Raw genomic sequence first — 55,996 nt, forward strand, 5'->3', positions numbered from 1 at the left:
GGCCGCGACGAATGAGCCGCATCCCTGCCAAAAGAGAGATCGTCCGCTGATGCTGCTCAGTCGACCGCGGGTCCAACTAGACGGTAGCGGAAGTGATTTCGGATGTGGCCGTTGAAGAAGCGGCCCTTGGCGAAGGCGGCTTGGAACTCGGCGAAGGTCTCCGGCGGCACGTCCTCAAACTGGTAGCATTTACCGCTGGCCACGAGCCACACCGGGAGGACTTTGCGCTCCGGATCGTATTCCGTTTTGTGTATCGAGGTCGACGGCATGACGTGACTACTCCAATCAGGGAGAGAGTCCATCTGAAGTTGCCCGCGCCCACGGAGGGGAAGGGCGCGGGCCGATCGGGAGGGGACACCGATCTCGCAGCACAGAAGATGCTGCAGTAGGCGAACGTCCTGCCCATGCCGGTGTTCCATAGGAAACAAAAAAACCCGCCGCACAGGAGAGCGACGGGGCGATCAAGCGGTCACCGAGCGCGGGTGGGTCGGGATTTGCCCGGTTCGCGGATCGTGGAAGAATCCTAGGCGGCCGGCTGCGGCGCGTCTACTAACCGGCGGTTGGCCCGGTTGCTTGTTTGACAGACACGCGCTTATGATGGCTGCTTGAAGCGTCGATTGGGCCTTTTGCCGAGCGGCTCGTTGTGCGGGAGGGAACGCTATGGCCCAGCAGGAGCAGTGGCAGCTGGAAGGCAGCGCCGCGGAACTCTACGAGCGCTACCTGGTCCCGGCGATCACAACCCTGTGGGCTGCCGACCTGGTGGATCGCGCTGTGCCTCTATCTGATGAGCGGGTTCTGGACGTAGCTTGCGGCACCGGCGTGGTGGCACGCTTGGCGGCCGAGCGTATGGGAAGTGGGCAGGTCGTCGGCCTCGACATCAACACGGGCATGCTTGCCGTTGCTCGATCCCTCCCGACAGGCGCTGGACCGCGTATCGACTGGCACGAGGGAAGCGCGCTCGAAATGCCGTTCCCTGACGCCACCTTCGATCTGGTTCTTTGCCAGCTCGGACTGCAGTTTTTCCCGGACCGATCGAGTGCGCTACGTGAGATGTTCCGGGTGCTGGTGCCTGACGGCCGACTGGCCTTAAGCGTTTTCAGCGCTATTGAGCGCACTCCTGCGGCAAAGGCGCTGGTGGACGCCTTGGATCGACACCTCGGTCCAGGCGCTTCGGCAACGAAACGGTCCGAGCATTCACTCGCCGATGCGGACGAGCTTTACCGATTGGTGGCCGGGGCGGGATTTCGTCAGGTGACCATCCACACGACGACACAGAACATCCGATTCCCCTCGTCAAAGGAATATGTGCGACTACAGCTGGCAGCGACTCCGCAGGCAGGGCTGGTCAGCGGAATGGATGCCGGACATCGGGACGCAGTCATCGCAGCGATCATGGGTGATGTAAGTTCCTCGCTGGCAATCTATTCAACTGGAGGAGAGCTGATGTTCCCCCAAGAGGCTCACGTCGTGCTCGCACGCAAATAGCGCAGCTGATTCTGCGGCATCCGGTGTTCAATAGCGCCCACGGAAAGTGAGCCTAATTAGAGGAGGAGCGTTGCGTAGCAGCCCCTCCTCCTTGGCAGCAACCTCGAAGGCCTTCCTTACGTCGTCGGGCGTGCGCTCGCCTTCAATGAGGCCATACAGACATCGACCGCCGCCTTCCACTTAGATCCCCGCTTGGTCCACTTCATGAGTTCTATAGCGGCACCCTCGACATTGGTGCAGACGCAGGTGAGCCCAGGTTGGTCGGTTTCGATAAAGACCGGAGGGTGAATCCAATGGATGATACCTCCTACTCAGGCGAGAGATACATCTCCGCCTCCTTAGCGGCAGCCACGAAAGCCTTTCGGATCACGTGAGGGTCAATCGGATCGCCCTCCAGTGCTGACAGGCAGAGGGTCCACGCCTTGTGCCAGTGAGGTCCTCTCCGGGTCCACGTCTTGAGCTGCTCAAGGGCTGCCCTCGCATTGTTGCAGCCATGCCTGGCACCGTCCGTTTCAGACTTCACGAACACTGGAGGGACGAACCAAAGGGTTGCCATGATACCTCCTACTCAGGCGAGAGATATACGGTCGCCTCCTTGGCCGCCGCCTCAAAGGCTTCACGGACTCTTGGGGGGACACTGCCCTCGAACGCGTCAACGCATAATTGGACCGCTTTCGTCCACCTCGGCCCCTTTGTGTCCCACGCCATGAGTTCCTCGGCGGCTCCCTCGACGTGGCTGACCCCATGGCGAGTGGCCGGACGCTTCGCCTTCACGTAGAACCAGAGGAGTCTCATGAGGAGTAGATTAGGGGATGCTCACATGTTTGGTAGAGGCGGATCACAGCGGCGGCTCGGTCGATATCTCTGGCCGGCCTCATTTTCGGTGAAGCCGTCGCTTACCGCCCCATTTTCGAGGCCGACAGAAGTTCTTCCTCGTCCACCACTCCGGCGCCAGTTCGGACCGCTCTGTTACCCTCCCGAAATGCCTTTCAACAAAGTCTTTGAAATCGTTCTCGCCAAGTTGCAGTTGAGGAGATCCGAACTTAGGCGTTTTGCGGTTTACGTGAACGGTCGTCGGCCTACGGAACAAAGCGCGAAACTGCACGCCTTGGAGCGAAGAAACGTCAGCTTTGGGGCCAAAGACATGATCGCTTACGATGCCAGCTTCGCCTTTTGTGCGGATCGCTTCGGCGGCTTCTTTTTGCTGAGCGCCAGCAGACTCGCGGACAGTTGCCCACGATGGATTTTATCTTATCGTTTGCCCGCCCACCTCCATCTATCTTGCGGCAGCTAGGCGGCAACGCGAATGTCGACTTCCACCGTGCGTCCTAGCGCGGAGAAGGCCGCTTCCAACTGTTCAAGTCTGGATCTGTGATCAAGCCTGAACAGGCGGTCGACAGACTCCCTCTTCCAATCCAATCGCCTGGCCAATTCAGCTCGCGTTATATCCGAATCCCTGAGCGACCAATAAAGATTCAGCTTGAGCCAAGTCAGTGCCGGTAAATCGATGACCAAACCCGGTTGGCCATCTGGGCGAGGGACGTCCTCACCATCGTCGATCATACTTGCCAGTGCGGTCTCTATGACACCAACTGCGTGCTGGCGCACACCCTGCTCATCCTCTGCGAACGTCACCACAATTGGCAATTGCGGGCATGTAATGAGCAGCGTTCCGTTGTCGTCCGGTTCCACGTTGATGCGATATCCAGCCATCACTTCAATCCCAACTACTTTTTGACTGCATTGACCAGGCCTGTTCCGAGTTCCTTGCCAGCGTCATGCATTGGCAATTCCGACTTGCGATCACCACGGCGGATGATCAGGTGGCCGGAGCCGCCCTTCTTGCTTTCGAAGGTGCAACCCTGCGCAGCGAGCCATTTCTTAAGTTCCTTGCTGTTCACGCATATAAGGAACTCCACACAAATGTTGAAGCCAACATAAATGTGGAATATCCTAGGCGTGGGCGCCGGTAACCTGCGCAATGGGGCCTTCAGAAGCCCTCCCTTTACCAAGGGCAAGGGAGAGGTCGAGAGTTCAATCCTAGCCGGCGCGCAAGGATGCGCAACGGGGATCGACCGCCGCCACCTTGTCTCAGTTTGAAGTTCGGCCGCGGGTGGCGAAGGTTTTGCCAATCGCGTGTTTGCAGCCTATGCTTTGATATCGGCCGCCAGTGCTGCGGATGCAGCCGACAGTAAGAGGGTACGTGCTCTTGCCCGTCAGGGAGAGAGCCGTGTCCCAGTCTCGCAATCATCTGTTGAAAGCCCTCTCCCCAGAGGATTTCGCGCTGCTGCTGCCGTCAATGCATCATGTCCAACTGGACCTCAAAGCCCAGCTGGAGGTGCCGCATCAGCCGATCGGGCATGTGTATTTTCCAGAGGCGGGTATCGCTTCGGTGGTCGCCACCATGACTGGAGGGCGGCAGAGTGAAGTCGGGATCATTGGCTATGATGGCATGACAGGCGTTGCCGTCATTCTCGGCCAGGACAGCTCTCCCAACGAAACCTACATCCAGGTCGCAGGCAATGGCTGGTGCCTGCCAGTTGAGAACCTTCGGTCTGAGGTGGCAAAGAGCCAGTCGCTTGGCGCGTCGCTGCTTGCCTATGCCCACGCCTTCCTCGTCCAGTCGTCGCGAACGGCACTGGTCAATGGCCATTCCAAGATCGAGGAACGGCTGGCCCGCTGGTTGCTGATGGTCCACGACCGAACCGAGGGCAACAAGATCCAGCTGACGCATGAATTTCTGGCGACCATGCTCGGCTCTCGGCGCCCCGGCGTTACCACCGCCCTGCAAATGCTGGAGTATCGGGGGCTGGTTCACGCCAGGCGCGGCGAGATCACGATCGTCGACCGTTCCGGAATGATAAAGCTCACACATGGCGCCTATGGCGACGAGGAGCAGCGTCACTTCGGCTGATGCATGTCGCGCACAAGCATGCCCCTCGGGCCTGACCCAGTGCCTTACCCGAGGGTGTGCAGCGGTTTGGCGACATGCATGAAACAACAACCTGAAGCGCGTCGCATGAGGCCGGTCAAACGCGACGCGCTCCGCCTGATTGTCCGATATCGGACATATGCTTGAAGGCCGCCGCGTGTTAGACGAAAGTCGTATTCTTGGCAGGGAGGAACTGTTGATGAGCCACACTTTTCACACAGTCACCGTTGAAGGCGCGACAGAGGCCTATGTCCTTTCCAGAGGCAAGGCTCGGTATCTCTCGATCGCGCAGGCGATCCGCGCCATTCGAACACTCATGCCTGCCTGCAGGGCCACCAACCACGAGTTGGAGGAGATGCTGGCGGCAGCATGCGTGGTGCACGGCGTGCCCGTCGCTTTCGACGCCAAAACAGCTGATGGCCCAGAACCACGGCTCCATTCGTAGGCCGGAAATGTCCGCGCCGCTGCAGAAGCCAAATTCATTGGATGTTCGGCAGGCGATTGTCCGCTACCTGATCGATCATGTCGACAATCCGAGCGTCTCGATAGTCGAAGTGACCATCGCCGTAAGGAAGATGTTTCCACTTTGCGAACTCACGGATTGGCAAATTGGCGATCTCATTGCGCGAAGCGCCATCGACGCGGGATTTGCGATCGATTTCGATGCGGGCCGCTAGACGCCTCTGGGCAGCAGCATAGCGGCGCCTCGGTCTCTCACGGCGGAACCAGGCTGGTAGCGCACATCGTCCGCGACGATGGGGCCGCAGGTTCCCGAGCGGACTTGCGCGTCGCCGGCCTGCCGAGCGCAGCTTATACTGGATCAATCCTGAGCGGGAGCCTGCTATAATCCCGTATGGCCGCTCGCATAGTGGTTATCCTGGCGCTGCTTTCCGCCTTCGCCTACGGCTTCGCAAAACTCGTGGAACGTTATGGCGACGCCGGCGACAGGCCCTCTGCGTGTGAAAAATGGCTACAGTCTGATTGTCCAGTCCCAAACGCGCCGCCTCAAGAAGAAACCAGGCCTTGAGCGGGCGTTCGCGGGCGCCGCCAAACATCGGCGTCGATAGGCCGTGGCAGCCGGTTCGCGCACCGCCGGTGGAACAAGAATTGCTCCGCATCGTTGAGATGACTAGGCAACCCGCCGCGGCAGCAATCAAGCACCGCAGCTGAAGGTTGCTTGGAGGCTATTATGGGAAAGCAACTTACATTGGCTGCGGCAGGCATGCTTCTGCTCGTCGGTGTCAGCGCCGCTGCCGCTCAGGACGTCATTATTCAACCCGAGCAGGACGTTGTGATCCGGGAATACGTGAAAAAGAAACCGGTGGCATCACTTAGCCTTCCCGGCGTCGAGCTCAACATCGGCACAGCCTTGCCCGAAACAGTCGAGCTCTACGAGGTGCCGGACGTTGAGTACCGCTACGTCGTCGTCGATGGCCGAACCGTCCTGGTCGATCCAGGCACGCGCAAGATCGTGAAGGTCTACGACTGACGTGACCGCTCAGGCTGAAGCCCGTCGTGCCGAAAGGCGCGGCGGGCTGGCGCCTTCCCGATATGCCGATGGCAGAGATAGAAGGTGCAATATCGCGCTGGAACAGTCATGCAACGGCGTGAATTGCGAAATGCGTAAAATCCCGACAGACACCGGCGAGCAAACTCCCGCGAACAGTTCCGAATTTGTTGGAAGATGCTGATTTTTATCGATGCTGGTGATTGCCGGCTTCCCTCGCCACCTTGACCTCCACCGTCATGCCGAGAAAGCTCGACGCGCTGCCGCAGTAGCTTCCCGAAAGTGGGATGGCTTGCCCAGGATGCCTGGCCACAGCCACCCGGATCAGATCCCGGTTGCCGACAATGCCGTTGGTGGGATCGAACTCGACCCAACCCGCGCCAGGCAAATAGACCTGGCACCAGGCATGCGTCGACCCGCCGCCGACGACAGAACCGCTGTCGCGGTTCGGCACATAGACATAGCCGGTCACAAAACGGGCGGCAAAACCGAGCGAACGAACCGCTTCCATCATGAACAGCGCAAAATCCCGGCATGTGCCTCGACGCAGGTGCAAGGTCATCAGAGGCGGTTGCGTCCCTGATTCAGTTCGACGCGAATAAACAAAGCTCTCGTGGATGGCGTAGCAAAGCGTCATCAGCAATTTGCCGGTCTCGGTGCGCCCTTTGGCGCTCACGAACTGTCGTGCCCATTTGCCGATCTCGTCGCCGTCATCGAGGTGATGGCGCTCGATGGTTTGGCTGAGGTCGGTTGCCTCGTCGGGATCATAGGAAAATGGATAGCTGAGTGCTGCGTCATCGATACGGAAATCAGGCGCATGCTGCGGCGTGTGATCGAGCCGGATGTCTGTCACGAAACGCAGTTCGTCGCCCGAGCCGTTGAAATCGATTACCGCAACGCAGTTTCCGAAAACGTCGTGGATCCAGCCAATCTCTTTCGGCTCGGGGTCGACAAACAGGCCGTGATCCAGAAGTCGCTGATCGAAACTGTCGCGCGGCCTGAACATCAGCCGGTGCTCGCCGAACGTCACCGGCTGCGTATAGCGATAGACGGTCGTGTGCTTGACTGAAAAGATCGGCATTGGCTTGCGTCGACCACCTGCGATATCAGCGCCATCATATAATCTTTTTTGATGTGCAGCGGACAAAATGGGGCTGCCCCTCAAGACGGCCGTATCAGGCGGATTGATGAACAGATCGACACGGCTAGCGCCGAAGTGGTCATCCATGGCTGCTCTTGGTTCCGTTGGCAGCATGGCAGCGAAAAAAGCAGCGGACTTGCGCCGCAGGCCTTTTGCAATCTCTAATTGGTAGACTCTCTCAAGGCCGGGGACGTTAATCCTTGCGCCGCGGAGGGGGCCAAGGCGAGGAACGTCGCAAACGGGAGGAAGCAATGAATGAGGACTACGAACTGGCTATAGACCACGACAAGCCTTACGAAATAACTGCTTTCGCTAAAAAGCACGGCCTTACGACAAGGGCCGCCGAACTGATCCTTTTCGCCTATAGCCCGTCCCGAGCGGCGTGCGATACTGCCGCAACGGCTTTCCTTACCGCCGTCGCCGTGCAAGCCAAGAGACAAGCGGCGCGCTAGCTCCGAAAACCGGGAGCGACGGCTGGCGCAGATCAACTCACCACCGTCGCATGCACCACATTTGCGAGCGTGAATTTGGATGATGTCGAGGCTGCGTCGATCGACGGCGCAGCCTCGATATTGAAGACTCAGGTGAGGCTTCTGGACCAGTCATCCACCTGGCGCTCTGCCTCTTCCTTGGCGATTCCATAGCGCTCCTGGATACGGCCTGCGAGTTGGTCACGATTGCCCTCGATGCGATCAAGGTCATCGTCGGTGAGGTCACCCCATTGCTCCTTGGCCCTACCCTTGAACTGCATCCATTTTCCCTTGATTTGATCCCAGTTCATGAATTCCTCCTTTGCTGCTCAAAGGGAAATGCAAACGGACACCACACGTTCCCGACGGCGGACCGCCAGGACGATTATTTATTGGGACGATTATTATTGGCGACGCAGCAAAAGCCGCCGGCCGAAGCCAGCGGGGCGAATTCGAGCAGACGATCCGCGTCTTGAAATCACACTCGACGGGAAAGCTTCCCCTGCCGATCAGGTGGCGCGCGCCAAGGCTATCGAGATGACGTTGTCCGTATCCGCGCCCGGTAGATCGAACAGCATCGGGAGTTGGCGGGTCATGGCCATTTCAACGATCAACTCTTCGATGGACGCTGTCGGCAAGTCGGTCTCGACACTATTCGAGATCATCGAGGCAAGCTTGTGGACTGGCACTGGTGCCGACTTCGCACGGTCGTCGAGCAACCTGCTGATTTCGATGACAACGTCTGCGTCAATGCTCTTTGGCAATTCCCGCATGGCTTTTTCCTCCCTGCCCATATTTTCTCCCCGCCCATATCATGCGCGCGCCAGAGGACTGAGTCTCGAAAAATCGACGTCTGGATTAAACCAAAGGCGTGCTTCGGTCTGATTGCTTTGGCGATGCGTCCGGGCTGCGGCGAAAAGGCGCTTTGGTGTCACATGCGGCAACGAAATCGCCCCTTTCGCGTTGGCCAATCATACATCGTCAGCAAACGCGACAAAGGAGAGTAAAACATGGCAGCCGACGCGGCGAAGCTCTATCCTCGCCACCGGGATCGGATTTCTGGCAGCGAGGATTATGTGGTAAGGCATTTTGCCCGGCAAAATGGCATCACCCCGGCGCAAGTCCATCAGTTGATCAGGAGATATGGAAGCGACCGCGCCAAGCTGGTGGCTGCGGCGAAGGAACTTCGCGCGTCGCTGCGACCGGCCAAAGCCATGCTCGCCCCAGGGCGCCGCGGCGGGCGTTTTAGCGCGGGTGTTGATGGAGGAAGTGGCTTGGGGAGGCAGTGAGCAACCGGCTGAAAAAAATTCCAGACTTCGTTTTCAGACTTTTCGATCATGGCCGCCGTGGCCGGCTTCTGCTCGCGATTTGCTTGCTTCAATGGTCGCCTCCAGATCGGATCGGCTGCCGTGTCGAACCGAGTAAGCTCGTGTAAATTCGGCGCCCAACAGAAAGATCTCGGATGAATAAAAGACCCACAGCAGCACGACGAGCAGTGCGCCGGCTGCCCCGTATGACGATGCGAGGGCGCTGGTGCCGATATACCAGCCGATCAGCGACTTGCCGATCGTGAAGAGAAACGCCGTTGCTACGGCGCCGACGCCGACGTCGCGCCATTGCAGCGCGCGGTCGGGCAGGACCTTGTAGATTGCCGCAAACAACAGCGCGATAAGCGCAAACGAAACGATGCCGTTGATCGCGCTGAGGATGAGGGTGCCAAAGGGCAGATATGCGTTGATGATATTTGCAAGCGCCGATATTGCCGCGCTTACGACCAGGGACACCAGCAGCAGAAAGCCAAGCGCCGCGACCAGACCCAGGCTGGCAGCTCGTGCTCGCACGAGACGTGAAATCGATGTGCCGCCCGGTTGGACTTTCCAGATCTCGTTCAGGGCAACCTGCATTTCGCCGAACACGCCGGATGCGGTAACCAGCAGCGTGACGAGCCCCAAAATGCTCGCCAGAGTTCCCGCCTCCTTGTGTGCTGCGTTCTCGATTGTCGCTTGCAGGAGCTCGGCGCTCTGCGGACCCATCAGGCCCGCCATCTGGGCCGAAAGCGCCAGCTGTGCCGCATCGTTTCCGAAGGCCATGCCTGCGATGGCGACGACGATGAGCAGGATCGGCGGAAGCGAGGTCGTGGCATAGAACGCCATCGCCGCCCCGTGGCTCAAGGCATTGTCGTTGATGAAGCCGACGATGCTCTCCCTAAGAAGTGTCCATGCCTCTTTCGCCACATGCCACATGTTTGCCTCGCCTGCTTCTCAAGCAAATAGAGGCAGCACCGCGGCGGACCAGAGCGTGGCAGGTCGCAAACCTAGGAGATTGGCTGAAACACCCCTCCACTTCGTCATCCTGGGGCGGAGCAAGAAGCGAAGCGACGCGGCGCAGACACTAGGATGACGAAGGCGTGGCAGAGCAATCAGGTGACGGATCCTGGCTTGTTTGGCGCGACCTGTCCGGCGGCTCTTTTTGTGAGACCGTCCTGCGTCGGGAAGGCCGCGAATGCCGCGATGGCCAGATAGATCGGAATCCCCAATTCGAGGATTTCCTCGAACACCGTCGAGGTATCGTTCCGGGCAACATGGATGCCGAGAAATGTGAGATTTGACGGCGCCCCGTCGATGGCCTTCGAAAGGACGGCGCAACCGATAGCGGCGGCAATGGCAACGGCAGTCGCCTCGCCGTGGCGAAGCCCTTGCACAAAGCTACGGAGGCCGTCTTTGAGGAGAAAATAGAAGGCAATGGCGAGGGCGATAACGACCGTCGCGCCGATCAGCTTTTCCAACAGCGGAACGTCAGGCGAAATGTAGAGGGTGGTCTTGGTGATGTTGTGGGTGGTGAAATGCGCATGGAAGTCCAACTCGCGCAGGCACATCGCGATCGCTATGGCGACGAGATACCAGCGCTTGAGCAACTCCCGATAGGACATTTCCCGCACAAGCGTCGCCACGACGATCAGGTAACCGGCGGCCGAGAAGACTTCGATGGGACCGCCCTCGCTGAGGTAGAACTTCCTGATATCTTCGGGAAGAAAGGCGAGCGGCAGGGCGATGAGAAAGACGAGCACCAGCAGCGCAAGGCCCATTTGAATGAAATAGTGGCCGTTGCCGTAACCGATCTTTCTTTCATCCCATGCCATATGTGTCTCGCCCATCTGTCTTGTGCCGGTTCTCTATTAATCGTGATTTCACTCAATTTGAAAGACTGGACCGTTGTCAAGTTGCCGCTTCGTAATGCCCGGCCACCTGCCGGTGCCCTGACGGCGTAAGCGCGGCGAACCTGACGGGGCAAAGTGCGGCGTTGGCTGTACTGTCCAGACGTGTCTTTGCAGCCATCAGCGAGACGACCCGTTCGCTCACGCCACTGACCAGCCGCCATCGACCAGTACATTCGCGCCAGTGATCATTGACGCGGCGGGCGAGGCCAGGAACACCACCGTGCCGGCGACATCGATCGGATCACCGATGCGGCCGAGCGGGATGTGCCCAAGCACATGTGCATGAAAGTCCGGATCGGCGAGCGAGGGCCGTGTTCCGTCGGTCCAGATGAAGGTCGGCGCGACGCTGTTGACGGTGATCTTGTGCTGCGCCCATTCGGCCGCGAGGCAGCGGGTGAGGTGGTTTATCGCCGCCTTGGTCATGCAGTAGATCGCTTCGCCCTTCAGCGTCACCGTGCCGGCCTGCGAACTGATGTTGATGATGCGTCCGGATTTCTGCTTGATCATCAGCCGTCCGACGGCCTGGGTGGTGAAGAACGTGCCCTTGAGGTTGACGTTCACGGTGAGGTCGAAATCCGCTTCGGTCACGTTCTCCGCGAGGTTTTCAGGCCCGAGCCCGACATTGTTGACCAGAACGTCTATGCGGCCGAAGGCGGCGTGGGCGTCGGCGACCGCTTTTCGCACCGTCGCCAGATCGGTGAGGTCCATCTGTACCGCCAGCGCGCGCCGGCCGATGCGCTCGATCTCGGCGGTGATATCCGCGCCGTCGGCAGCGCTGCGAACGCCAACGATCATGTCGGCGCCAGAGCCGGCGCAGGCGAGCGCGCAAGCGCGCCCGATGCCGCGCGAGGCGCCGGTGACCAGCGCCACCTTGTCAGCCAGATCGAATTTCGGCGTGAACTCGTTTGTCATCTCAACCTCCCTGAGAGCCCTGTCGGGGCGCCGCCCGACAGGGCGGTCTCCTCATCTCTGAACAGTAACTGGGAAGACTATCCGCTCGCGGCGCGAAAGCCAGCCGCAAGAAATTGACGACGGCGGCCGGTTTCGTTGGCAAAAGGCTGCCGTTCCCTGCTATTCCCCTTCAGATCAAAAGCAGTGGACTTGCGCATGACCAATGTCGCCTTGACCGGGCTTGCCCGCGATCTCGCCAAGCGTGCCGCGGAAGGCCGACCGGTGCGCATCGGCGTCATCGGCTCAGGCGAGATGGGCACCGACCTGGTGACGCAAGGCATGCTGATGCCGGGCATTTCGGTGTGCGCTGTCTCGACCCGCCGCCCGCACACCGCGCGCGATGCCATCCGCATCGCCTATGGCGATGAGGCGATGGCGCGCGAGGCCGATACGCCGTCGAAGCTCAGCGAGGCGATAGAGAGCGGAAAAATAGCCATCACCTCGAACGAGATGCTGGTCACCAATCCGCTGATCGACGTCGTCATCGACGCCACCGGCAAGCCCGGCGTCGCCGCCGATTTCGACCTGATGGCGATGCAGCACGGCAAGCATCTGGTGATGATGAATGTCGAGGCCGACGTCACCATCGGCTGTTATCTGAAGCAGCAGGCCGACAGCCTCGGCGTCGTCTATTCGGTCGGCGCCGGCGACGAGCCGTCGAGCTGCATGGAACTGATCGAGTTCGCTTCCGCGCTCGGCTACACCATCGTCTGCGCCGGCAAGGGCAAGAACAACCCGCTCAACCACGACGCCGTCCCTGACGACTATCGCGCGGAAGCGCTGCGCCGCAACATGAACCCGCGCATGCTGGTCGAGTTCGTCGACGGCTCGAAGACCATGGTCGAGATGTGCGCCATCGCCAACGCCACCGGGCTGGTGCCCGACATTGCCGGCATGCACGGTCCCAAGGCCGACCGCGATGAATTGGCCAAGGTGCTCATCCCGCGCGCCGACGGCGGCATCCTGTCGAGGAAGGGCGTCGTCGACTACACCATCGGCAAAGGCGTGGCGCCCGGCGTGTTCGTCATCGTCGAGGCCACGCATCCGCGCATCATCGAGCGCATGGACGATCTGCATATCGGCCATGGACCCTATTACAGCTTCTTCCGGCCCTATCATCTGACCTCGCTGGAAGTGCCGCTCACCGCCGCGCGCATCGCGCTCTATGGCAAGCCGGATATGGTGCCGCTGCCGAGGCCGGTTGCCGAGGTCTGCGCCGTGGCCAAGCGCGATCTGGCGGCGGGAGAGACATTCGACGCGATCGGCGAGACCTGCTACCGCTCCTGGACGATGACAGTCGAAGAGGCCCGCGCCAACCGCGCCGTGCCGGTCGGCCTGCTCGAAGGCGGCAAGGTGCTGAGGCCGGTCAGCAAGGGCGAGCTGCTGACATCAGCCAATGCCGCGCCCGACCCGACCACCAGGCTGTTCGCCTTGCGCCGGCTGCAGGACGAGATGCTGTACGGGGCGGGGTAGTGCGCAGAATTTGATGCCGGCCGGACAGCGCGCCCCTCTGTCCTGCCGGACATCTCCCCCAATTGGGGGGAGATCGGGCGTCACGCCGGCTTTCGCCTATCTCCAACATCGCAGTGGTGAGTGGACCGCCGAAGCTGCCAATCTCCCCCCTTGTGGGGGAGATGTCCGGCAGGACAGAGGGGGGCGCCGTAGAGCGCTGTATCCCGCACCTTGGGTGCGACGTCGGACAAGCCGCTACTTTCCCAGCTCGATCGACCGCAGCCGTGCCGCCTCCACTGCGTCGGTGAGCAGGTGGATCAGCCGATCCTCGCCCATCAGCACGGCAAGTGCGGCGGCCGTGGTGCCGTTGGGGCTGGTCACCTGCTGGCGCAGCACGCCCGCATCTTCGCCGCTTTCGGCGGCGAGCGAGGCGGCGCCATAGACCGTCTGCACGGCCAGCAGCCTGGCGGTTTTGGCTGGCAATCCGGCCGTCTCGGCAGCCACCGCCAGTGCTTCGATGAAATGGAAGACATAGGCCGGGCCAGACCCTGACACCGCCGTCACCGCGTCCATCAGGCCCTCGTCCTCGATTTCTGTCACTTCGCCGCTTGCCGAGAGCAGATCAGAAACGAAACGTTTCGTATCGATGGTAACCAGCCGGTTGGAAAACACCACCATCATGCCCTTGCCGATCGCCGCCGGCGTGTTGGGCATGCAGCGCACGATCGGCGCGCGATCGCCCAGAATGGCCTCGAAAGTGGCGACCGGCGTTCCGGCGGCGATGCTGAGGAAGGCGGTGCGGCCATCATTGAAGCGCTTGTAGGCGGCGGTCACCTCGCGGATCACTTGCGGCTTCACCGCAATGACGGCGAGGGCCGGCACCGCGTCTGCCGGAATGCCGCCGGCATCCGAGGCAGCATTGCAACCCAGCGCTTCAGCGCGCTTGCGCAGATCGGCATTGGGCTCGACCACGAAGACCGCCGCCGGGGGGAGCTTGCCCGATTTCAGCCAGCCGGAGAGCATGGCGTAGCCCATATTGCCGCAGCCGGCGAGAACAAGCCTGATCGTCATGGAAAACCTCCGCTAGAGCATCGGACCCAAAAGTGGGTACCGGTTTTGGGACAATTCGATGCTCAAACAACAAGCATTGGGCCCAAAAGTGGGGTACCGGTTTTGGCAAAATCCGATGCTCAAACCAAAAGATGTTCTCCCATAGACCCTCGCGACTAGGCGGGGAAGCCCTGTTGGGACGGAGGATCAGGACCGACCACGAACCGCCATCGGCCGCAGCGACACTTGCCTCAGGCCGAACATGCCGAACACGAAGAGCAGCCAGACCGGGTCGGCGCGATGGAAGAAGAAGCTTTCGAGGAAGGCGTTCAGCGCTGCGAACAGCACCACCATCATGAAGAAGTCGCCGAGATAGATGTTCTCCTTGCGCAAGGGAATGCGCATGTAATCGCGCAGCGGCGCGACAAGGAACGTGTAGACCGCCACGCACAAAGCCGGGATGCCCATCAGCACCGCGATGTCGAGATAGCCGTTATGGCCGTGCACGATGGTTCTGATGTCCCAGGCGCGGTCGAAAGGCTGGTCCTGGTTCAACAGCAGCGGCGTGCCCCAGAAGCTCTCGAAGCCATAGCCGGTCCATGGCCGCTTCGCCAGCATCTCGCCGGCGAACTCCCAAAGCGTCGTGCGCCCGGTGTAGGTCAGGTCGGGGAAATAGAGTGCAGCCAGATGCTTCACCGGCGGCAGGAAGACGATGCCCAGCGTGCCGATCGCTGCGGCGATGATGGCCAGCGCGAACAGGATCGGCGTGCCAAGCCGCATGCCGTTCAGGCTTGGCAGCACGACGATCAGGATCGAAAACGGCACCAGTCCGGCCGTCGTCTTGGAACCGGTGTGCAGCATGAAGATCATCGCTGCGCAAAAGATCGATGCGCCCCAGAGCCACTGTCCGCGCCGGTAGAGGTACAGCCCGGCGAAGCTGAAGCAGGCCATGACGGGCCCGGCGATGTTCTTGTGGGTGAACACGCCGCGCCACAGGCCGGCATGTTCCGGCTCCAGCGACGCGGCGGTGTGCAGCGCCTCGTTGGGAAAGACGATGAGCCCGATATAGGACAGGCCCATGACGACGACGATGGTGAAGATGATGACTTTCGAGAAAGCTTCGGCGTCGCGCGGCAGCGCCAGGATCGTCGCCATCGTCAAAATGCCGATCAGCGTGAAGAAGGCGGCGCGCATGGCCGACGGCGGATCGGTTGCCATCACCACCGAAAGCATCAGCAAAGCCAGCATCAGCAGCCAGGACGGGCTGAGCAGCGACCGCACCACGCGCGGGTCGGCAAAAGCCATGAGCGAGAAGACCGAGATCGCGCCAAGCGAGCCGAAGCCGAGCTGGTTGACGATGTCGCCGCCATCGCCGGTCGTTGCGGCGCCGGCCGGCTGGAACGGACGGAACGACACCAGGATGACGGTGAACAGCAGCGCGGCGACCGCGGTCGCGACACCGTCGCGTGTGAAGGCCGCGCTGAGCGGCGCGCGTTCAGTTCTTCTCAGGCTGCCGGTATTGCTCATTGGCATATCCGAATTCGGCAAGCACGCGGCCGACAGCGACATGGATTGGGTATAAGGCCGTCGCCAATGACCCCGTCCGCGCCAGCCGGGCCGCGCCGCGGAACGGCGAGACGGCAAGCAGCGCCAGGCTCTTCAAGAAAACCCTGGTGCCGGCGAACGGCGTGCCGGCCCGCTTCTTCTTCTCGACCAGTGTCGAGATGACGCCGTTGCGCAGGCTGCGGGCACGGATCCAGTCGGCCTCGATGCGCCGGGCCGGAACTGTTTCATGCACTTGCGCTTCGGCGCACCAGCCAAGCACAAAACCTGTTTGTGCCGCCCGGCTCAGGAAATCGGAATCGCCGCCGCCCATGAAGTTGAATTTCAGGTCGAGGAAGGGCGGCCCCATGGCGGTGAGCACGTTGCGGCCGACCAGCAAATTGCCGGAGGAATACAGCGCGGGTACCCGCCCGGTTTGCCGATAAGGTGGCGCAAAGACCGGGTGCTCGGCCCAACTGGCATGGGCCGCGTCGGCAAACACAGGCATTTGCGGGCCACCGACAATGTCGGCACCGAGCGTCTCGGCCGCATGGCACATGCGCTCGAGCCACTGCGGATCGGCGATCTCGTCGTCGTCGATGACCAGCAGGTGGCTGAAGTCAGGAAAGTGCAGGATAGCCGTCTGCCAGCCGGCATTGTAGGCGCTGCAATTGCCGCGCTCATGCGCGACGATCACCATGCCCGGAATGTCGCCGCCCTCGAACAGCGGCAGCGCCGCCCTCGCGCCGGCGCGCGCCTCGGCTTCGTTCTCGATGACGATGATTGCGAAACGTCTGCCGGTTTCCTGGGCCTTGAGCGATGCCAGCGTCGCCAGCAGTTGCTCGGGCCGTTTGAAGGTCGGCAGCGTAACGACCGCCTCGACGGCAGCGGCGACAAGTCCCGGCGACCGCCCTGCGATCGATACCGAACCGTTCGATGGCAAAGGGATCATCCGTGTCCAGCCCGGGATTGGTGAGTTCGGCTCTCGATAGCATCCGTGATGATAACGTTTCGTTTATCACCTTCGTGGACAAGCCCGCAAATCGGCAACGCCGGGCCACCAAATATCTTCACTTAATCAAGGCTTCACCGCGCGTTGTTAGCTGTATCCGCTTAGGATAGGTGAGATGCATCTGCTGTTCGCCACATCGATCGTGCCCGACGGGGCTCTTGCCTCGGGCTACGAGATCGCCAATGCCGCGATCATCGCCGCGTTGCGGCGAGCCGGCGCGCGGGTCACGGTGATCGGCTTCACCTGGCCGGGCAAGCCCGCGAGCGATCCGCAGAACACCATCGTGCTCGGCGCCGTCGATGTGCGCACCGAAACCGCCTCATCGCTGCAAAAGCTCGCCTGGGTTGCAAGGGCGATGCTCTCCGGCCTCACTTTCGCGTCGGTCAAGCTGCGCGTGGTCAACGCCAGCGAGGTCCGCGCCGCCGTCGAACGCGCCGGCCCTTTCGACGGCTACGTCTTGAATTCCGTGCAGTTCGCCGGCGCCTTCGAAAGGCTTTTCGGCGACCGGCCGTCGATCTTCGTCGCCCACAATGTCGAGCATCGTTCGGCGCGTGAGAACGCCGCTGCCGCCGGCGGCCTTTTCCAGCGCCTGCTGTTTCGCCGTGAGGCAAGGCTGCTCAAGACTGTGGAAGAACGGCTCTGCCGCCGGGTACGCTTCGTCTTCACGCTGGCCGATGAAGATCGCTCAGCGCTCGGCGTCGCCTCCGACGACCGTTCGGCGGTGCTGCCGCTGGTGACCTGCGCCGAGCCGCCGGTGCAAAAAACCCCGCGCCGCATCGACTGCGACGCGGCGCTGATCGGCACCTGGACGTGGCAGCCGAACCGCATCGGTCTCGACTGGTTCCTGGAAAAGGTGGTGCCGCATCTCAGGCCCGATTTCCGGGTCAGGATTGCCGGCGGCATGCCGTCGGGCCTCGCGTCCGCGCATCCCGGCGTCGAATTCGTCGGCCGCGTGCCGGACGCGCAGGCATTCGTGCGCAGCGCCGCCGTCATCCCGCTGATCAGCACCTCCGGCAGCGGCGTGCAGCTCAAGACCATCGAAACCTTCGAACTCGGCCTGCCCTCCGTCGCCACCAGCCATTCGCTGCGCGGCATCGACCATCGCCCGGTCAATTGCGTGGTGACCGATGATCCGGTCGCCTTCGCCGGCGCCCTTGAAGCAGCAGTGGCCGATGTCGGGGACGTCGACGGCAGCGCTTTCCACTGCCGGCAGCTGAAGGCGCTCGATGCCGCAATCAGGCTCGGCCTGGAAAAGCTCGGGCCCGTCGGCCAGGAGATGTTTGCATGAATATGCACAACGCCCGCGCCGTTTTCGGGGCCGACAGCTTGAAATCGATCCTGGGCATCCCGGTCCTTGCCATCCGCTGGGACGATGCGGTCGCGCACCTGACCCGGTTGATTGCAGAGCGGCGCTTCACCAAGGTCACCTTTCTCAACGCTCACAACGCCAATGTCGCCTATACGGACCCGGTCGTTGCCGAGGCGCTCGACGATTTTCTCATCCTGCCGGACGGCGTCGGCGTCGATCTGGCGGCGAAACTGCTTTACGGAGCATCGTTTCCGGACAATCTCAACGGCACCGATTTCATCCCTGCCTTCCTGCAGGCGTCCGCCAGGCCGCTGACCGTGGGGCTGCTCGGCGCGACCCGTGTCAACGCCGAGGCGGCGTCGAAGAAGCTGGCAGCGCTCGCGTTGCAGCACCGGTTCGTCGTCATCCATGACGGTTATTTCTCTCCCGCCGAGGAGCCGGCAATTGTCGATCGCATCGCCAGATTGCGGCCGGACGTGCTGCTTGTCGCCATGGGCGTGCCACGCCAGGAATTATGGATCGCGCGCCACATCGACGCGCGCCACTGCACGCTGCCGATCGCCGTCGGCGCGCTGCTCGATTTCCTGAGCGGCACGGTGCCGCGGGCGCCGCTGTGGATGCGTCGGCTCAGGCTCGAATGGCTGTTTCGGTTGTGGATCGAACCGGGCCGTCTCTGGCGCCGCTATGTGGTCGGCAATCCCCTGTTCCTGTGGCGCGTCATCGGCCAGAAATTCTTGCGCAGGCCCGCTCCTGCCAAAACTCGCCCCAAAGCAGGCCCCGGAGCAGATCATTGAACAACCGGTTCGTGCCGAGCCCTGACACGGAGGCCGATTTCCTTCCCCGGGCGCCGACGGCGGCGGTCGTGACGGCAAGCTATGCGCCGGATTTGGAACGCTGCCGCCTGCTGTGCGACACAATCGACCGCTACGTTTCCGGCGTGGCGCACCACTATATTCTTGTCGAGCATCGTGACGTGGCGCTGTTTCGTCAGTTGGAGAACAATCGCCGCACCATCGTCGACGAGCGGGACCTGTTGCCGCGCTGGCTGCATGCCTTCGACGATCCGCTCAGCCTGTTCCGCCGGCGCATCTGGCTCAGCCTGAAGACTAAGCCGCTGCGTGGCTGGCATGTGCAGCAGCTTCGCCGCATCGCGATATCGGCGCATGCCGGCGAAGACGTGCTGGTCTTCTGCGATTCCGACGTGGCGTTCCTAAAACCTTTCGACTGCTGCGCCTTCTGGCGCGATGGCAAGGTGCGGCTGTTCCGCCGCGACGGCGTGCTGTCTGGTGACGGTCATGAGGAGCATCGCATCTGGTCGCGCAATGCCGGTTCGGCGCTTGGCATCGAGCCATCGGAGGTTTCGACCCACGACTACATTTCGACGCTGATTGCCTGGCGCCGCCAAACCGTGACGGCGCTGTGCGCGCGGATCGAGAAGATCCATGGCCGCAACTGGGTCGAAGTCGTCGGTGCGGCGCGCAAATTCTCCGAATGCATGATCTACGGCCGCTATGTCGACGACGTGCTCGATGGCGCCGGCCATTTCCATGACTCGGAGGCGTTCTGCCGCGTCCACTGGACGGGCGAGGCGCTGTCGGATGACGAGTTCCGCCGTTTCGTCGCCGCCATGGCGCCGCAACAGGTGGCGATCGGCATGCAGTCGTTCATTGGCACCGACGTCGGCCGCATCCGCCGCCTGATCGGGTTGGATTAGTGCTGGGTAAAAGCGCGATTACCTCGACCCGCTTCTGCATGACAATGCCGGGACCGAACCCCAAAGTATTTAAGCATTACGGCTGCTCATGGCTCTTCGAGAACCTTGACCGAGACTAGCAATTGCCGCCGCCCTTACACATCCGCTTTAAGTCCAGAGTCTAGGCTGATCGTTCCATTCCTTGTGTTTCATTGTCAGGGCGATCGGGCGTGAAAGACTTACGGGCGATTTCGGGACAGGCGGCCAAGGCTTTGGATTCTGCGCTCATGACTCCTCACAGTAGAGGACTAAGCTCAAAGCCCGTTTGATCTGAGTATTGCCGGGGGGACGCGCTGCGCGGGTCCTGCAGAGAGGAAGGCCGAGATGCCCAACGCGAATGCGGTTCCAAAAACCGCAATGCAAAGATTTCTCGACGCAGTCGAAAGAGTGGGGAACATGGTTCCTCATCCGGTCGTCATTTTCCTGATCCTGATTGCAATCGTCATCGTCTTGTCGGCGCTCCTGAACGCCTTCGGCGCCGCGGTGACGTTCGAACGCATCAATGCGGATACGCATGAGATTGAAACGGCGACCACCGAGATCCGTAGCCTGCTGAGCATTGAAGGCATACGCTTTCTGTATGCCTCGCTCATTCCCAACTTCATGAGCTTCACTGCGGTCGGGCTGATGATCGCAGCAATGGTCGGCGCCGGCGTGGCGGAGGAATCCGGCCTGGTCACCGCGCTGATCCGAAAGCTCGTAGTCGTGTCACCGGCCTGGGCCCTGACCTATATCCTCGCCTTCGTCGGCATCATCGCCAGCGTTGCCGCCGACGCGGGTTATCTGGTCCTGATTCCGCTGGCCGGTATCGCTTATCTCGCAGTCGGGCGTCACCCGCTTGCCGGTCTCGCCCTGGGTTTCGCCGCTGTGGCAGGTGCCTTTACAGTCAATATGCTCATCAAGCCGCTTGATGCAGTGTTGGTCGAATTCACGAACGATGCGGCGCATCTCGTCGACCCCAACAGATCGATCGGCTTGGCCTCGAATGTCTGGTTCTCCATAGCATCCGTGCTGTTTCTGACAGTGATCATCGCGTTCATCTCCGACCGCATGATCGAACCGCGGCTCGGGGTTTACAAGCCCGAGAAGTCCGGGGATGGAACGGTTCCCGATCAGAGTGCGGGACTGTCCGAAAGAGAATCCCGCGGATTGCGCTATGCCTTATACGGGCTGATCGGCCTGATCGTCGTCTTTTGTTTCCTGACACTGCCGTCTTGGGCGCCTCTGCGAAACCCCGAAACCGGCGAGCTGATCGGCAACTCGCCCTTCATGAACGGCCTGATCGCGCTGATCATGCTGATCTTCCTGGTGACCGGCTGGTCGTACGGCATCGGAGCCGGCACGCTGCGCACCCTGACCGAGGTCATCGGCGCGATTGAAAAGTCGATCAAGAACCTGGGCGGGACGATCTTTCTGTTCTTCGTGCTCAGCCAGTTCGTCGCTTACTTTACCTACACCAACATGGGAACGGTGATGGCGTTGAGCCTGTCGGGTGCGCTGCAAGCTGCAAACATAGGCGCACTGCCCCTTCTGCTCGGCTTCATCCTCGTGGTCGCGATCATCGATCTGCTGTTGACTGGAGCAATCGCGAAATGGGCGATCTTCGCTCCGGTCTTCGTACCTTTGCTGATGAAACTAGGCGTCGAGCCGGAAGCTGTTTTGGCGGCTTATCGTGTCGGTGATTCACCGATGAACGCGATAACCCCGCTCAATGCCTATTTTGCTCTCGTAGTTGGATTTTCCCAAAAATACGACAAATCCGCAGGCGTTGGCACGATCGTATCGCTGATGCTTCCCTACGTCCTGTGGATGTACGTCCTGTGGACGGCACTCTTCGCGGGCTGGCAGGCGTTGGGCCTCCCATGGGGCCTGTAAAGGCTGATCCAGCACGATGCGAAACAGCACTCAAACCGTGGACGAGGTAACATGAGCGAAGTACCGATTCCCATCGATGTCGCTGCCGCCGAAGAGCACCTGATGCGGTTCCTTTCGATCGAAGGTGTGACCGGATACGAGGCCAATATCGCGGCGGCTGTCAGTGACGCACTGAAGGCCGTTGGCGTGTCAGCTTCGGCAATCCGCTTCGATGACGCCAATACCCGCATTGCGTTGCCAACCGAAACCGGCAATCTGATCGTAGATCTGCCTGGAACGCGCAGCGCACCAAGGCTGCTTTTCTCCACCCATCTTGACACAGTTCCGCTGTGCGCCGGGGCGAAGCCCCGAAGGGAAGGCGATCGCATCGTCTCCGACGGCACAACAGCTCTCGGAGGCGACGCTCGTACCGGTGTGGCGCTTCTGGTTGTGCTTGCCGAAACGCTCATCAGGCACAAGCTGCCGCATCCGCCGATCACGCTGCTTTTCACGGTACGGGAAGAGAGCGGCCTTCACGGGGCGCGCGAGTTGAACCCCGCCGATCTCGGTGGCCCGGTCATGTGCATCAATGTCGATGGGCAACTCGCCTCCGATCTGATCATCGGCGCGGTCGGACAGGAAAACTGGGAAGTCGAGATCAAGGGCCGCGCGTCCCACGCTGGCGTGGCGCCCGAAAAGGGCATATCGGCGACGCTGGTAGGAGCGATCGCCTTGACTGAGGCGCGGCAGGCAGGCTGGTTCGGCAAGGTTGTGAAACCCGACGGCCGGGGAACCAGCAATGTCGGCATTTTCGGCGGGAGGGATGGAAAGCCTGCGGGCGATGCAACCAATGTCGTCACCGACTACGCATCCATCAAGGGAGAGGCTCGCAGCCCCGAGGCAGCTTTCGCAACGAAGATCGCCAAGGGTTACGCAGACGCCTTCGGCAAGGCGAAGGGGCAGGTCAGAGATCATGAGGGCCAGACGGCAGAAGTAACGTTCAGCCACCAGACCTCCTACCCTCCTTTCAAACTCGCAGAGGACAGCCCGGTCGTGACGCGCGCCATCAAGGCGTTGAAGATGCTGGGCATCGAGGCCCGCTGTCTCTTCTCCAATGGCGGGCTGGATGCAAATTGGCTCGACAAACATGGCATCCCTACCATCACCATCGGTGCGGGCCAGGCCGAGATCCATACCATCAAGGAATATGTGAACCTTGCCGAATACGAGAAGGGCTGCCGCCTGGGCGTACTCATGGCGACACTGGAAGAGTAGCAGTCATGCCGCGGGTCGGCCGTAGGGCCGGCGAGGAACCAAGCGATTGAGCCCCATAGCGTACACTGCCACCATCATCGCAGCCGTCGTCGTCCTGTTCGTCTGGAACCGGTTGCCAGTCGTCGTTGTCGCGATGGCGACGGCCACCGCGTTGTGGGCAACCGGCGTCCTGACGATTGATCAGGCGCTCGGCGGCTTCGGTGATCCCGCGGTGATCTTCATAGCCTCCCTCTTCATCGTCAGCGCCGGCCTCGACGTGACGGGCGTCACCGCATGGGCCGGGCAACTTCTGATCCGTGGCGCAGGCGAAGAGAGCCGCGCCCGCCTGCTGATGCTGACGATGAGTATGGTCGCGCTCCTTACGGCGCTGATCAGTGTCAATGGCGCCGTGGCTGCACTCCTGCCAGTGGTGGTCGTCATCGCCGTCCGCCTGAAGCGAAATTCGGCCCAGTTGCTCCTGCCTCTCGTTTTTTCCGCGCATGCCGGCTCAAAGTTGGCTCTGACGGGATCGCCAGTGAACGTGTTGGTGTCGAACGCGGGCAGCGACGCCGGCGTGGGCAGCTTCGGCTTCTTCGAATTCGCGCTTGTAGGCTTGCCGCTGCTGGCAGGAACGATGGCCATCATCATAGTGTTCGGAAAACGGCTGTTGCCCGAACGCAACGGCGCGACCATGCCTGCCGACTTCAGCCGCCATGCGAAGACGCTCGTCGAGCAATACGGCCTTGCCAGCGGCGTCTACCAAATGCGCGTGCGCGCAAGTTCGCCGTTTATCGGCATGCCCGCGTCTGCGATCGAGTTGGGCACCTATCCCGACCTGCAAGTCGTCGCCGTTCAGGAGGGTGAAACGGCCAGCCCGCTTCGCAGACCTGTTATCGCCGAGGGGGATCACCTGCTGCTGCGGGGCGACGCCGAGTCGGCCGCTGCGTTCGCTGCCGATAAACACCTCGCATTTAGCGAGTCGGCGGCGCCAGGGCAGGGAGAGGAGACGCTGTTCAACCGCAGCTCGGGCCTCGCCGAGGTGGTGATCCCGCCACGCTCCGGCCTTATTGGCCAGAACGTTTTCCCGGGCATGGTCACCGAGAGCGGCGACCTGATCGTCCTTGCCGTGCAGCGCGCCGGCGCGGAGGTGGTCGCCACCAACGCAACACGAGATGCAGGAGGTATCGTGTTGCAGGCTGGGGACACGATGCTCCTGCAGGGAACGTGGAAAGCTCTCGACCACCGCCTCAAGGATCCGGATGTCCTGGTCGTCAATTCGCCCGAACTGGTGCGTCGTCAGGCGGTGCCGATGGGGCCGGGGGCCCGCCAGGCCGTTGCCATTCTGATCGCGATGGTCGTGCTCCTCGCCACGGGCATCACCCCGCCGGCGGTAGCCGGCCTGCTCGCCGCCGGAGCGATCGTCCTGTCGGGGATCATGAGTGTCGAGCAGTCCTACCGAGCCATCGATTGGACGACCGTGATCCTTGTCGGCGCGATGATGCCGCTGTCCACCGCCATGGTCGAGACGGGCGCCGCGAAACTGATGGCAGAGCATCTGGTGTCGCTGGTCGGCGACGCCGGTCCCATTGCCCTGCTCGCCGGCCTGTTCGTGCTGACTGCCATAATGGGGCAGCTCATCAGCAACACCGCGACCGCTCTCATCGTCATCCCGATCGGCGTTGCAGCCGCGCTAACCATGGGTATTTCGCCCCGTCCCGTGCTCATGAGCACCGCCGTGGCGGCGGCCGCAGCATTCCTGACGCCGATCGCAACCCCCACGAACCTGATGGTCATGGGTCCCGGCGGTTACGCTTTCGGTGACTACTGGAAGCTTGGTCTACCGCTGATGCTCTGGTTCTTTGTCGTGGCCGTGCTCATAGTGCCGATGATCTGGAGCTTCTGAATTGCCATGAATGCCCGCTGGGTTCCGGTTCTGCTGGGCATCATCTGCGCAATTCTCCTGCTGGCCGCGCTCTATTTCGCCGACGCGATCATTGCGCCGGTCGCCTGCGCCCTCTTTATCATCGCGATCGTCTGGCCGGTTCAGAAACGGCTGCAGGCACGCCTGCCGCAGCTTCTGGCGCTCGCCATTGTTGTAACGCTCGTCATGCTGGTCTTCATCGTGTTCGCGTCCGTCGTGGCCTGGGGTTTCGGTCGGATCGGCAGATCCGTCATCGCCGAGACGCCGCGGCTTCAAGCGCTCTACGAACAGGCGACAGCCTGGCTGGAGACGCACGGGATCGCCGTTGCCGGCCTATGGGCGGAGCATTTCAATGTGCGCTGGGCTGTGGCGGCGATGCAGGGCCTGTCAGCACGGCTGAACACGACGATCTCGTTCTGGATCGTGGTACTGATCTACGTGCTGCTCGGCCTGCTCGAGGTCGGCCCGCTGTCGCGTAAAATCCCCAGCATCTTCAGCGGCGAGGCTGCGCGCATCCTGATCGTCGGCGGCGAACGCGCAGCCGCCAAGCTGCGCCGGTACCTGGTGATCCGAACGATCATGAGCATTGCAACGGGTGGCATGATCTACGTGTTTACCCTGGCGCTTGGCCTGCAGCTTGCCACGGAGTGGGGCGTCATCGCCTTCACTTTGAATTTCATCCCCTTCGTCGGCCCGTTCGTCGCAACGCTGCTGCCGACCTTCTACGCGCTGGCCCAGTTCGAATCCCTGTATTCCGCACTTTTCGTCTTTGCCTGCCTCAATCTCATCCAGTTCGCGATCGGCAGTTATGTAGAGCCGCGTTTAGCCGGCAAGGCGTTGGCGCTGTCGCCCTTTCTCGTGCTGTTTTCTGTCTTCCTTTGGATGTTCCTCTGGGGCCTGTTCGGCGCCTTCATCGGGGTCCCGATAGCAATTGCAGTGCTGACCTTCTGCGCCCAGTCTCCGTCGGCCAGGTGGCTCGCTCAGTTGTTAGGCGCCCCTGACGATGAGGTGGCAAGCGCCCAAGGTAGATAGGGAACATGTGGATAGGGAACAGTAAGAGCAGCCAGCCCCGGAAATTAACCTTTCACGCGGGCTCGGATTAGACCGAGAACAGTCATCAGAACGACGCCACCGAGCAGGCCCGATACGCCGACCCCGATCAGGACGGCAGGGGTAAGCCCGCCCAGCCCGCGCATGACGGAATCGGCGGCGTTTTCAGCGTGCCCAACCAAGTGGCCAATGCCGGGAATCTGCGCAGCTACGAAGGTCAACGCAAAACCTCCGGCCATGCCGGCCAGAACGGCTGCGATCTTGGTAAGTTCAACGCTGGGCCACCACCACCGCACAGCGAGTGCCCCCGCCGCGCCGCAGAGCATCTCGATGGCGATGGCTATGACAGTTTCGGTCGGGGACAACAGTCACTTTCTCCAGCACGAACGGGAGCGGCGATGCCGCCTACGCCGACGGCGCCGAACCGGCTTCTGCGGAATGGCGCTTGAGGGCGTCGCGCAGAACCTGCTCCTTGGTCTCGTCGAGCGAGGTCTTGAGGACGATTCCACCGAAGCCCTGGATCTGCTTCAGAACCTTGTCTTCGGTCATCTCCTGGATCAGCAGGAAGAGCGCGGCATTGCCTGGCACGATGCTTGCCGACAGATCTTTCATGAAGGCATCATTGATGCCGACATCGGTCAACGCGCCCCCAAGCGCACCCGAAGCCGTGCCAACCGCCACGCCTATAAGCGGATTGAGGAATAAAATCCCGATGAGCAATCCCCAGAAGCTGCCGGAAACGGCGCCGGTAGCCGTGGTGTTCATAAGCTGGTTCAGCTTGACCTTTCCCGCCTCGGTCTTGGTGGCGATGACAGCGTCGCCAAGCTTGATCACATATTCCTTCTGTAGACCGAGCAGGGTTTGGCGGACTTCTTCAGCCTTCGCCTCGGTGGGATAAACAATGACGATGAGGGTTGACATGGAGGCTCCTGTCGACGGCAGCCATTAGGGCTGCGTAGGGGGTGCCGTATTTTAGGGCGTCCAGCACCTGAAGAAATCGGCATCGAGTCCTGCTTATGTGCCCCATGTCTCTTTTTCGCAGCGCCGGGGCATCGATTGACTGATGTCAAATCCGTTTCCAGTCTTGCCACAGCCTGAGGCAACTAACTTGGCCTCACGCTTCATCATGCCGGCGTCGCTGGCGAAATCGGGCGATAGGCCGAGGGAATAGGAGCGCTTTGGAGAATATCGTCCGATGTAGGACGAGAGGCACAGTTTTGGAATTCTGGGCCAATGGCAAGGCGGCCAGAAGACGCTATCGTCAACAACGGAAGCGGAAGCATCCTAAGCTGTAGTCACGGTCCATCTGATGATCTCCGAGCGTTCCTTTCTCCATCAATGACCGCTCAAGCCGAAGCGACCTTGATACACACAAGGACTTGATCATGTCGGACCTATCCAAAAAAGGCCTCGACCGTCGCGATCTGATAATAGCATCCATCGCGACGGTTGGCGCGGCGGCCGCCCTCGCGGCCAACGCTGGCTCTGCAACCGCCCAGGACGTAGCGGCTCCCTCTGCCGACGCCGCATCCGGTGGGTCTCAGGGAACGGTCTATACCGGCGAAGTGATCCAGGGGAAAAAGGTCGTCAGTGCGCTCGACGTCAGCGACCTGGAAGCCGGGCAGAAGCACCTCTTGTACTTTCAGGGCGTGCAGATGCCCACCGGACAGTATTGGTATGTGTCCGTGGCGGTCGCCAAGGGGGCAAAGCCGGGCAAGCGCGTCGTTCTGACCAGCGGTGTGCATGGCGACGAGATGAGTTCCGTGCATACGGTCCTGACCGTGATGAACCAGCTCGATCCGGCGGAAATGTCGGGCACGGTGATGGCGGTCACCGACATCGCCCGCCCGGCTATGGAGGGCATGCAGCGCAGATGGCCCAATTCGGGCAGGGGCGCCGGCCTGATCGACATGAACCGGGAATGGCCCGGGAACGAGAACGGCTTCACCGCGCCCAGCCGGCACGCCGGACTGCTGTTCAACCGGCTGCTGCGGCCGAACGCCGACGCGGCGATCGACTTCCATACTGGGACAAGCGGATTCGAAGTCACCGCATTCAATATTGCAAGCATGGATGTGCCCGAGATACGGTCGATGGTGGAACTCTACCCGGTCGGCCAGATCTTCGACAATCATACATATCCCGGTGTCCTGCATAACGCGTTTGTCGACGCGGGTATCCCGTCTTTTTGCCCGGAGGTCGGCGCTGCGCGCGTCCTCGATCTCGAGATGATCCCCCTGTTCGTGGAGGGCACAATGAATGTCCTCAAGCATCACGGCATCCTGGCCGGCCCAATGGGACGAACAGGCAAGGACGTGGGTGTTTTCTTAGGCAACAGCGCGGTTCCGGTCGTGGCAACCCAGGGCGGGTTTATCGAGCATCTGGTCAAGCTCAACGACAAGGTCGAAGCCGGACAAAAGGTGGCCATCCAACGCAACAGCTTCGGCGAAGTGGTCGCGGAATATACAAGCAGCGTTAATGGAGAGATTGCGGGCCAGCGCAGCGAAGTACCGTCCGAGCCTGGCGACCCCTTGGCATTCATCCTTTTCAACAAGACGGGGCCGGATGGCGGTGAAACTTACCCAGAGTGAGTACGCCACGACAGCGCCGAGAAAGGCGCCAGCTCCGGCTCCGGCTCCTGCGTCCGGTTCCTGCCCCCTTTTCGGTGGCGCCAAGGACGGCAACACGCGGACAGGAGGCAAGTTTTTTGTTTTCTACTCATCTCGATCTTAGCTTCGATGGAGAGAGGTCATGAGCACAGAGTCCTGAGTTTTGTCTGGTTGTCCCTAAATTATGGACCGGCACCGTCTTTGCCTTGACAAGGCAGCCGAGGACGAATTGTTCTCGAAGAGCCCGTCGATACGGAGGAAGTCTTATGCGTCGTCTTTTGTTCGCTTGCTTTGGTTTAGCTCTCAGCTTCGTTGTCCCTGCAGCGTCGCCAACGCCCGCCCATGCAGTCACGATAAACATCAATATCGGCACCAGCCTCAATAATGGCCGTGCCATCACTTGTCGTGATGGCGAGCGAATCTTGCGCAATCGCGGATTCAGAGACATTCGACGTGTCGATTGCCGCGGGCGGTTCTTCGTCTATCGCGCCAGGCGCGGCGCAAGCCGTTTCGAAATTGCAGTGAGTGCGAACAATGGCCGCGTCGTCGATCTGCGTCGCCTTAGAAGATAATGGTTTGGGCTATCTTCCAGGGTCTGGATTCCGTTAGACTCAGCCTAAGGACTCGATCGTTACGCCGTCCTTGCAAGTTTGCTGTCCGTTAAACGCTGAGGACCAATGGGTTGCGCGCGATCCTGACCAAGCTCGCACACTCATTCCTCGCGACAGGGATACTGGTAGCGACCCTTGCGTTCGCGGTCTCTCTTACGCCCAGCCTTATACCACGATCCTATCTGGTCCAGGGTGTGCTTTCGGGACTTTCAGCTGCTCTCGGATACGGCATCGGCTTCGTCGCTTATTCGCTGTGGACCTATCTGGAATTGCCGCAGCTACGGGACCGAACCCTGAAGGCGATGAGAATTGCAGTCGCGGGCACGTGCGTTGTGATTGCCGCCGTGTTCCTTTGGAGAACTCTGGAATGGCAGAATTCGATCCGCGTTTTGATGGATCTCGCTCCGCTGGACACCGCGAGTCCGCTCAAGACAGGGATTGTCGCTGTCGTCGTATTTGCGACACTCATGTTGTTGGCACGCCTCTTCAGGCACACCTTCCTGGTGTTCTCCGGCTGGCTCGGACGCTTCGTCCCGAGGCGGGTCTCTCACCTTGTCGGCGGCCTGCTGGCGGTCGCGCTGTTCTGGTCGGTCGTCGAGGGACTGGTCTTCAGCCTGACGCTTAGAATCCTGGATTCTTCGTTCAAGCAGATGGATGCTCTCATCGAAGATGACCTCAGCAGGCCCGCGCAATCGATCAAGACCGGAAGCGCGGCTTCTTTGCTGTCATGGGAAGAACTCGGCAGGCAGGGCCGCAGGTTTGTCAGTTCCGGTCCAACGGCGGCAGAGATAACCACTTTCTTCGGGGAAGGGGCTGTGGACCCTATTCGGGTGTATGTCGGAATGGGTTCGGCCGACACTGCGGATGAACGCGCGAAGCTGGCCTTGCAGGAATTGAAACGCACCGGCGCGTTCGAGAGATCCATACTGATCATCATCGTGCCGACTGGTACCGGCATGATTGATCCGGCTGCGCTGGACCCGGTTGAATATCTTCACAGGGGCAATGTCGCGAGCGTCGCAATGCAATACTCTTACCTCGCCAGCTGGTTATCCCTCCTGGTCGAGCCGGACTACGGCGCGGAGGCCGGCGACGCGCTGTTCCAAGAGGTCTACACCTACTGGTCTTCGCTTCCACGCGACGCCCGCCCGAAACTCTACTTGCACGGCCTAAGCCTCGGCGCGATGAACTCTGAACAGTCGGCGAACCTTTACGATGTCGTCGCAGATCCGTTTCAAGGCGCCTTGTGGAGCGGGCCACCTTTCGCAAGCCGCACCTGGCGATCCGTTACCGACGGCCGCAATTCCGGATCGCCCGAATGGCTCCCCCGCTTTCGCAACAGCTCGATCTTCCGGTTCACCAATCAGAACGATGCCTTGGACATTCCAGACGCGGAGTGGGGACCGATCCGGATAGTCTACCTTCAATACGCCAGCGATCCGATAACCTTCTTCGACGTCGCCACGCTTTATCGAGAACCCGATTGGATGAAAGAGCCGCGCGGACCCGACGTATCGGAGCAGGTTCGCTGGTATCCGCTTATCACGATGCTGCAACTGACGGTCGATATGGCAATAGCAACGACGTCTCCAATGGGCTACGGCCATGTCTTTGCACCGCAGCACTATATCGATGCGTGGCTGGCCGTAACCGATCCGCCGAGCATTACACCTGAAGACGTTGCTCGGCTGAAGGTCCTTTTCATCACGCGCGGGACGACGCCTGTCAGCGGATAAATCAGTTTTGTCATTGTTACAAAAGTAGGAGAAACGCCGTGAAGCTGCTGTCAGCCCTTGTTGCCGCAGCCATGTGCTGCCTGGCGTCGCATGGCGCGTATGCTACGGATGTGAAACTGTCCGGCAGCGCCTTCTACCGGGAGCGGATTGCGCTACCCTCAGATGCCATTCTCCTTGTGGAATTCATAGATCTGGCCAAGCCAAAAACCGCCCTGGCCGCAACTACGGTGGCGCCGGCCGGACAAGTTCCCATTGCCTTTGGCCTGGTTGTCGATTCAAGCAAACTCTCGAACGGAGGGGCCTATGCGATACAGGCCCGCATTGAGGTCGGCGGCTCCGCCTGGTTCGCCAGTGCCGAGCCGACCCCGTTTGATCTGGCGAGAGCGGGAGAATTGTTTTCAATCCTCCTCGTTCAGGCAGGCAGTAAGGATGCAGAGGAGGCTTCCGGCGTCTCGCTGGCAGGTACCGAATGGAGGGTTTTAGAGCTGGAGGGCAAGAAGGCCGATACGAACGTGACGTCGACGCTTATTTTTGATGCTGATGGCGCGGTGAGCGGCAATGGTGGCTGCAACGCTTTTCGCGGCAACGTCGACATGGAAGGTACGACAATGAAATTTGGCCAGCTGGCATCGACAATGATGGCCTGCGAAGATGCCAAGTCCGTTCAAGAGGCGGTCTTCCACGCAGCGCTTTCGCAAACTGCGGCGTATTTTGTACAGGATGGAAATCTGATGCTCGTCGATGCTGCAGGTAAGACCGTCGCTCGCCTGGGAGCGCCGTGAGGCGGCTAAGCTGACGTTAGCGCGGACTCGTGCTCGGTCCGGTCAGGTTCCATCGACAGTGCGGAGTAGCTGGTAAAGCGTTTGCGGCCCTTCGTGTCGTGCCTGGCATTGCTGCGCCACGACGAAGCCATCGCTCGCCCAACCTATATCCCGTGCTTCCTTCGGTGAAATGCCGAATTCGTGCCTGAACGTTCGACTGTAACTGGAAGCATCGACGAAGCCCCATTGCTCGGCGATCCGGGATATGGACCGCGTATCGCCAATGTCTGAGAGCGCGTCCCGCGTTCGCAGTAGCCGCTGCTTGCGAATGTAAGAAGCTACTCCCCCGAGCGGCTCGAAAATTCGGTATAGCCGGGAGCGGGACACGCCAAGTTCCGCGCACAGCGTTTGGGATGTCAGTTGGTGATCCACAAGTCTGCCGTCAATCATCCGTCGCGCTCGGCCTAGAAATGTCGCGTCGATTGGGGTTTGTGCTTCTCTCAAGCGATCCTGGGAGGGCGCGAGACATACGGCCACAAGGCTTCGTGTTGCCTCGACGACGTATGGTATCTCCGGCGACTGCAAATCCGCCAGCGACCGGTTGAGAAGAAGCAGGTAGTCTGCCAGCAGCTTACCGAGCCCTCCTTCGAACTTGGCATCCAACATTCGATGGAGCCCGGCAGTCGAGGTAAACAGATCGTTTGGGATGAAGAGCGTAAGGACCCCGTCGTGATTGATTTGTCTATCGAACGGGCTGGCCAGGCAGTGCAGCTCAGGCACAGCTTTCTCGCCTTTATGCCACTCACCCGGCAAGCAAAACGGCAGGGTGACATACCAATGGTCAAGAACGGCATTTTTCAGATGCTTCTGGCGATGAGCATGATTTTCGCCTGGAAGCTCAGTTCGCATAAAAGCGAGTCTATCCAGGTTCCACACCGTTTGGCGGGCCGGAAAGGATTGAGGACAATCCCGCACGGCTGACAAGTCCATCACGCCTCGATTGGCGAAACGGAAAGCCGGAAATTGCTCGTGAGGTTGAAAGCTAAAGGTTGAAAAATCAAGAGAATGCGTAAATTTCGCATTCTTACTTTCGTGCTCTTCGAGCGATTGGAGCGCGGAGTCTTGATACATTAGATGACTCTAAATTACCGTTGCTCCGCGTAATGTCCAAACAAACATCACCTTCTTTGTACCATATCGTACCACGCACAAGCCTCAAAGACAAAATTGACAGAGCGTGTCAGCAATTGTCCTTGAATTGGGCCTGATGGCTCGATGCTTGCGAAACGGCCAATCTTCTGAAAAAAACGAATCTAGCAGTTTCGGCGTCGGAAAATGCTGCAGGGATTCATGCGAAAGCTTTTCATGCGTGATCTGCACGGAGCGCGGAGGTCGCGCAATGCCGGTTCGGCGCTTGGCATCGAGCCATCGGAGGTTTCGACCCACGACTACATTTCGACGCTGATTGCCTGGCGCCGCCAAACCGTGACGGCGCTGTGCGCGCGGATCGAGAAGATCCATGGCCGCAACTGGGTCGAAGTCGTCGGTGCGGCGCGCAAATTCTCCGAATGCATGATCTACGGCCGCTATGTCGACGACGTGCTCGATGGCGCCGGCCATTTCCATGACTCGGAGGCGTTCTGCCGCGTCCACTGGACGGGCGAGGCGCTGTCGGATGACGAGTTCCGCCGTTTCGTCGCCGCCATGGCGCCGCAACAGGTGGCCATCGGCATGCAGTCGTTTATCGGCACCGATGTCGGCCGCATCCGCCGCCTGATCGGGCTCGATTAGTCCGAGGATAAAAACTCATCGCCCTTTAACGACCGGGCTTAGGCCCCCGACCTTCCTGGCAGGAGGTCATGAAAGGGTGGGAAGTCGCCTGTTACTGGCGGAAGCGCAGGTTCCGTCGCGTGAGTTCGTTGACCGAGGTGCAGCCCATCAGCTTCATGCCACGCTCAATCTCGATGTGCATCAATTCCAGTGCGCGTTCGACGCCGGCCTGTCCGGCGGCCGCCAGTGGGAAAAGGTAGTAGCGGCCCAATCCGACGGCCTTTGCGCCCAGCGACAGGGCCTTGAGAACGTGGGTGCCGCGCTGCACGCCACCATCCATCATCACATCGATTCTGTCTCCCACCGCATCGACGATCTCGGCAAGCTGGTCGAACGCGGTACGCGAGCCGTCGAGTTGGCGACCGCCGTGATTGGAGAGGACAATTCCGCTGCAACCAATCTCGACCGCACGCCTGGCATCCTCGACCGACATGATGCCTTTCAGGCAGAACTGTCCGCCCCAGTGCTGCACCATCTCGGCAACGTCGCCCCACGACATGGAGGGGTCCAACATCTCCGTGAAGTAGCGGCTGATCGACATCGCGCCGCCGCCCATGTCGACATGGCCTTCGAGCTGTGGCAGCCGGAACCGCTCATGCATATAGTAGTTGATCGCCCATGACGGTTTGACCGCGAACTGCGCGATGCCAGCGAGATTGAGCTTGAAGGGGATGGCGAACCCCGTTCTCTTGTCACGCTCGCGGTTGCCGCCGGTGATGCTGTCCACCGTCAGCATCATCACCTCTACTCCCGCCTGCTTGGCCCGGGCCATCATCTCGCGGTTCAATCCGCGGTCCTTGTGGAAGTAGAATTGGTAGACTTGCGGCCCATTGCTGATCTGGCGCGCCTCTTCGAGGCTGACGGTGCCGAGCGAGGAGACGCCGAACATCGTGCCATATTTCGCCGCCGCTGCCGCCACCGCACGTTCGCCCTGATGGTGGAACAGGCGCTGGAGCGCTGTTGGCGAGCAGTAGGCCGGCATCGCTAGCTTCTGGCCCATGACGGTCACCGACATGTCCACATTGGTCACGCCGCGCAGAACATTCGGCACCAGGTCGCAGTCATCGAAGGCAGCCCTGTTGCGCCGATAAGTGACTTCGTCATCGGCCGCACCGTCAATGTAGTTGAAGATCGGTCGGGGAAGGCGCTGTTTGGCCATGCTGCGGAAGTCATGGAAGTTGTGGCAATTCCTCAGACGCATCTCATCACTCCGTTGGCCCGGCTCATCTGCCCGATAGCACACTGCTGCGCGATGCCTAACTGACGCGGGCTGAACGATAAACGGCCGCAACGAACTGGTAGCAGTCGTGGCGCGAACCTTGCTCTGGAGAAGCGGCGGCAAGGCTCGCCGCTACCCGACACCCGGCATTTTTCGAGTGAACGACCAGTCTCGGGCGACAACCTCGATGGTCTCATCTCGAAAATAGAACAAGAAATGCCGTGATGTCGGACTGTCCGACGACAGAACCCCCCAATCGGGCTCGTCGACTGCCCCGCCGTCGCCGATCACTTCGTAGAACTCCCCCATTTTAGAGCTTGATTGCTATAACGGCCTTCACCTGTAAACCACGCGTGATCATTTGTGGCGTCCCGTCGCCAGCGACTACTGCCAACGAATCGAAGTGTCCATCCCATCTCGGCATCGACGGCAGCCAGCTGGTCGACCTAGACCGGCTTCGCCGGCCTGCGCATCGCCGAGTAGGTGAGCAGCGCCGAGGCGAGATAGAGCAGCAGGAAGACGACGTTGAGCGACAGCACCAGATCGGGTGTGTCCAGTATATGGGTCAGCACATAGGTCAGCAGCACCGCCTTCAGCCCGGCAAGCAGCGCCAGGTTGATCGCCCGCACCAGCGTCTGGCCGCGCGCGAACAGAAGCTCGGCCTGGTATTCGACGAGATTGCGCAGGCCCGGCACGCAGATCGCCAGCGCCACCAAAGGGGCGGCCTCCGCAACATTCCTGCCGAGCGCGTTGGGGAAGAAATGCAGCACGATGCCGAGTGTCGCCAGCGCCAGCGTCGAGACCGCGAACACGCCGCCTTCGATGCCGCTCTTGACCGAAAGGCGCGACAAAAGTTCCGGCGCTCGCATCATGCGCTGAACCAGCATCATCGAGAAGGTGCGGATCGGGATCGCCGTCAGGTCGACCAGCCGCATGATGATGGCATAGATGCCGGCGAGGTGCGGACCGCCGATCGCCAGCACCAGCAGCTTGTCGAATTCCATCTGCAGGTAGAACAGCACCTCTGCGCCGGCCACGTAGATGGAATCGGCGAGCCGCCGCAGATAGAGCGCCGGCCGCAGCCGCAGCCTTTGGCGCGGATAGAAAAATCCGAAGGCAATGAGCAGCGAGGCGGCGTTGGCGCCGATGTAATACCAGGACCAGACCCCTATGGTCGGCTGCGCCGCGAACATGAACAGCACGGCGCCGAGCGCCCGCAAGGCCGTCGCCAGGATCGTCAGCAGGGCGGCGCGGCCGAATTTGCCGAGGCCGTTGTTGACGATCAGCGCCACCTCGACCGGCCGCCACAGCAACGCCTCGGCAAACACGATCGCCGAAAAGACCGACAGCGGCACGGTGCCGGCAAAGAAGACCAGGTAGACGCCGTAGGAGGCGGCAGCCAGCAACGGCAGCGATATCGCGCCAAGCAGCAGGAAGCCGGCCGTGAAGGTGCCGATCAGATTGGGGCGGATGGTGGCGGTTCGGTAAAGCGCCGAGATGAAGCCGAAGGCCAGGATGCGCGACAGCATCACGCCGGCCGCTGAAGCGGTGGCGAACATGCCGAATTCGGCGATCGACAGCGTGTTGGCCAGCGCGATGAAATAGGCGAGCGAAAACACCAGCCGCCCGCCCGCGCCACTGATCGCCGAAAGATAGTCGCGAACCAGCCGCCGTCGCTCGGCGACGAAAGCGCGGATCCGGGCGAGAGGCCGTTTTTGCGGGATGTTGCCAGCCTGAGTCATGTGTCGAGACAGCATAGGCCGGAAAGTTTAACGCGCGGTTCTGGGCGCTTTCGATGCTTTCAAGAAGGGCACAACCCTAGAGGGAAACCTTGTCTTCCAGGCAGGGAAATTAACTTTTTGTTTCCTATGCTTGTTTAGCGTGGTTTAACGAATGGCTGACCGCGCGTCCAAGCCGCAAAGGGCAAGCTCCACGACAATGGTCGACAGGCAAAACCGTGAAGATTGGAAGCGCGAGCGGTCCTTGCTGGCGCTCGGCCAGGCGTTGCGCGGCGAAGAAGAGCCATCGCTGGTTGCGATCGGGGACCGGGCAGACCCGTCATGGCGCGAGGATGCCGCAACGCGCCATCGTCTCGCGCGCTTACGCCGCGAGGGGCGGGCGCATCCGGAATTCTTGGCAACCCCGGAGCCCTCGGCGACCCCGGAACGCTGGGTGACTCCGGAGTTATCGGCAAACGATGAAACAAGCCGGTTTCAAGCCGAGGATGCATCGGCCTCGGCCGCCCGGGTGCCGCCTGAGACCGACGAGCCCGTTGAAGCGGACCATGCGGAAGCCGCGTTCGAACCTCGATACGCCAGGCCGCGGGAGAAGCCGGTTGCTGCCGCTGTTTCCGAGGACCGGCGTTCCGATGCCGATTCTCGGTACGCCGCGTTCGAGCCTCGATACGCCGCGTTCGAGCCTCGAGACGCCGCGTTCGAGCCTCGATACGCCGCACCCGAACCCGGATATGCAGATGACGAGCGGCGGTCTTCCCGTCAGGATGACGACAGACAAGAATGGAAGCCGTTGATCGACCCGATGCAGGTCGTCCGCGGCATTGCCCGCTCGAAGCTGCTGATCGTCGCCATGACGATACTGGGCGCCACGCTTGGCGTCGCCATCGCGCTGTCGACGCCGAAGAAATACGAAGCCACCGCAGAGCTGATCGTCGACCCGCGCGACCTGAAGCTCACCGACCGCGACCTCACGCAATCCGTGGTTGCGTCCGACGCGACGCTGGCCATCGTCGAGAACCAGGTTCGCGTCCTCACCTCCGGCACCGTTCTCAACAAGGTCGTCGACAAGCTCAATCTCGTCAATGATCCGGAGTTCAACGGGCAAGGTTCCGATGGGCTGGGGATGATGACGGTCATCCGGTCGATCCTGTCGCGCAATGACGGGCCGGCTGCCGGTGAAGGTCGCCGCCGTGCGCTGGCCGTCGCCAATCTGGCCGAGAGCCTTGCGGTCGAGCGCGGCGGCAAGACCTTTGTCATCTCCGTCAGCGCCACCACGCAAAATGGCGAGAAGTCGGCGCTCATCGCCAACACCATGACGGATGTTTTTCTGCAGACCTTCGGTCAGATCCAGTCCGACACCGCTGGCCGCGCGACCAACGAGCTGACGGGCAGGCTCGACGAGCTGCGCAAGGGCGTCGAAGTCGCCGAGCGCAAGGTCGAGGATTTCAGGGCCGCGCACGACCTCGTCGACGCGCAAGGCCATTTGATCAGCGACGACGAGATGCTCAAGCTCAACCAGCAGCTGGCCATCGCCCGCGCGCGCACGCTGGAACTTAACGCCCGCGCGGCGTCGGCGCGCTCGATCGACGTGAATTCGGTTCTGAGCGGCACCTTGCCGGAGGAGATCAACTCCAACGCCATGAGCGAGTTGCGCTCGCAATATGCGACGCTCAAGCAGGAGGCCGACCGCGCCGCGATCCGGCTCGGCCCGCGCCATCCCGAGCTCCAGGCGCTCAATGCCCAGCTTGCCGGATCGCGCGAGCGTATCGCCGGGGAACTGCGCCGCATCGCCTCGTCGCTGCAGGTCGACCTCAGGCGCGCCGTGCAGCTCGAACAGGATCTGGCCTCCCGGCTGGCGCAGTTGAAGGTCCGCAGCGGCGACGTCAACAGCGACCTGGTCACGCTGCGCGAACTGGAGCGCGAGGCCGCCGCCAAACGCTCCGTCTATGAGCAATATCTTCTCCGTGCCAAGGAGACCGGCGAGCAGAAGGACATCAACACCGCCAACATCAACGTGATCTCCAAGGCCTTCGCCCCGCTCGAGCCAAACGGACCGTCGCGCGCCATGACGGTGCTTGCCGGCCTGCTGGCGGGGCTTGCTTCCGGTGTCGGCCTCGGCGCCATGCGCGGCGCCTATGCGAGCCTGCGCGAAACTGCCGATTCGCGGCCGCGCCGCCGGACAGAAGAGCGCCGGACACCCATTGAAGACAAAGCATACAAGGCGTCGCCGCCCGTTCCGCCCCATGCCGGACAAGTGCCTCATCCGCAGCAGCGCTATGCCCGAGCCTCGTCGGAGGAGGCAGATCAGGCTTCGAAAGCCGCTGAACAGCAAGCCTCCATCGAGGAAATCCGAGCCAGCTTGCGCGAATTCCGCGAAGCGGTTCGCGAACTCACCGAAAGCCGATCGCGGCGCTATTTCTGAGCGCCGAATAGAATAAAAGCCATCGGTTTCGAGTTAGCGGCATAAGACGGCGCTTTGACGGGATTGCCCGGTCGGATTTTCGTGAGAATGCCGCCCGAAGCAGAGCGATGTCGAGGATGGTTGATGGCCGAGTTGATTGACGGAAAAAGCGTTGCCGAAGGCGTGGTGCGGCGCGTCAAGGCCCTGACGATCGAACTGATGGAAAAGGGCGCGCACAAACCCGGTCTCGCCGTGGTCATCGTCGGCGAGGATCCGGCGAGCCAGGTTTACGTCGCCTCCAAATCCCGCACCGCCAAGGAATGCGGCTTTCATTCGGTCCAGCACACGCTGCCGGCCGAGATGTCCGAACTGGAACTGCTTGCTATCATCGGCGAACTCAACGCCGATCCCGGCATCAACGGCATCCTGGTGCAGCTTCCGCTGCCTGGCCATATCGATGCTGGCAAGGTCATCCAGGCAATAGCGCCGCAAAAGGATGTCGACGGCTTCCACTTCATCAATGTCGGCAAGCTCGGCACCGGAGAACTGGAGACGGCGTTCGTGCCTTGCACGCCGGCCGGCTCGATGCTGCTCATCGAGCGTGTGCGCGGCAAGGATCTTTCCGGGCTCAATGCGGTGGTCGTCGGCCGCTCCAACATTGTCGGCAAGCCGATGGCCAATCTTCTGCTTGCCGCCAACTGCACCGTCACCATCGCGCACAGCCGCACGAAGGACCTGGCCGCGCTGGCGCGCACCGCCGACATTCTCGTTGCCGCTGTCGGCAGAGCTGAAATGGTCAGGGGTGACTGGGTCAAACCGGGCGCCACCATCATCGACGTCGGCATCAACCGCATCGCGGCGCCAGAAAAGGGCGAAGGCAAGACCCGTCTCGTCGGTGACGTCGCCTATGCGGAAGCGGCCAGGACGGCCGGCGCCATCACGCCAGTGCCCGGCGGCGTCGGACCGATGACCATTGCCATGCTGATGGCCAACACGCTAGCTTCCGCCTATCTCGCGGCCGGATTGAAACGGCCGTCTTTCTGAACCTGGAAAGCCCAAAGCTTTGCCGAACCTCACTGTTCCCCCAGAGCGGCCGGTCACCAATGATCCCATTCACGGCGGCCGGCAGTTCGGGTTCCTGCTGGTCGACAAGTTTTCCATGTTCTCGCTGGCCGCCGCAATCGACACGTTCCGGTCGGCCAACCGGCTGCTCGGCCACGACTTCTATGGCTGGACGACCGTGTCGGCCGACGGCGATGCCGTCATGGCCTCCAACGGCCTGCCGCTCAAGATCGACTACGCTGTCGCCGATCTGCCGCCGGTCGACATTCTTTTCGTCTCGGTCGGGCTGACCACCGAGTTTCCCGGCAAGAGCAAGGTGCTGGCGGCGCTGCGCAGCTGGGGCCGGCGCGGCAACGCGCTCGGCGCACTGTCGGTCGGCTCCTATCTGCTCGCCGAGGCAGGCCAGCTCGAAGGCTATCGCTGCACAATCCACTGGGAAAACCGCGCCGGCTTCGTCGAACGGTTTCCCGACATCAACTGCACCGGCAATGTCTTCGAGATCGATCGCAAGCGTTACACCTGCGCCGGCGGCACCACTTCCATCGACCTGATGCTGGAGATCGTGCGCGGCGATTTCGGCTCGAGCCTCGCCAACGGCGTCGCCAACCAGTTCCAGCACGAGCGCATCCGCTCCGCCGGCGACCGCCAGCGGGTCGGCCCCGAGCGCGACCTGACCGGCAAATCGGAAAAGCTGCGCCGCATCGTCGAACTGATGGCCGACCATCTCGACGAGCCGCTGTCGGCGGTGCAGCTCGCCAAGTCGGCCGGCCTGTCGGTGCGCCAGGTCGAGCGGCTGTTCCTGCGCCACCTCAGTGTGACGCCCGGCCGCTACTACATGCGGCTCAGGCTTGAGCGGGCGCGCGAATTGCTGCGCCAGACCAACATGCCGATCCTCGACGTGGCGATCGCCACCGGCTTCACCTCGCACTCCTATTTTGCCCAGAGCTATCGGCTGCAGTTTGGCCGGCCGCCTTCCGAAGAGCGGCGCACGACATATTGAGTGGTTTGGCGCAGTCAGCCCCGCCACGTGCCCCGGCGCCCGGGCTTGTATCCTGACGCCGCGTCAAATAGCTTCGCCCCCTGATTTGCAGAGGCTGACTGGCGGCCACTGACCGGGGGAGATTTCATGGCGGGACTTGCACGGAGCATCGTTGCGGCGGCGCTCCTGTTGTGGATGACGACGCTCGGCCTTGCCGCCGACCGTGTCGTCATCATTCTCGACGCCTCCGGTTCGATGTGGGCGCAGATCGACGGCAAGCCGAAGCTCGAAATCGCCCGCGAATCGCTGCGAACGGTGCTGCAATCGGTCCCCGCCGACAAGGAAATCGGCTTCATGGCCTATGGCCATCGGGAGAAGGGCAGTTGCGAGGACATCGAGCTCATCGTGCCGCCGCAGGCTGGCTCGGCAGGTGCTGTTTCCACTGCCGCCGACAGCCTGAAATTCATCGGCAAGACGCCGCTGACATCAGCCGTCAGGCAGGCGGCCGAGGCGCTGAAGTACACCGAGGACAAGGCCACCGTCATCCTGATCACCGACGGGCTCGAGACCTGCAAAGACGACCCCTGCGCGCTCGGCAAGGAACTGAGGGCTGCCGGCGTCGACTTCACCGTAAACGTCGTCGGCTTCGGCCTGACCGCGGACGAGGGCAAGCAGGTTGCTTGCCTCGCCGACAACACCGGCGGCAAATACATCCAGGCGTCGGATGAGAAGGCGCTGCAGGACGCGCTGGTCGAGACCATCGCCGCCGCACCTGCACCGACGCCCGAACCAGCGCCGGCGCCGCAGCCGGTCGCCGCGCCGGAAAAACCGGAGTTCAACTTCATGCCCGCCGTGGTGCTCGCCGATGGCGGCGATCCCGTCACCGACGGCAATTCCTGGGAGATCTTCAAGGCAAAGTCCGACGGCACGCGCGGCGATTACGTCGCCACCGAATACGGAGCTTATAAAGGCAGCCTGGAGCCGGGCGATTACGCAGTCGTGGCGCGCCATGGCGAGGCCAGGACCGAACAGAAGATCACGGTCGAGGCGGGCCAGGTCTACAAGCCCCTGTTTGTGCTCGATGCCGGCACGCTCATCATTCATCCGCGGCCAAGCGAGGGAGCGGATGTGGCCGATGGTGCGGCTGTCGTGATCGCCTATCCGGGCGTTGAAATGCCCGCGACCTATTATGGCGACACCAAGGTGGTGTTGCCGGCCGGCGATCAGAAAGTCACGGTCAGGATCGGGCAGGGCGAGGTTACCGAAACCGTCCCGCTCACTGCCGGCAAGGTCGTCGACAAGGATATCGTCGTCGGCGTCGGCCGTGTCGTTGCCAACGCCTACTACATTGCCGGCGGCGACAAGGCCGACGGCTCGGGCATTGGCTTCAAGGTGTTCAAGGCAAAGAAGAAGATCGACGGAACGAGGCAGGAGGTGGCTTATGCCTATGGCCCCGACAGCAAGTTCGATCTGCCGCCCGACGACTATGTGCTCACGGCGACGGTCGATCTTGCCGTCGTCGAGCAGCCGTTCAGCGTCAAGGCCGGTGAGCACCAGGATCTGAAGATCGCCATCAATGCCGGCGTGCTGGCGATCACCGCGCCAGGAGCTTCGAAGATCGAGATTTTCGATCCGAAGAAGGACATCAACGGCAAGCGCAAATCGCTCGGCTACGCCTATGACGAGAAATATCAGGCGGCGCTGCCGGCCGGCGACTACGCGGTCGTCTCCGAAAAGTTGGACAACAGCTCGAAGGAAAGCACGGTGACCATCACAGCCGGCGAGCGGGCCGAGTTGACGGTGCAGTAGGGACATTCGACGTCTGAAAAAGGGTGGCCGCGAGCCCAGCCCCTACCCAAATGTGGACACGCCGTCTGGCGCCAGACTCGCGATTTGTCGCGTAATTCCTGATATCCGCGAGGTACAACTCCCACATTGTGATGGTCAGCGGGCAAAAAAGGCTTGTGAAGAATTCGTGTTTAAACGAATATCGCCTATATGTTCGATGTACGACACTACATCACGCGTGACGGCGAAGACCTGATTGCCGGCTGGCTGCGCAAGCTTCGCCATCCGACGATTGAACCGGCTTGAGCAAGGCAACTTCGGTGACTTCAAGCCGCTTCGCGAGGGCGTCCACGAACTGCGCATCGATGTCGGCCCTGGCTACCGGGTTTACTACGTCCGATCGGGCAAGACGGTGATCCTGCTCTTGCGGCGGCACCAAACGAACACAGGACGCCGACATTGACCGGGCGTGTGACTATTGGCGCGACTGGCAAAACCGTACTGTTTGAAGGAGCAATGACGATGAAAGACCGCAGTCATGACGACGCAATGGCCGATCTGTTCCGGGACGATCCGGCGACGGCCGCTGCCACGCTCGACGCGATCCTTGCGGATGGCGACCAGGGCGAACTGCTGGTGACGCTCCGGCAAATGACCAAGGCGTTCGGCGGCATGCCCGCCGTCGCCAAGTCGGCCGAGCTGAACCCCACGCAACTCTACCGTACCCTTTCGGAGAAGGGGAACCCAGAGCTGCGCAGCCTGAATGCCGTCCTTCGCACGATGGGCCTGCGCTTGGCGGTGCAGCCACTCGGCAAATCCGTGCCGCACGTCTGACGTTAGAAAGGGCGTCGCAGGACATCCGGTTTTGCGATGTCGCAAATATCAGTTGCGAAACCGATTCAAAACTCGGGAATTTTGCGACAAGAACCGGGTAACGACCCCACAAGAGAAATTTCGGGCATGTCGGGGCGCTTGGCTGTCGTTCGTCTTGTATACCTGACACGACGGGGGGATTTTGCAGCATGGCGAAAATCGTATTCGGAATGAACCAGTCCCTCGACGGTTATGTCGACCACGAGGAATTGCCTGCGCCAAGTCCCGCGCTCTTTCGTCACTGGATAGAGCACGTGCGCGACCTGACCGGCAGTGTGTACGGTCGCCGCATGTACGAGGCCATGCGTTATTGGGACGAAAACCGTCCTGAGTGGAGTACGGAGCAACACGAGTTCGCGGCGGCGTGGCGGCGCCAGCCGAAATGGGTTGTATCGCGCTCGTTGAAGTCGGTCGGTCCCAATGCCACGCTTATCGCGGATGACGTCGAGGTAGTGATACGCAGGCTAAAGGCCAAGCTAACAGGAGAGATTTCCGCTTCCGGACCAGAGTTGGCGCAAGGCCTGACCGAAATGGGTCTGATCGACGAATACCGCCTCTACCTTCACCCCGTGGTGCTTGGTCGCGGCAAGCCCTTCTTCGCCGGCTCTCGGCCACCGCTCCGCCTTGCGGCCAGCGAGCGAATCGGCGGGGAAGTCATCAGGTTGACCTACGTTCCTGCCTGATTACAGACCACGCCGATGAGAAGGCGATGCATCGAAATCCCCCTTTCGGTTCAGCATACGTTGCGGAAAGGATTCGGAAGAACGACGGCTGCGGGTGGGGAGATCGCCATTCGGCGGGGATCGGCCGAACGGCTTAGGAGCGCCATTTGCCGACCTTCATTGCGTACGACCTTAAGCGGTAGCTCGTTCGCCCCGGTCGAATTCACGCCCATGACCCGAAGCTGCCTTCCATCAATGCGGATTTTTTTAGAATCTCCCGTTCGGGTCGGCCGAGGCCTCAGGCAGGATTCGAAGTGTCGCGGTCAAACGGGCGCCATTCAGACATTCCGGTACCATCATTGTTCACGGGGCCTGGTATCCTGCAGCGTCTGCGAACTCTGCCACAGCCAGATTGCGAGCGAGCCTGATCGCCCGCGGACCTGTGCTTCCACAGGTCCTCTTAGAGCACCAGATTTGAACAACTCGCAGTCGCGGCCGGCGACTTGCAGCATTTCGTCGCTCACTGCGACTTCGGCATTTTGGTCGGCCGCGATCTCCATCAAGCGACTGGCGACGTTAACCGTATCACCCGTAGTCGCGATGTGCTGACGGCCTTTGCCACCGAGTCTCGACGCAACGATTGTTCCGTAATGCGCTCCGATCTTGAAGCCGAGCCTGGATGCAGTTGATGCGGGCAACGAGACGAGCCAGTCGTTGGTACGGCTGGCGAGCGCTGCGCAGCAGCGGGCAGCATTGAAGGCATCATCTGTCGCTGCTTCCGGTAGACCGAACAGGATCATGGCTCCGTCACCCATGAAATTCGTGACAACGCCACCGCAGCTTGTCACCTCTTCGTCCACCAACGCATGGAACGTGTTCAAAAGTTCGCGTGTGGCGTTCGGCCCCAATGTTTCGCTCAGTCCGGTGAAACCGGACAGGTCAATGAATATGATGGCGGCGTCCCTCCGGAGAGGTTCCAGGAGAAAGTCGCCATGCTTCGCGAGCCACGCCTCAAAGCCCGGGGCCTGAACTCGTTGAAGCAATTCGCTCTGCGTGGCGAAATACTGGGCCTGGTTCCTGCCCAACCAAAGCTGCGCGGCCCCGAACAAAATAGCCGGCGGAACGGCGGCGGCCATCGGCAACGCCGCGCTCAGCCAGATATGGTGTGAGAATGCGGTCATATTGACCACGAACCAGATCACAACCACGCCGACGATCGCTGCAAGGCCGATGGCGTTGCGACGCCATGCCAACAGCCCCACAAGAACCACCGGCAGCACCACCGCAAAGCCGGCATCTGCAAGGCGAACGTACTGATCTCGCACTATGCCGTCGCCGGTCATCAGATGGGCAATGGCCGTCGACATGACTTCGACGCCTGGGAGCACGGGATCAAACGGTGTCGGGAAAACATCGCCGGCGCCGGTTGCAGTTGCTCCGATCACAACAATTCGATCCCGAATAATGCCGCCATCGACTTGGCCGCCCAGCACCGTCGTGGCGCTGATCGTGCGGATCGTGCCGCGGGGGCCATAGAATGTCAGAGGGAGTATGTGACCAATGTCCGTCCGAATCCGCTGTCCGCCCAGAGATAGATAGTCGGGCGCTATTCCCGGATCCTCTCCCACCGCCATGGCGGCAACGCGCAGGGAGAAAGACGCTTCCGTCCGATCTCCGGCCCGAAACAGCAACGGGACGAACCGAGGCGTTCCCGTCCAGTCGGTAACCACGTTCACGACGCCGACAGCGGCGATATCCGAGAACGCTTTCAGGGGCCACAAAAACTGCTTGGCATTCGGCACTCGGGCGAGAGGGCCATCGCCCTCGACTGCAATCGATTGTTTACCTCCCGAGTAGACCGCTGCAGCAGCGATTACGCTTGAAGTCCCACGCAGCGAACGCGCGAGCGCCTCATCATCATCTTTTGTCCCGGGATCGACCAGCAGCAGGTCGACCGCAATGGCTTTCGGCCCAAAGCGAGCTATCGTGTCGACAATCCGGGCAAGCGTGGCGCGGCCGAGGGGATAGCGGCCCTCGTTTCGGACCGCTTCGTCGTCTATTGCGACAATGGTAATCAGCTCCGGCGGCTTTGTGGTTCCCCGAACAAGCGTTCGAAGATCCGTCATCGTTGCTTCGACGCGATCGAGGCCCCACATGTTGCCGCGCCAGTGCGCAAAGCCAAGCCCGGCCCCCCAAAGACCCGCCAGGACGAGCGCGATCAGCGTCTGAAGCGCTCGCCCGCTCATTTAGCTTACTGACCGAAACGCGCCATCAATGCCGAAACACGTGCGGCGGGCCAGCGCTTGACCGTCAGTGTGCCTGTTCCGGCTTCCACATCGACGCCTTCACCCGGCCCGAGGACTACGCCAGCATTGGACGCCGGCCTTTGCACGGCGACGCGACCTTTGACGACGAAGACAGACGTCTTGCCTCGGGCAACGTCGACTGCCCATTTTGTACCTCGCACCGCGGCGATCGCCTGCGGGGTGACGACAGCGAAGCTGCCCCGGACCCTGCCGGCTGGAGCATCGAGCAACAGCGCCTTGCGCCGTAATCTGACCGCATCGGCACTACCATTTCGATCACGGTCCACCAGTGCAAAACGAGCGCCATCTTCCGCAATGATGATAAGGCCTTGCCGGCATCTCAGAATTTGTCGGGACGTACCTGCTACCAGTCGGAACGTACAGCCGGCGTTATTCGACTGCGCTGAAGCGGTATCCACCCAGAAGACACAGGCAAGCATGCAGGCCATCAGGCTCCGGAGATATCGGCCACTTGCGCTCATGAACGTCTCCTTGCTTTTGCGAAAATTTGCGGCAAGAAAATCTATGCATTGTCTTCTGCAGTCAGCTTGGCAGTATACTCATGCGTACGAACCGGCACTTGCAGCCGCGTTGCCCGAGAGGTAGCACGGTGCCGACCAGCGATCTTAGCACGATAGCTTGCTCCAACACCAAATAAGGCGACATCAAGCCGTTTGAAACGGCCGCGCTGCGAATGTCGCGAACGTCACGCGGCGACGCTGCTGTTCGGCTCATCTGCCAGAACGAGCAGGTCGCGCCACATCCGGACATTCGGCGGGCTTCTCCATTGCCGACCTTCGCTCAACCGCAGAATTCGACCCGTTCCTGCCTTTCAGCGTCTGACGCTCAACGCCGCAAGTTGACCCTAGAACGGACACTTCGACGGTATCCGGCTCGACCCGGTAGCTAACACACCGCAGCCTTTGGCCCTAAGCGGATGGATTTTCGCCCGCAACTGTCGCGAGTAACAACCGCGCTTCATTGAGATCCGAAGTGCCCAAGCCCTCGCTGAACCAGCCATAAACCGGTGCAAGAAGCTCATAGGCTTCCGCGCACTTGCCGTGGTCCCGCCAGAGGCGGGCGAGGCTTGCCGCAGCCCGCAGCTCGAGCATCTTCGCGCCTTGGGCTTGGGCGACCGCGATCGCCGAACGGTAACATGCCTCAGCCTTGGATGCGTTCGGGGTGGTGAGCGATAGCAGCATCTCACCGGTTAGCCGATGGAGTTCCGCCTCACACCAGCGTTCCTCGGTCTCCGCCACCAACATAACGGCCTCGGCGAGCGCACGTAGCGCTTCATCCGTTTTGCCTGAGCGGTGTAGGGTCTCAGCGAAAAGACTCAGGTGATATGGCGCGCGCATTCGATGTCGCGCCGCTCGGCACTCCGCCATGCCCTCAAGGATTTGTGGAACGCTCTCCGATGGCGATCCCTGTGCACCCGATGCCCAACCCCGGAAGATCTTTCCGTGGGCCAGCCACAAACGTAGCCCGTGCTCCTCGGATAGGGATATCACCGCGTCCGCGTGCAGTCGAACGGCCGCAGCATCTCGACGGAGATGAGCCAGTGTCGCAGCCCCCCAGGCAAGCACGTAGCCTCGGCTGTTAAAGTGATTGAGCTCTTCAAGCGCCTTAGTCGCGCGGTCCATCGTTTCCGATGCTCTTTCTGGAAAGCCGCTCAGCCATAAGATCATGGACAAGATGGCGAGACCAGCTGCCCTCTGATCCTGCCCGAAGCGGAAGGCGAGAGATCGGTGCTGTCCCGGATCGTAAAGCGCAAGTGCCTGCTCGATTTGCTCTCGACCAGCCAGCAAATCTCCAATATGCGCAAGCGAAAATCCGAGAATCCTGTGTCCGACGAGCTTCATGGCCCGGTCGGCGTGGAGTTCGGCGCGACCCAGAAAGTCCTCTGCGAGTTGGCGCCCCTTCGACCACTCGCCGCCTGCTGCGCGATAGGCCCATTGACCGTAGAGGATCGGAAAATGCTGCTGCTGGCTACGGCCCAGCCGCTCGCAAAGCTCCTGCGCTCTCGCGTGGGCGGCGCCGGTCTCCGGAGCTCCGTAACCCTTTGTGGCCATGAGCGGCATGCCGAGAGCAGTCTGAAGGTCCAGCTCAAGTTCATCGCGCCGACGCGTTTCGGGAATTGATTTCAGAGCTTCCAGACCGTTCATCAGATGGCCGATTGCCTCCGCATTGGCGGAGAGTTCCGCCGCCTGCTGCCCGGCTTTCAGCCAGTAGCCGACTGCCTTCTCTGCGAGGCCAGCCTCACTGTAGTGGTGGGCGAGCACCTCCGGCTGGGCGGTGCCCTTCTCAGGGAAGTGCTCCTCTATGGCTTGCGCGAGGGCTGCGTGTATTTGTTGCCGTTTACTGCGGAGCAGACTTTCATATGCGGCCTCCTGAACCAGGGCATGCTTGAACGCAAAAATGGCTTGCGGTGGCGTGCCGCGCCGATAAACCAGTTGCGATTCCTCAAGCCGCGCCAGTGCTCCATGGAGCTCGTTCTCGCGAAGTGGAGTGACCAGGGCGAGCAGCTCGTAGGAAAACTCCCGCCCAATGGCCGCGCCGATCTGCGCCACCTCCTTGACCGGCATCAAGCGATCGAGACGTGCGGTCAGCGAGTCTTGAAGGGTTGCTGGGATTGCCAAGGGCGGCAGGGGGCCAGCCAACACATAGCTTCCACTCTCTTCGCGCAGCAGCCCGGATTCGAGGACATTTTTGGTTAGCTCCTCGATGAACAGAGGCACCCCATCCGTCTTTGCCACGACCTGCTGCAGTACCTCCGTCGGCAATGTCTTGCCGGCAGTCAGCCGATCGATCATCGCGCAACCCGATTTGCGGCTGAGGCGGTTCAGCGTGAGAGACGTGACATGCGGGTGACCGCTCCAGGAGTGTTTGAATTCGGGCCGGAACGTGATCACCAGTAGAACCGGTAGACTACGCACACGCTCAATGAGCCGCTCCAGTAGCTCAAACGATGTCGGGTCGATCCAGTGCACGTCCTCAAATAGCTCCAGCACCGGTCGCCGCCGCGCCAAACCCTCGACCTGATCGGCCAGCGCGTCGAGCGTTTTTGACATCAGCTCTTCTGGCGCGAGTTGTAGTTGCGGATAGCGCCCGCCGGATGGAATCGACAAGAGCGCCGCAAAGATAGGCATCACTTCTGTGACGTTCTGCGTCGAAAGTGCGAGCAGTTCCTCGAGTTTTGCGAGTTTCCGTTCGTCATTGTCATCCCGATCGAATCTGGCGGCGCGCTGCAGATGATCGATGATCGGGTGCAGCGCACTGTGCACATGGTAAGGCGAGCAGAAGTGGATAATGCGCGTGTAGGTGCTCTCGTCCGATCTTTGCTGTAGAGCGCGCGTAAGGCGCGATTTGCCAATTCCCGGTTCCCCTGAGAGCAAGACAACCTGCCCTTCGCCATCTCGCGTCTCGTCCCATCGCCGCTGCAGCAGAGCCAGCTCCTCCTCGCGGCCAACGAGCGGTGTGAGCGCGGCTGGGTGCAGCGCCTCGAAGCGGCTCTCTGCTTGGCTTTCGCCGATCACTCGCCAAGCACGCACTGGCTGGGCGAAGCCTTTGATATGCTGAGAGCCGAGGTCGGCAAGGTCGAACAGACCACCGACCAGGCGGCGCGTGTTCCGGCTGATCACCACGCTATTCGGCTCAGCCAGCGACTGCAGCCGTGCTGCCAGGTTGGGTGTCTGGCCGACGACAGACCTCTCCTGCGCCTCCCCGGCTCCGATAAGCTCTCCTACCACCACGCCGCCTGTTGCGATGCCGACGCGGACCTCCAACGACAGGTCGTATTTTGGCTTAAGGCTGTGAATGGCCTCGACCGCGGCGAGGCCAGCCCGCACTGCGCGTTCCGCCTCGTCTTCATGGGCTCGCGGATAACCGAAATAGGCCAGCACGCCGTCGCCCATGTATTTGGCAATGTGCCCTTCGTAGCGCGCAATTGCGGCCGCCACGGCGCTCTGATAGGCCCGCAAAAGTTCACTCACCTCCTCGGGATCGAGCTTTGACGCGAGCGCGGTCGAGTCGACCAGGTCGACAAACATCACTGTCAGCTGGCGGCGCTCGGCGTCTGGAGCTGCCAGAGTCGTGACGTCGACCGCAGCGAAGGCTTGCGAAGAACGGGCGGGCGCAGAACCCGCGCCGTCGCGGAGGGCGGCGATTGCCGCAAGCAATCTACGGCGGTGGCCGACCGAGGTGATGCCTAGCGCGATGAGATCCTCTGCCGTGAGGTCGGCGAGAACCTCGGCATCGATGTCGTTGGCGCGAAACTCCTGTTCATACTGCGCGAGCCCCAAATCGCGCAGCCAGGTGCCGACGTCCATTGGACTCCTCCGGCGCTCCGGCTATCCGGAGCGCAAGGCTCGACATTCTACCGCACAATCACCGCGAAGGTGCACGGAAAAGGCACATCCGAAAGGATTCAAGGTCCGCAAAATGGCACACTTTTTGCCGTTCAATTATCCGGGAGAACGACTGCCTTCCATCCCAGCCAGTCGTTCGACGCTCATTTCGGGCGTTCTGCGGCTCTGGTGTTTGAACCAGCCGGACGCGCCATTTCCAGACATTCCCGTCGCTTTTCAGGAGCGGACCTTCGCTTGTCGTCCGAAACCGACCCTAAGCGGAAGCTCGTTCGCCCCGGCTGAATCACGCCCATGACCCAAAGCTGTCATTCCGCCCGAACGTGTCGTAGTTTCTAATGGCTCTGCCGATGGGAGGGGTCATGTCCGAGCGCCCGATTGCCCTGACATAAGGCGCTGGTATTGTGTAGTTACTGGGCTCCAAAGCGGAGCCGTCACACGTGGGAGGAGTCCGAGCGTGGTCGAGAGCGCCGTGCAGCGCCGTTTGGCGGCCATACTCGCTGCCGATGTGGTCGGTTACAGCCGGCTCATGGGCCATGACGAGATGGGCACGCTGACTACGCTGAGAGCGCTGCGGGCCGAGCTGGTCGATCCAAAGATCGCCGAACACATGCGGAGGATTTTCAAGGCGACCGGCGATGGGGTTCTGGCTGAGTTCCCCAGCGTTGTTAACGCCGTTGCCTGTGCGGTCGACATCCAGCGGCGGCTGGAGGCGCGCAACGCCGACTTGCCAGAGGACTGCGCGATCCGACTGCGGATCGGGGTCAACCTGGGCGATGTCATCGTCGAGGGCGAGGACATCTTCGGAGACGGAGTGAATATTGCGGCTAGACTTGAGAGCGTCGCCCCGGCCGGTGGCATAGCGGTGTCGGGCACAGTGCGTGACCATCTGGGCAACAGCTCTGTGCGAGCAGATCAAGTTGGGCAATGACATCATCAATCTCGTAAACCTTGAACGGGGCTACTAAGGGCTCGTCAGCTTTTCTTTCGTTGAAGCAGCGTTGAAGCAGCCATTCTTTTTTTCGCCTGTTTTCCGATGCTGTGTGTCCGGGCAGCAACGTTTGCCGTATTCGGCGATCTGCTGCAACGGAGTATTTGACAGTTCGATGAATGAACCGTCATAAAGCCGTTCGAAGAGGGGGCGCTTCAGAACTGCGATGCGGGGGCCGGTAAGTTTTTCGCTGTTGTTGACGGCGCTCGTCGGCATCCAGCCGGCGGCGGCCGATGTTGTGCCGCGCAACCAGCCGGCGGCCGGGTCGGTCATTGCCCGCAAATCGGGCGAGGAAGTGCGCTTCCTAGAATTCGCCTCTTGGCAGGTGGTCGATCTCAGGCAGGACGTCGTCCCCGGCGACTATCTGCGCACCAACGCCACCGGCAGCCTAGCAGTGCTGTTTGCCGACCGCACCCAGATGCGGCTTGGCCGCAATACGACGCTCCTGGTCAAAAAGATCGGCGCGGCGTCCGACACTGAGTTCAAGCTGGAGAGCGGCACCATCTGGGCGCGAGCAGAGCGCGGCGGCGAAGGGCTGACCATCGACACGCCCGCCGCCGCCGCCGCCATCCGCGGCACCGACTGGACGATGACCGTCGACGGCAACGGCCGCACCTCGCTGATCGTGCTGGAAGGCACGGTAGAACTCGCCAACGAATTCGGCTCGGTCAGCGTCGCCGAAGGCGAAGCCGCGGCGGCCACCATCGGCTCGGCGCCGACGAAGGTCGTCATCGTCGATTCGGACGACCGCGAGCAGATGCTGTTCTACTACTCCTTGCGCGACGCTTTCACCGTCCTGCCAGCATCGGCATTGTCGAGCCTGGACATGCGCAAGGCGCGCGCGAGGATAAAGGCGCTGGAGCCGTCGTCCCGATCCGCCGAGGACTGGGTGACATTGGCCGAGGTTAATATTGACTTTGAAGGGCGGGAAGCGGCGCGCGACGCGGCCAGGCAGGCGCGACAATTCCCGCTGGCGCGCGCGCAGGAAGCCCGGCTCGATCTGATCGACGCGTTGATCGCCGGCGCCGAACAGCGCTATGCCGAGGCGGCGCATCTGTTCGAACGCGCGGCGCCGCATCTCGATCCCAGCCGGCGTGTCATGGCGCGCTATGGCGGCTACTATGCGCGCTCGCTGGCTGACCCTAGCCATGTCGAAGCTCCGCCGGTTCATGCGGATGCCGGCGTCGCCGCGGCCATCGCCGAGGCTCTGACGGCCGGATTTCTGGTCGACCTCAAAGCCGCAATTGCCGTTCTCGAAAGAGCCGAACGGCGCTATCCCGGTGATCCGACGCTGCCCGCCCTCAGGGCACAAATTGCGTTCCTGCTCGACGACCGCGAACAGGTGGAAGCGGCAATCGATCGCGCTTTGTCGCTCGACCCGGATAATATGATCGCGCTCCAAGCACGCGCCGGTTATCGGGCCGGAATCAAGAGCGATCTTGAAGGCGCGCTTGCCGACCTCGAGCGCGCGGTGGAGCTGGCGCCCGGCTCGGCGAGCTGGAACGCTCTCGGCCTCGTTCAGAGCGCGCGCGGCGCCACTCGCGAGGCGGAGGCGGCGCTAAAGCGCGCTATCGAACTCGACCCGAAAGATCCTGTCCCCCACGCCAACCTCGCCATCATCTATCTCGAGCAGGACCGCACGGCCGAAGCGAAGGCCGAAATCGACACGGCGCTCGCAGTCGATCCGGCGTTCGACATCGGGCTGGTTGCGCGCGGCCGCTACTATCTGCAGACCGGCGAACTGGACAAAGCACGTGACGACCTGCTCGCCGGCACGACCGCCAATCCGGCCTATTCCAATGGATTGCTGCTGCTTGCCGTCGCCTATTACGAAGCCGGCGAGCTGGAACCCGCCGAACAGGCTATCGAAAACGCCGATCGCCTTGATCCGAACGATCCGGTGATTTCATCCTTCCGCGCGGCGGTTGCAATCGACGAGTACGAAGCCGACAAGGCGATCGCCAGCGCACAGGAAGCGCTGAAGCGCACCAGAGCGCGCGGCGGCGACTATGCCGCGCTCAGCGCCAATCGCGACACCGGCTCGACGTTGAACGACGCGTTCCGGCTACTCAATCTCAACGCCTGGGGCCGCTACTACGGCGACGCGGTTTTCGATCCCTTCACCGGCTCCGGCTATGTCGACCAGGCGCTTGCCGGTAGCATAAATCCCTTCGTCAACAATCTGCGTTTCGGCGACGTGCCGACGGAATCGGGCACTAATACAACCAGCTTCTCATCGTTTTTCCAAGGCTTGATGCTCGACCCGCAAATGCTGGCCGGCCGCCAGAGGAGCGCCAACATTCTCCGGCGACCTTTCATCGAAACCACCGTCGGCGGGGGTTTTGTCGCCGATGACGGCGATCTGGGTTGGAACAGCGAAATCGAAACCCAAGGGTATCAAGCAGCTCCCTTTCCCTGGAGCTTCTACGGCAGGATCTACGGTTTGGAGACCGACACGCGTCGCGGCGACGATCCAGCGACCGGCCAGTTCGATCTCGAGGACCGGTCGATCACCGGCACAGGCTACATGGCCATGAAGCCGACGCCGAATGACCGGGTGGTGGCGTATATCGATGTCAAGGATTTCGAGTTCGACCTAAGCACAGTGCTGGACCCTACCGTTCTGCCGCTAGGAGGAAGGTATGCCGACACCGGCGACACCCGAACCGGCAACGCCGGGGTCGCCTGGAGCCATACATTTGGTTACCAGAACGTTGCCAGCGCGGCGCTGTTTGCGACCGACATTACGGATCGAAGCAACAGAACCCGCTTGGAGGAAATCGGCTTCGGGGAAACAGGATTCATTCTGGAGAGTGAGACCCGCCAGCAATCCTATCTCGCCGCATTCAATCACATCTACCGAACCGGTGACTTGACTCTCCGATACGGTGGTGAGGGCGGACTATTGGAAGTCTCAAAAGACGAAACGTTTTCTTTCGTGTTTCCTTTTATCCCGGACACAATCATATCCGAATCCACTACGGCAGTCGATGTCGCCATTGGGCGCGTCTATTTCGACGCCGTCTACGAGTTCAACCCCAATCTCAAAGTGGAGGGAGCCCTATTCGGCACTTATCTTGACGGTGGCACGATTGATGAACAACGCCTGGAGCCTCGCCTCGGTGTCGCCTGGACGCCTTTCGAAGGCCACTACCTACGAGCCGGGTTCCTGCGCGAAGGCTCATTCATAACGTCGGCGACCTTGGCGCCGGTCGGAATACTCGGCCTGCAATCCAATCAGAATTCTCTAGCTGTCGACGGCTTTTCGGACACGTTTGCCGCGCGCTGGGACGCCGAGTGGAACAGCCGCCTTTTTACGGCCGTCGATTACCAGCATCAGGAATTCGAGAAACTTTCGATCGGCGTTCCGGCTTCCGCCACCACAATCGATCTCAGCGAGGGCCGGCTCGACCGGATCAGCGCCACGACCAACGTCTGGATCGGCAACGGCTTCGGCGCGTTCGCGACCTTTGCCTACGCCGATTCAGAGAACGAAGATCCGACAAGTCCAAGCTTCGGGGGCCCGCTGCCCTTTGTCCCCGAAACGTCCGCGCGGTTTGGCCTGACCTGGGTTCACCCGTCCAACATCAAGGTCACGCTGGCCGGAACCTATGTCGGCTCACGCACCGGCGATGCGGCGGGGACTGAGCTCGAATCCTACTGGTCGACGGATGCCTTCCTGACCTGGGAACCTTTCGACAAACGATTTGAACTCGAAATTGCCGCGTACAATCTGTTCGACGAGGATTTTCAGGTCGCATCGTTCACCCCCGGCTGGGGCCGCAGCATCGTCGGTTCGCTGAAGGTCCGGTTCTGATGTTTGCAGGCGGGCCGTGGTGGAAGGGCCTTGGCGCTTCCGCGCCCGGAACCCCCTCCCGCCGCAACGGCATTCTTGCGATCGCGGTCCTCGCCGTGCTGCTGGTTGCTGGTCTGTCCCTGCTCACGCCATGGAAGCTCGTCGAGGCGCGCGCTTTCGATTATCTCTCGACCATTTCGCCGCCGCCCCCGCCCGATGACGGGCCGGTCATTGTCGCCATCGACGAGCCCTCGCTTGCCGAGATCGGCCTGCAATGGCCATGGCCGCGCGATCTTCACGGGCGGCTCGTCGAGGCTCTGCGCCGCGCTGGAGCGAAAGCCGTCGGGCTCGACATCATCTTTGCCGAGCCGT

The 55,996-nt window shown here is 61.3% G+C and carries 51 protein-coding genes and 3 pseudogenes (1 of these 54 cut by a window edge); 30 read left to right on the forward strand and 24 right to left on the reverse strand.

Annotated elements, in window-relative coordinates:
• Window positions 1-56 precede the first annotated feature (56 nt).
• Window positions 57-269: a KTSC domain-containing protein gene (locus AC0L2B_RS02775; RefSeq protein ID WP_287260658.1), complete on the reverse strand. Its 213-nt coding sequence runs from the start codon at window positions 267-269 to the stop codon at window positions 57-59.
• Window positions 270-660: 391 nt separating this feature from the next.
• On the opposite strand from AC0L2B_RS02775, the gene AC0L2B_RS02780 reads away from it, so the two are divergent.
• Entirely contained in the window at window positions 661-1,485 is an 825-nt protein-coding gene (locus AC0L2B_RS02780) for a class I SAM-dependent methyltransferase (protein WP_473744070.1), read from the forward strand.
• Window positions 1,486-1,792: 307 nt separating this feature from the next.
• Here the strand turns inward: AC0L2B_RS02780 and AC0L2B_RS02785 are convergent, their stop codons facing one another.
• From AC0L2B_RS02785 to AC0L2B_RS02800, 4 genes are all read right to left on the reverse strand, one after another.
• On the reverse strand, window positions 1,793-2,041 hold the full coding sequence (locus tag AC0L2B_RS02785) for a DUF982 domain-containing protein (RefSeq protein WP_128247775.1): 249 nt from the start codon (window positions 2,039-2,041) through the stop codon (window positions 1,793-1,795).
• Between the two features lie 8 nt (window positions 2,042-2,049).
• Entirely contained in the window at window positions 2,050-2,280 is a 231-nt protein-coding gene (locus AC0L2B_RS02790; protein WP_473744071.1) for a DUF982 domain-containing protein, read from the reverse strand.
• A gap of 495 nt (window positions 2,281-2,775) precedes the next feature.
• Window positions 2,776-3,198, reverse strand: a complete 423-nt coding sequence (locus AC0L2B_RS02795; protein WP_473744073.1) for a type II toxin-antitoxin system HicB family antitoxin — start codon at window positions 3,196-3,198, stop codon at window positions 2,776-2,778.
• Window positions 3,199-3,212: 14 nt separating this feature from the next.
• The gene (locus tag AC0L2B_RS02800) at window positions 3,213-3,386 is read right to left on the reverse strand and encodes a type II toxin-antitoxin system HicA family toxin (protein ID WP_128247772.1); all 174 of its coding nucleotides are present in this window, start codon (window positions 3,384-3,386) and stop codon (window positions 3,213-3,215) included.
• 329 nt (window positions 3,387-3,715) lie between these two features.
• Here AC0L2B_RS02800 and AC0L2B_RS02805 point away from each other — a divergent pair, with 329 nt between their 5' ends.
• From AC0L2B_RS02805 to AC0L2B_RS02820, 4 genes are all read left to right on the forward strand, one after another.
• Window positions 3,716-4,399: a Crp/Fnr family transcriptional regulator gene (locus tag AC0L2B_RS02805; RefSeq protein WP_473481536.1), complete on the forward strand. Its 684-nt coding sequence runs from the start codon at window positions 3,716-3,718 to the stop codon at window positions 4,397-4,399.
• 157 nt (window positions 4,400-4,556) lie between these two features.
• The gene (locus tag AC0L2B_RS02810) at window positions 4,557-4,862 is read left to right on the forward strand and encodes a hypothetical protein (RefSeq protein WP_287260654.1); all 306 of its coding nucleotides are present in this window, start codon (window positions 4,557-4,559) and stop codon (window positions 4,860-4,862) included.
• Between the two features lie 7 nt (window positions 4,863-4,869).
• On the forward strand, window positions 4,870-5,094 hold the full coding sequence (locus AC0L2B_RS02815) for a hypothetical protein (RefSeq protein WP_473744075.1): 225 nt from the start codon (window positions 4,870-4,872) through the stop codon (window positions 5,092-5,094).
• Window positions 5,095-5,606: 512 nt separating this feature from the next.
• Window positions 5,607-5,906: a DUF1236 domain-containing protein gene (locus tag AC0L2B_RS02820; protein WP_091595134.1), complete on the forward strand. Its 300-nt coding sequence runs from the start codon at window positions 5,607-5,609 to the stop codon at window positions 5,904-5,906.
• Between the two features lie 205 nt (window positions 5,907-6,111).
• Here AC0L2B_RS02820 and AC0L2B_RS02825 read toward each other — a convergent pair whose 3' ends face one another.
• Window positions 6,112-7,005, reverse strand: a complete 894-nt coding sequence (locus AC0L2B_RS02825) for a transglutaminase family protein (RefSeq protein ID WP_473744114.1) — start codon at window positions 7,003-7,005, stop codon at window positions 6,112-6,114.
• A gap of 311 nt (window positions 7,006-7,316) precedes the next feature.
• Here AC0L2B_RS02825 and AC0L2B_RS02830 point away from each other — a divergent pair, with 311 nt between their 5' ends.
• Complete coding sequence (locus tag AC0L2B_RS02830; RefSeq protein WP_473494503.1) at window positions 7,317-7,517, forward strand: hypothetical protein; 201 nt, start codon at window positions 7,317-7,319, stop codon at window positions 7,515-7,517.
• Window positions 7,518-7,645: 128 nt separating this feature from the next.
• On the opposite strand, the gene AC0L2B_RS02835 is transcribed toward AC0L2B_RS02830, so the two are convergent.
• Window positions 7,646-7,846 (reverse strand): CsbD family protein, encoded by a 201-nt coding sequence (locus AC0L2B_RS02835; protein ID WP_091595138.1) that lies wholly within the window; start codon window positions 7,844-7,846, stop codon window positions 7,646-7,648.
• A 198-nt stretch (window positions 7,847-8,044) separates the two neighbouring features.
• Window positions 8,045-8,329, reverse strand: coding sequence for a hypothetical protein (locus tag AC0L2B_RS02840; protein ID WP_236473004.1), 285 nt, complete (start codon window positions 8,327-8,329; stop codon window positions 8,045-8,047).
• A 216-nt stretch (window positions 8,330-8,545) separates the two neighbouring features.
• Here AC0L2B_RS02840 and AC0L2B_RS02845 point away from each other — a divergent pair, with 216 nt between their 5' ends.
• Window positions 8,546-8,824, forward strand: a complete 279-nt coding sequence (locus AC0L2B_RS02845; RefSeq protein WP_473744076.1) for a DUF3606 domain-containing protein — start codon at window positions 8,546-8,548, stop codon at window positions 8,822-8,824.
• Window positions 8,825-8,857: 33 nt separating this feature from the next.
• Here AC0L2B_RS02845 and AC0L2B_RS02850 read toward each other — a convergent pair whose 3' ends face one another.
• From AC0L2B_RS02850 to AC0L2B_RS02860, 3 genes are all read right to left on the reverse strand, one after another.
• Entirely contained in the window at window positions 8,858-9,778 is a 921-nt protein-coding gene (locus AC0L2B_RS02850) for a YihY/virulence factor BrkB family protein (RefSeq protein WP_473744077.1), read from the reverse strand.
• A gap of 176 nt (window positions 9,779-9,954) precedes the next feature.
• Window positions 9,955-10,674 (reverse strand): hypothetical protein, encoded by a 720-nt coding sequence (locus tag AC0L2B_RS02855; RefSeq protein WP_473744079.1) that lies wholly within the window; start codon window positions 10,672-10,674, stop codon window positions 9,955-9,957.
• 216 nt (window positions 10,675-10,890) lie between these two features.
• Window positions 10,891-11,664 (reverse strand): SDR family NAD(P)-dependent oxidoreductase, encoded by a 774-nt coding sequence (locus AC0L2B_RS02860; RefSeq protein WP_091595146.1) that lies wholly within the window; start codon window positions 11,662-11,664, stop codon window positions 10,891-10,893.
• 195 nt (window positions 11,665-11,859) lie between these two features.
• On the opposite strand from AC0L2B_RS02860, the gene AC0L2B_RS02865 reads away from it, so the two are divergent.
• On the forward strand, window positions 11,860-13,176 hold the full coding sequence (locus AC0L2B_RS02865) for an NAD(P)H-dependent oxidoreductase (RefSeq protein ID WP_473744080.1): 1,317 nt from the start codon (window positions 11,860-11,862) through the stop codon (window positions 13,174-13,176).
• Window positions 13,177-13,410: 234 nt separating this feature from the next.
• Here the strand turns inward: AC0L2B_RS02865 and proC are convergent, their stop codons facing one another.
• The 3 genes from proC to AC0L2B_RS02880 all read right to left on the reverse strand — a co-directional run bounded on the left by proC (window position 13,411) and on the right by AC0L2B_RS02880 (window position 16,699).
• On the reverse strand, window positions 13,411-14,226 hold the full coding sequence (gene proC / locus AC0L2B_RS02870) for a pyrroline-5-carboxylate reductase (RefSeq protein WP_473744081.1): 816 nt from the start codon (window positions 14,224-14,226) through the stop codon (window positions 13,411-13,413).
• Between the two features lie 186 nt (window positions 14,227-14,412).
• Window positions 14,413-15,732, reverse strand: a complete 1,320-nt coding sequence (locus tag AC0L2B_RS02875) for an O-antigen ligase family protein (protein ID WP_473744082.1) — start codon at window positions 15,730-15,732, stop codon at window positions 14,413-14,415.
• Window positions 15,701-16,699 carry a glycosyltransferase family 2 protein gene (locus AC0L2B_RS02880; RefSeq protein WP_473744083.1) on the reverse strand — a complete coding sequence of 333 codons (999 nt, stop codon included), beginning with the start codon at window positions 16,697-16,699 and terminating at the stop codon, window positions 15,701-15,703. The genes AC0L2B_RS02875 and AC0L2B_RS02880 overlap by 32 nt, the downstream gene beginning before the upstream one ends.
• A 175-nt stretch (window positions 16,700-16,874) precedes the next feature.
• Here AC0L2B_RS02880 and AC0L2B_RS02885 point away from each other — a divergent pair, with 175 nt between their 5' ends.
• From AC0L2B_RS02885 to AC0L2B_RS02915, 7 genes are all read left to right on the forward strand, one after another.
• Window positions 16,875-18,047, forward strand: coding sequence for a glycosyltransferase (locus AC0L2B_RS02885; RefSeq protein WP_473744084.1), 1,173 nt, complete (start codon window positions 16,875-16,877; stop codon window positions 18,045-18,047).
• Window positions 18,044-18,862 carry a WecB/TagA/CpsF family glycosyltransferase gene (locus AC0L2B_RS02890; protein WP_473744085.1) on the forward strand — a complete coding sequence of 273 codons (819 nt, stop codon included), beginning with the start codon at window positions 18,044-18,046 and terminating at the stop codon, window positions 18,860-18,862. Before AC0L2B_RS02885 ends, AC0L2B_RS02890 begins: the two co-directional genes overlap by 4 nt.
• Entirely contained in the window at window positions 18,859-19,782 is a 924-nt protein-coding gene (locus AC0L2B_RS02895) for a DUF6492 family protein (protein WP_473744086.1), read from the forward strand. Before AC0L2B_RS02890 ends, AC0L2B_RS02895 begins: the two co-directional genes overlap by 4 nt.
• 363 nt (window positions 19,783-20,145) lie before the next feature.
• Window positions 20,146-21,696, forward strand: coding sequence for an AbgT family transporter (locus AC0L2B_RS02900; protein ID WP_473744087.1), 1,551 nt, complete (start codon window positions 20,146-20,148; stop codon window positions 21,694-21,696).
• A 51-nt stretch (window positions 21,697-21,747) separates the two neighbouring features.
• The gene (locus tag AC0L2B_RS02905; RefSeq protein ID WP_473744088.1) at window positions 21,748-22,950 is read left to right on the forward strand and encodes a M20/M25/M40 family metallo-hydrolase; all 1,203 of its coding nucleotides are present in this window, start codon (window positions 21,748-21,750) and stop codon (window positions 22,948-22,950) included.
• Between the two features lie 46 nt (window positions 22,951-22,996).
• The gene (locus tag AC0L2B_RS02910; protein WP_473744089.1) at window positions 22,997-24,832 is read left to right on the forward strand and encodes an SLC13 family permease; all 1,836 of its coding nucleotides are present in this window, start codon (window positions 22,997-22,999) and stop codon (window positions 24,830-24,832) included.
• Window positions 24,833-24,838: 6 nt separating this feature from the next.
• Window positions 24,839-25,882: an AI-2E family transporter gene (locus tag AC0L2B_RS02915; RefSeq protein WP_473744091.1), complete on the forward strand. Its 1,044-nt coding sequence runs from the start codon at window positions 24,839-24,841 to the stop codon at window positions 25,880-25,882.
• A 44-nt stretch (window positions 25,883-25,926) separates the two neighbouring features.
• Here AC0L2B_RS02915 and AC0L2B_RS02920 read toward each other — a convergent pair whose 3' ends face one another.
• Both AC0L2B_RS02920 and AC0L2B_RS02925 read right to left on the reverse strand, forming a co-directional pair.
• Window positions 25,927-26,265: a hypothetical protein gene (locus AC0L2B_RS02920; protein WP_473511379.1), complete on the reverse strand. Its 339-nt coding sequence runs from the start codon at window positions 26,263-26,265 to the stop codon at window positions 25,927-25,929.
• 40 nt (window positions 26,266-26,305) lie between these two features.
• On the reverse strand, window positions 26,306-26,821 hold the full coding sequence (locus tag AC0L2B_RS02925; RefSeq protein WP_091595172.1) for a DUF1269 domain-containing protein: 516 nt from the start codon (window positions 26,819-26,821) through the stop codon (window positions 26,306-26,308).
• A gap of 464 nt (window positions 26,822-27,285) precedes the next feature.
• Between AC0L2B_RS02925 and AC0L2B_RS02930 the strand changes: the two genes are divergently transcribed.
• The 4 genes from AC0L2B_RS02930 to AC0L2B_RS02945 all read left to right on the forward strand — a co-directional run bounded on the left by AC0L2B_RS02930 (window position 27,286) and on the right by AC0L2B_RS02945 (window position 31,638).
• Window positions 27,286-28,491 carry a M14 family metallopeptidase gene (locus AC0L2B_RS02930; protein WP_473744092.1) on the forward strand — a complete coding sequence of 402 codons (1,206 nt, stop codon included), beginning with the start codon at window positions 27,286-27,288 and terminating at the stop codon, window positions 28,489-28,491.
• Window positions 28,492-28,775: 284 nt separating this feature from the next.
• The gene (locus AC0L2B_RS02935; RefSeq protein ID WP_473744093.1) at window positions 28,776-29,081 is read left to right on the forward strand and encodes a hypothetical protein; all 306 of its coding nucleotides are present in this window, start codon (window positions 28,776-28,778) and stop codon (window positions 29,079-29,081) included.
• Window positions 29,082-29,191: 110 nt separating this feature from the next.
• Entirely contained in the window at window positions 29,192-30,856 is a 1,665-nt protein-coding gene (locus AC0L2B_RS02940; protein ID WP_473744094.1) for an alpha/beta hydrolase, read from the forward strand.
• Window positions 30,857-30,894: 38 nt separating this feature from the next.
• Window positions 30,895-31,638 carry an META domain-containing protein gene (locus AC0L2B_RS02945; RefSeq protein ID WP_473744095.1) on the forward strand — a complete coding sequence of 248 codons (744 nt, stop codon included), beginning with the start codon at window positions 30,895-30,897 and terminating at the stop codon, window positions 31,636-31,638.
• Between the two features lie 42 nt (window positions 31,639-31,680).
• Here the strand turns inward: AC0L2B_RS02945 and AC0L2B_RS02950 are convergent, their stop codons facing one another.
• Window positions 31,681-32,748: a helix-turn-helix domain-containing protein gene (locus tag AC0L2B_RS02950; RefSeq protein WP_473744096.1), complete on the reverse strand. Its 1,068-nt coding sequence runs from the start codon at window positions 32,746-32,748 to the stop codon at window positions 31,681-31,683.
• Between the two features lie 261 nt (window positions 32,749-33,009).
• Between AC0L2B_RS02950 and AC0L2B_RS02955 the strand changes: the two are divergent.
• Window positions 33,010-33,408, forward strand: a pseudogene (locus AC0L2B_RS02955) (DUF6492 family protein); the annotation flags it as partial.
• A gap of 91 nt (window positions 33,409-33,499) precedes the next feature.
• On the opposite strand, the gene AC0L2B_RS02960 reads toward AC0L2B_RS02955, so the two are convergent.
• From AC0L2B_RS02960 to AC0L2B_RS02970, 3 genes are all read right to left on the reverse strand, one after another.
• Complete coding sequence (locus tag AC0L2B_RS02960; RefSeq protein ID WP_473744097.1) at window positions 33,500-34,648, reverse strand: alpha-hydroxy acid oxidase; 1,149 nt, start codon at window positions 34,646-34,648, stop codon at window positions 33,500-33,502.
• A 150-nt stretch (window positions 34,649-34,798) separates the two neighbouring features.
• Window positions 34,799-34,975, reverse strand: a complete 177-nt coding sequence (locus AC0L2B_RS02965; RefSeq protein ID WP_473744098.1) for a hypothetical protein — start codon at window positions 34,973-34,975, stop codon at window positions 34,799-34,801.
• A gap of 137 nt (window positions 34,976-35,112) precedes the next feature.
• Window positions 35,113-36,408: a lipopolysaccharide biosynthesis protein gene (locus AC0L2B_RS02970; RefSeq protein WP_473744099.1), complete on the reverse strand. Its 1,296-nt coding sequence runs from the start codon at window positions 36,406-36,408 to the stop codon at window positions 35,113-35,115.
• Window positions 36,409-36,604: 196 nt separating this feature from the next.
• Here AC0L2B_RS02970 and AC0L2B_RS02975 point away from each other — a divergent pair, with 196 nt between their 5' ends.
• The 7 genes and pseudogenes from AC0L2B_RS02975 (at window position 36,605) to AC0L2B_RS03005 (ending at window position 44,188) form a co-directional block, all read left to right on the forward strand.
• Window positions 36,605-38,824, forward strand: a complete 2,220-nt coding sequence (locus tag AC0L2B_RS02975; RefSeq protein ID WP_473744115.1) for a GumC family protein — start codon at window positions 36,605-36,607, stop codon at window positions 38,822-38,824.
• A 123-nt stretch (window positions 38,825-38,947) separates the two neighbouring features.
• A complete protein-coding gene (locus AC0L2B_RS02980) occupies window positions 38,948-39,847 on the forward strand; it encodes a bifunctional methylenetetrahydrofolate dehydrogenase/methenyltetrahydrofolate cyclohydrolase (RefSeq protein WP_473511387.1) in 900 nt (299 codons plus the stop codon).
• 19 nt (window positions 39,848-39,866) lie between these two features.
• A complete protein-coding gene (locus AC0L2B_RS02985) occupies window positions 39,867-40,865 on the forward strand; it encodes a GlxA family transcriptional regulator (protein WP_023800286.1) in 999 nt (332 codons plus the stop codon).
• A 126-nt stretch (window positions 40,866-40,991) separates the two neighbouring features.
• Entirely contained in the window at window positions 40,992-42,653 is a 1,662-nt protein-coding gene (locus AC0L2B_RS02990; protein WP_473744100.1) for a vWA domain-containing protein, read from the forward strand.
• Between the two features lie 189 nt (window positions 42,654-42,842).
• Window positions 42,843-43,141: pseudogene (locus AC0L2B_RS02995) on the forward strand (type II toxin-antitoxin system RelE/ParE family toxin).
• A gap of 13 nt (window positions 43,142-43,154) precedes the next feature.
• Window positions 43,155-43,466, forward strand: a complete 312-nt coding sequence (locus AC0L2B_RS03000; protein WP_473511393.1) for a helix-turn-helix domain-containing transcriptional regulator — start codon at window positions 43,155-43,157, stop codon at window positions 43,464-43,466.
• A 188-nt stretch (window positions 43,467-43,654) separates the two neighbouring features.
• A complete protein-coding gene (locus AC0L2B_RS03005) occupies window positions 43,655-44,188 on the forward strand; it encodes a dihydrofolate reductase family protein (RefSeq protein WP_473744101.1) in 534 nt (177 codons plus the stop codon).
• Window positions 44,189-44,523: 335 nt separating this feature from the next.
• Here the strand turns inward: AC0L2B_RS03005 and AC0L2B_RS03010 are convergent, their stop codons facing one another.
• The 3 genes from AC0L2B_RS03010 to AC0L2B_RS03020 all read right to left on the reverse strand — a co-directional run bounded on the left by AC0L2B_RS03010 (window position 44,524) and on the right by AC0L2B_RS03020 (window position 50,801).
• Complete coding sequence (locus tag AC0L2B_RS03010) at window positions 44,524-46,413, reverse strand: CHASE2 domain-containing protein (RefSeq protein ID WP_473744102.1); 1,890 nt, start codon at window positions 46,411-46,413, stop codon at window positions 44,524-44,526.
• Window positions 46,414-46,418: 5 nt separating this feature from the next.
• Entirely contained in the window at window positions 46,419-46,955 is a 537-nt protein-coding gene (locus AC0L2B_RS03015) for a FecR domain-containing protein (RefSeq protein ID WP_473744103.1), read from the reverse strand.
• 447 nt (window positions 46,956-47,402) lie between these two features.
• Window positions 47,403-50,801 carry an AAA family ATPase gene (locus AC0L2B_RS03020; RefSeq protein ID WP_473744104.1) on the reverse strand — a complete coding sequence of 1,133 codons (3,399 nt, stop codon included), beginning with the start codon at window positions 50,799-50,801 and terminating at the stop codon, window positions 47,403-47,405.
• A 508-nt stretch (window positions 50,802-51,309) separates the two neighbouring features.
• Here AC0L2B_RS03020 and AC0L2B_RS03025 point away from each other — a divergent pair.
• Window positions 51,310-51,765: pseudogene (locus AC0L2B_RS03025) on the forward strand (adenylate/guanylate cyclase domain-containing protein); the annotation flags it as partial.
• 36 nt (window positions 51,766-51,801) lie between these two features.
• Here the strand turns inward: AC0L2B_RS03025 and AC0L2B_RS03030 are convergent.
• The gene (locus AC0L2B_RS03030; protein WP_473744105.1) at window positions 51,802-52,101 is read right to left on the reverse strand and encodes a hypothetical protein; all 300 of its coding nucleotides are present in this window, start codon (window positions 52,099-52,101) and stop codon (window positions 51,802-51,804) included.
• Here AC0L2B_RS03030 and AC0L2B_RS03035 point away from each other — a divergent pair.
• Together AC0L2B_RS03035 and AC0L2B_RS03040 are read left to right on the forward strand one after the other, a co-directional pair.
• Window positions 52,067-55,645 (forward strand): tetratricopeptide repeat protein, encoded by a 3,579-nt coding sequence (locus AC0L2B_RS03035; protein ID WP_473744106.1) that lies wholly within the window; start codon window positions 52,067-52,069, stop codon window positions 55,643-55,645. The two genes, AC0L2B_RS03030 and AC0L2B_RS03035, sit on opposite strands and share 35 nt — an antisense overlap.
• On the forward strand, window positions 55,645-55,996 hold the 5' end (the start) of the coding sequence (locus tag AC0L2B_RS03040; protein WP_473744108.1) for a CHASE2 domain-containing protein. Its footprint extends 1,493 nt past the window's final position; 352 of the gene's 1,845 nt are visible here — the first part of the coding sequence; the start codon lies at window positions 55,645-55,647; its stop codon lies off the right edge, out of view. The genes AC0L2B_RS03035 and AC0L2B_RS03040 overlap by 1 nt, the downstream gene beginning before the upstream one ends.

Source organism: Mesorhizobium sp. WSM4815 (assembly GCF_055811575.1).

What these genes read in the sequence shown, in the direction of transcription:
- AC0L2B_RS02915 (WP_473744091.1), top strand. Translation starts at nt 24,839, where the DNA reads ATGAATGCCCGCTGGGTTCCGGTTCTGCTGGGCATCATCTGCGCAATT.
- AC0L2B_RS03000 (WP_473511393.1), top strand. Translation starts at nt 43,155, where the DNA reads ATGAAAGACCGCAGTCATGACGACGCAATGGCCGATCTGTTCCGGGAC.
- AC0L2B_RS03020 (WP_473744104.1), bottom strand. Translation starts at nt 50,801, where the DNA reads ATGGACGTCGGCACCTGGCTGCGCGATTTGGGGCTCGCGCAGTATGAA.
- AC0L2B_RS03030 (WP_473744105.1), bottom strand. Translation starts at nt 52,101, where the DNA reads ATGACCGACCCGGCCGCCGGCTGGTTGCGCGGCACAACATCGGCCGCC.
- AC0L2B_RS02850 (WP_473744077.1), bottom strand. Translation starts at nt 9,778, where the DNA reads ATGTGGCATGTGGCGAAAGAGGCATGGACACTTCTTAGGGAGAGCATC.
- AC0L2B_RS02885 (WP_473744084.1), top strand. Translation starts at nt 16,875, where the DNA reads ATGCATCTGCTGTTCGCCACATCGATCGTGCCCGACGGGGCTCTTGCC.
- AC0L2B_RS02780 (WP_473744070.1), top strand. Translation starts at nt 661, where the DNA reads ATGGCCCAGCAGGAGCAGTGGCAGCTGGAAGGCAGCGCCGCGGAACTC.
- AC0L2B_RS02970 (WP_473744099.1), bottom strand. Translation starts at nt 36,408, where the DNA reads ATGACTCAGGCTGGCAACATCCCGCAAAAACGGCCTCTCGCCCGGATC.
- AC0L2B_RS02875 (WP_473744082.1), bottom strand. Translation starts at nt 15,732, where the DNA reads ATGAGCAATACCGGCAGCCTGAGAAGAACTGAACGCGCGCCGCTCAGC.
- AC0L2B_RS02845 (WP_473744076.1), top strand. Translation starts at nt 8,546, where the DNA reads ATGGCAGCCGACGCGGCGAAGCTCTATCCTCGCCACCGGGATCGGATT.
- AC0L2B_RS03005 (WP_473744101.1), top strand. Translation starts at nt 43,655, where the DNA reads ATGGCGAAAATCGTATTCGGAATGAACCAGTCCCTCGACGGTTATGTC.
- AC0L2B_RS02815 (WP_473744075.1), top strand. Translation starts at nt 4,870, where the DNA reads ATGTCCGCGCCGCTGCAGAAGCCAAATTCATTGGATGTTCGGCAGGCG.
- AC0L2B_RS02835 (WP_091595138.1), bottom strand. Translation starts at nt 7,846, where the DNA reads ATGAACTGGGATCAAATCAAGGGAAAATGGATGCAGTTCAAGGGTAGG.
- AC0L2B_RS02930 (WP_473744092.1), top strand. Translation starts at nt 27,286, where the DNA reads ATGTCGGACCTATCCAAAAAAGGCCTCGACCGTCGCGATCTGATAATA.
- AC0L2B_RS02810 (WP_287260654.1), top strand. Translation starts at nt 4,557, where the DNA reads ATGCTTGAAGGCCGCCGCGTGTTAGACGAAAGTCGTATTCTTGGCAGG.
- AC0L2B_RS02880 (WP_473744083.1), bottom strand. Translation starts at nt 16,699, where the DNA reads ATGATCCCTTTGCCATCGAACGGTTCGGTATCGATCGCAGGGCGGTCG.
- AC0L2B_RS02990 (WP_473744100.1), top strand. Translation starts at nt 40,992, where the DNA reads ATGGCGGGACTTGCACGGAGCATCGTTGCGGCGGCGCTCCTGTTGTGG.
- AC0L2B_RS02975 (WP_473744115.1), top strand. Translation starts at nt 36,605, where the DNA reads ATGGTCGACAGGCAAAACCGTGAAGATTGGAAGCGCGAGCGGTCCTTG.
- AC0L2B_RS02865 (WP_473744080.1), top strand. Translation starts at nt 11,860, where the DNA reads ATGACCAATGTCGCCTTGACCGGGCTTGCCCGCGATCTCGCCAAGCGT.
- AC0L2B_RS02860 (WP_091595146.1), bottom strand. Translation starts at nt 11,664, where the DNA reads ATGACAAACGAGTTCACGCCGAAATTCGATCTGGCTGACAAGGTGGCG.
- AC0L2B_RS02820 (WP_091595134.1), top strand. Translation starts at nt 5,607, where the DNA reads ATGGGAAAGCAACTTACATTGGCTGCGGCAGGCATGCTTCTGCTCGTC.
- AC0L2B_RS02900 (WP_473744087.1), top strand. Translation starts at nt 20,146, where the DNA reads ATGCCCAACGCGAATGCGGTTCCAAAAACCGCAATGCAAAGATTTCTC.
- AC0L2B_RS02840 (WP_236473004.1), bottom strand. Translation starts at nt 8,329, where the DNA reads ATGGGCAGGGAGGAAAAAGCCATGCGGGAATTGCCAAAGAGCATTGAC.
- AC0L2B_RS02950 (WP_473744096.1), bottom strand. Translation starts at nt 32,748, where the DNA reads ATGTATCAAGACTCCGCGCTCCAATCGCTCGAAGAGCACGAAAGTAAG.
- AC0L2B_RS02960 (WP_473744097.1), bottom strand. Translation starts at nt 34,648, where the DNA reads ATGCGTCTGAGGAATTGCCACAACTTCCATGACTTCCGCAGCATGGCC.
- AC0L2B_RS02965 (WP_473744098.1), bottom strand. Translation starts at nt 34,975, where the DNA reads ATGGGGGAGTTCTACGAAGTGATCGGCGACGGCGGGGCAGTCGACGAG.
- AC0L2B_RS02855 (WP_473744079.1), bottom strand. Translation starts at nt 10,674, where the DNA reads ATGGCATGGGATGAAAGAAAGATCGGTTACGGCAACGGCCACTATTTC.
- AC0L2B_RS02795 (WP_473744073.1), bottom strand. Translation starts at nt 3,198, where the DNA reads ATGGCTGGATATCGCATCAACGTGGAACCGGACGACAACGGAACGCTG.
- AC0L2B_RS03015 (WP_473744103.1), bottom strand. Translation starts at nt 46,955, where the DNA reads ATGAGCGCAAGTGGCCGATATCTCCGGAGCCTGATGGCCTGCATGCTT.
- AC0L2B_RS02980 (WP_473511387.1), top strand. Translation starts at nt 38,948, where the DNA reads ATGGCCGAGTTGATTGACGGAAAAAGCGTTGCCGAAGGCGTGGTGCGG.
- AC0L2B_RS02890 (WP_473744085.1), top strand. Translation starts at nt 18,044, where the DNA reads ATGAATATGCACAACGCCCGCGCCGTTTTCGGGGCCGACAGCTTGAAA.
- AC0L2B_RS02925 (WP_091595172.1), bottom strand. Translation starts at nt 26,821, where the DNA reads ATGTCAACCCTCATCGTCATTGTTTATCCCACCGAGGCGAAGGCTGAA.
- AC0L2B_RS02905 (WP_473744088.1), top strand. Translation starts at nt 21,748, where the DNA reads ATGAGCGAAGTACCGATTCCCATCGATGTCGCTGCCGCCGAAGAGCAC.
- AC0L2B_RS02830 (WP_473494503.1), top strand. Translation starts at nt 7,317, where the DNA reads ATGAATGAGGACTACGAACTGGCTATAGACCACGACAAGCCTTACGAA.
- AC0L2B_RS02790 (WP_473744071.1), bottom strand. Translation starts at nt 2,280, where the DNA reads ATGAGACTCCTCTGGTTCTACGTGAAGGCGAAGCGTCCGGCCACTCGC.
- AC0L2B_RS02785 (WP_128247775.1), bottom strand. Translation starts at nt 2,041, where the DNA reads ATGGCAACCCTTTGGTTCGTCCCTCCAGTGTTCGTGAAGTCTGAAACG.
- AC0L2B_RS02935 (WP_473744093.1), top strand. Translation starts at nt 28,776, where the DNA reads ATGCGTCGTCTTTTGTTCGCTTGCTTTGGTTTAGCTCTCAGCTTCGTT.
- AC0L2B_RS02775 (WP_287260658.1), bottom strand. Translation starts at nt 269, where the DNA reads ATGCCGTCGACCTCGATACACAAAACGGAATACGATCCGGAGCGCAAA.
- AC0L2B_RS02825 (WP_473744114.1), bottom strand. Translation starts at nt 7,005, where the DNA reads ATGCCGATCTTTTCAGTCAAGCACACGACCGTCTATCGCTATACGCAG.
- proC (WP_473744081.1), bottom strand. Translation starts at nt 14,226, where the DNA reads ATGACGATCAGGCTTGTTCTCGCCGGCTGCGGCAATATGGGCTACGCC.
- AC0L2B_RS03010 (WP_473744102.1), bottom strand. Translation starts at nt 46,413, where the DNA reads ATGAGCGGGCGAGCGCTTCAGACGCTGATCGCGCTCGTCCTGGCGGGT.